This window comes from Bacillus sp. FDAARGOS_235 (assembly GCF_002073415.2).
In the GTDB taxonomy this organism is placed as follows: domain Bacteria; phylum Bacillota; class Bacilli; order Bacillales; family Bacillaceae_G; genus Bacillus_A; species Bacillus_A toyonensis.
This window is the reverse complement of sequence record NZ_CP020437.2, coordinates 2,742,144-2,798,202: the sequence shown is the minus strand read 5'-3', so window position 1 is coordinate 2,798,202 and position 56,059 is coordinate 2,742,144. Positions and strand designations below refer to the sequence as shown.

Annotated in this window: 66 protein-coding genes, 9 tRNA genes, 3 rRNA genes and 2 riboswitches (1 of these 80 running past the window's edge); of the genes, 70 read left to right on the top strand and 8 right to left on the bottom strand. The window is 38.8% G+C overall.

The window, feature by feature from the left end:
* The first annotated feature begins 48 nt into the window (after positions 1–48).
* The 34 genes from rpsS to A6J74_RS16150 all read left to right on the top strand — a co-directional run bounded on the left by rpsS (position 49) and on the right by A6J74_RS16150 (position 18,834).
* Entirely contained in the window at positions 49–327 is a 279-nt protein-coding gene (gene rpsS, locus A6J74_RS16315) for a 30S ribosomal protein S19 (RefSeq protein WP_000124454.1), read from the top strand.
* A gap of 17 nt (positions 328–344) precedes the next feature.
* Complete coding sequence (rplV, locus tag A6J74_RS16310; protein ID WP_001148024.1) at positions 345–686, top strand: 50S ribosomal protein L22; 342 nt, start codon at positions 345–347, stop codon at positions 684–686.
* A 3-nt stretch (positions 687–689) separates the two neighbouring features.
* On the top strand, positions 690–1,349 hold the full coding sequence (gene rpsC, locus A6J74_RS16305; protein WP_000529958.1) for a 30S ribosomal protein S3: 660 nt from the start codon (positions 690–692) through the stop codon (positions 1,347–1,349).
* 1 nt (position 1,350) lies between these two features.
* The gene (rplP, locus tag A6J74_RS16300) at positions 1,351–1,785 is read left to right on the top strand and encodes a 50S ribosomal protein L16 (RefSeq protein ID WP_000928969.1); all 435 of its coding nucleotides are present in this window, start codon (positions 1,351–1,353) and stop codon (positions 1,783–1,785) included.
* Positions 1,775–1,975 (top strand): 50S ribosomal protein L29, encoded by a 201-nt coding sequence (gene rpmC, locus A6J74_RS16295; RefSeq protein ID WP_000855718.1) that lies wholly within the window; start codon positions 1,775–1,777, stop codon positions 1,973–1,975. Before rplP ends, rpmC begins: the two co-directional genes overlap by 11 nt.
* Before the next feature lie 20 nt (positions 1,976–1,995).
* On the top strand, positions 1,996–2,259 hold the full coding sequence (gene rpsQ, locus A6J74_RS16290; RefSeq protein ID WP_000004106.1) for a 30S ribosomal protein S17: 264 nt from the start codon (positions 1,996–1,998) through the stop codon (positions 2,257–2,259).
* A 43-nt stretch (positions 2,260–2,302) separates the two neighbouring features.
* A complete protein-coding gene (gene rplN / locus A6J74_RS16285) occupies positions 2,303–2,671 on the top strand; it encodes a 50S ribosomal protein L14 (RefSeq protein ID WP_000615912.1) in 369 nt (122 codons plus the stop codon).
* A 38-nt stretch (positions 2,672–2,709) separates the two neighbouring features.
* A complete protein-coding gene (rplX, locus tag A6J74_RS16280; protein WP_000558200.1) occupies positions 2,710–3,021 on the top strand; it encodes a 50S ribosomal protein L24 in 312 nt (103 codons plus the stop codon).
* A 26-nt stretch (positions 3,022–3,047) separates the two neighbouring features.
* Positions 3,048–3,587: a 50S ribosomal protein L5 gene (gene rplE / locus A6J74_RS16275; protein WP_001080829.1), complete on the top strand. Its 540-nt coding sequence runs from the start codon at positions 3,048–3,050 to the stop codon at positions 3,585–3,587.
* A gap of 33 nt (positions 3,588–3,620) precedes the next feature.
* Positions 3,621–3,806 (top strand): 30S ribosomal protein S14, encoded by a 186-nt coding sequence (gene rpsN / locus A6J74_RS16270; RefSeq protein WP_001085700.1) that lies wholly within the window; start codon positions 3,621–3,623, stop codon positions 3,804–3,806.
* Between the two features lie 29 nt (positions 3,807–3,835).
* The gene (gene rpsH, locus A6J74_RS16265) at positions 3,836–4,234 is read left to right on the top strand and encodes a 30S ribosomal protein S8 (protein ID WP_000245511.1); all 399 of its coding nucleotides are present in this window, start codon (positions 3,836–3,838) and stop codon (positions 4,232–4,234) included.
* 32 nt (positions 4,235–4,266) lie between these two features.
* Positions 4,267–4,806, top strand: a complete 540-nt coding sequence (gene rplF, locus A6J74_RS16260) for a 50S ribosomal protein L6 (protein WP_000086552.1) — start codon at positions 4,267–4,269, stop codon at positions 4,804–4,806.
* Between the two features lie 31 nt (positions 4,807–4,837).
* Positions 4,838–5,200 carry a 50S ribosomal protein L18 gene (gene rplR / locus A6J74_RS16255; protein WP_000628818.1) on the top strand — a complete coding sequence of 121 codons (363 nt, stop codon included), beginning with the start codon at positions 4,838–4,840 and terminating at the stop codon, positions 5,198–5,200.
* Between the two features lie 21 nt (positions 5,201–5,221).
* Complete coding sequence (gene rpsE, locus A6J74_RS16250; protein ID WP_000554646.1) at positions 5,222–5,722, top strand: 30S ribosomal protein S5; 501 nt, start codon at positions 5,222–5,224, stop codon at positions 5,720–5,722.
* A gap of 13 nt (positions 5,723–5,735) precedes the next feature.
* Positions 5,736–5,918 (top strand): 50S ribosomal protein L30, encoded by a 183-nt coding sequence (gene rpmD, locus A6J74_RS16245; protein WP_001085231.1) that lies wholly within the window; start codon positions 5,736–5,738, stop codon positions 5,916–5,918.
* A gap of 33 nt (positions 5,919–5,951) precedes the next feature.
* Entirely contained in the window at positions 5,952–6,392 is a 441-nt protein-coding gene (gene rplO, locus A6J74_RS16240; RefSeq protein WP_000766083.1) for a 50S ribosomal protein L15, read from the top strand.
* Positions 6,392–7,693 carry a preprotein translocase subunit SecY gene (gene secY, locus A6J74_RS16235; RefSeq protein WP_000490120.1) on the top strand — a complete coding sequence of 434 codons (1,302 nt, stop codon included), beginning with the start codon at positions 6,392–6,394 and terminating at the stop codon, positions 7,691–7,693. Before rplO ends, secY begins: the two co-directional genes overlap by 1 nt.
* A gap of 54 nt (positions 7,694–7,747) precedes the next feature.
* The gene (locus A6J74_RS16230; RefSeq protein WP_001048991.1) at positions 7,748–8,398 is read left to right on the top strand and encodes an adenylate kinase; all 651 of its coding nucleotides are present in this window, start codon (positions 7,748–7,750) and stop codon (positions 8,396–8,398) included.
* Positions 8,398–9,144: a type I methionyl aminopeptidase gene (gene map / locus A6J74_RS16225; protein WP_000582534.1), complete on the top strand. Its 747-nt coding sequence runs from the start codon at positions 8,398–8,400 to the stop codon at positions 9,142–9,144. The genes A6J74_RS16230 and map overlap by 1 nt, the downstream gene beginning before the upstream one ends.
* A 68-nt stretch (positions 9,145–9,212) precedes the next feature.
* A complete protein-coding gene (gene infA, locus A6J74_RS16220) occupies positions 9,213–9,431 on the top strand; it encodes a translation initiation factor IF-1 (protein ID WP_001029884.1) in 219 nt (72 codons plus the stop codon).
* Between the two features lie 35 nt (positions 9,432–9,466).
* Positions 9,467–9,580 carry a 50S ribosomal protein L36 gene (rpmJ, locus tag A6J74_RS16215; RefSeq protein WP_000868344.1) on the top strand — a complete coding sequence of 38 codons (114 nt, stop codon included), beginning with the start codon at positions 9,467–9,469 and terminating at the stop codon, positions 9,578–9,580.
* A gap of 21 nt (positions 9,581–9,601) precedes the next feature.
* Positions 9,602–9,967, top strand: coding sequence for a 30S ribosomal protein S13 (gene rpsM, locus A6J74_RS16210; RefSeq protein WP_000090793.1), 366 nt, complete (start codon positions 9,602–9,604; stop codon positions 9,965–9,967).
* A gap of 24 nt (positions 9,968–9,991) precedes the next feature.
* Positions 9,992–10,381 (top strand): 30S ribosomal protein S11, encoded by a 390-nt coding sequence (gene rpsK / locus A6J74_RS16205; protein ID WP_000101797.1) that lies wholly within the window; start codon positions 9,992–9,994, stop codon positions 10,379–10,381.
* Between the two features lie 181 nt (positions 10,382–10,562).
* Positions 10,563–11,507 carry a DNA-directed RNA polymerase subunit alpha gene (locus tag A6J74_RS16200; protein WP_000569643.1) on the top strand — a complete coding sequence of 315 codons (945 nt, stop codon included), beginning with the start codon at positions 10,563–10,565 and terminating at the stop codon, positions 11,505–11,507.
* A gap of 35 nt (positions 11,508–11,542) precedes the next feature.
* Complete coding sequence (gene rplQ / locus A6J74_RS16195; protein ID WP_000331490.1) at positions 11,543–11,905, top strand: 50S ribosomal protein L17; 363 nt, start codon at positions 11,543–11,545, stop codon at positions 11,903–11,905.
* Between the two features lie 103 nt (positions 11,906–12,008).
* Positions 12,009–12,851, top strand: a complete 843-nt coding sequence (locus A6J74_RS16190) for an energy-coupling factor ABC transporter ATP-binding protein (protein WP_000711788.1) — start codon at positions 12,009–12,011, stop codon at positions 12,849–12,851.
* Positions 12,827–13,708, top strand: a complete 882-nt coding sequence (locus A6J74_RS16185) for an energy-coupling factor ABC transporter ATP-binding protein (protein ID WP_000406524.1) — start codon at positions 12,827–12,829, stop codon at positions 13,706–13,708. Before A6J74_RS16190 ends, A6J74_RS16185 begins: the two co-directional genes overlap by 25 nt.
* Positions 13,696–14,490, top strand: coding sequence for an energy-coupling factor transporter transmembrane component T family protein (locus tag A6J74_RS16180; protein WP_001186520.1), 795 nt, complete (start codon positions 13,696–13,698; stop codon positions 14,488–14,490). The genes A6J74_RS16185 and A6J74_RS16180 overlap by 13 nt, the downstream gene beginning before the upstream one ends.
* A 14-nt stretch (positions 14,491–14,504) precedes the next feature.
* Complete coding sequence (gene truA, locus A6J74_RS16175; protein WP_000439681.1) at positions 14,505–15,248, top strand: tRNA pseudouridine(38-40) synthase TruA; 744 nt, start codon at positions 14,505–14,507, stop codon at positions 15,246–15,248.
* A gap of 152 nt (positions 15,249–15,400) precedes the next feature.
* The gene (gene rplM / locus A6J74_RS16170) at positions 15,401–15,838 is read left to right on the top strand and encodes a 50S ribosomal protein L13 (protein ID WP_001260795.1); all 438 of its coding nucleotides are present in this window, start codon (positions 15,401–15,403) and stop codon (positions 15,836–15,838) included.
* Positions 15,839–15,859: 21 nt separating this feature from the next.
* Positions 15,860–16,252 carry a 30S ribosomal protein S9 gene (rpsI, locus tag A6J74_RS16165; protein WP_000079986.1) on the top strand — a complete coding sequence of 131 codons (393 nt, stop codon included), beginning with the start codon at positions 15,860–15,862 and terminating at the stop codon, positions 16,250–16,252.
* A gap of 162 nt (positions 16,253–16,414) precedes the next feature.
* Positions 16,415–16,843, top strand: a complete 429-nt coding sequence (locus A6J74_RS16160) for a DUF2521 family protein (protein WP_001101000.1) — start codon at positions 16,415–16,417, stop codon at positions 16,841–16,843.
* A 66-nt stretch (positions 16,844–16,909) separates the two neighbouring features.
* Positions 16,910–17,623 carry an N-acetylmuramoyl-L-alanine amidase CwlD gene (gene cwlD / locus A6J74_RS16155; protein WP_000822443.1) on the top strand — a complete coding sequence of 238 codons (714 nt, stop codon included), beginning with the start codon at positions 16,910–16,912 and terminating at the stop codon, positions 17,621–17,623.
* 143 nt (positions 17,624–17,766) lie between these two features.
* Positions 17,767–18,834: an Mrp/NBP35 family ATP-binding protein gene (locus tag A6J74_RS16150; protein WP_000256621.1), complete on the top strand. Its 1,068-nt coding sequence runs from the start codon at positions 17,767–17,769 to the stop codon at positions 18,832–18,834.
* A gap of 55 nt (positions 18,835–18,889) precedes the next feature.
* Here A6J74_RS16150 and gerD read toward each other — a convergent pair whose 3' ends face one another.
* Positions 18,890–19,507 carry a spore germination lipoprotein GerD gene (gene gerD, locus A6J74_RS16145; protein WP_000821768.1) on the bottom strand — a complete coding sequence of 206 codons (618 nt, stop codon included), beginning with the start codon at positions 19,505–19,507 and terminating at the stop codon, positions 18,890–18,892.
* A gap of 139 nt (positions 19,508–19,646) precedes the next feature.
* On the opposite strand from gerD, the gene kbaA reads away from it, so the two are divergent.
* Positions 19,647–20,258 carry a KinB signaling pathway activation protein KbaA gene (kbaA, locus tag A6J74_RS16140; RefSeq protein WP_001088535.1) on the top strand — a complete coding sequence of 204 codons (612 nt, stop codon included), beginning with the start codon at positions 19,647–19,649 and terminating at the stop codon, positions 20,256–20,258.
* Between the two features lie 128 nt (positions 20,259–20,386).
* Here kbaA and pdaB read toward each other — a convergent pair whose 3' ends face one another.
* A complete protein-coding gene (gene pdaB, locus A6J74_RS16135) occupies positions 20,387–21,151 on the bottom strand; it encodes a polysaccharide deacetylase family sporulation protein PdaB (protein ID WP_000464721.1) in 765 nt (254 codons plus the stop codon).
* A 184-nt stretch (positions 21,152–21,335) separates the two neighbouring features.
* Between pdaB and A6J74_RS16130 the strand changes: the two genes are divergently transcribed.
* From A6J74_RS16130 to A6J74_RS16015, 23 genes are all read left to right on the top strand, one after another.
* Positions 21,336–21,554, top strand: a complete 219-nt coding sequence (locus A6J74_RS16130; RefSeq protein WP_000901142.1) for a hypothetical protein — start codon at positions 21,336–21,338, stop codon at positions 21,552–21,554.
* Positions 21,555–21,779: 225 nt separating this feature from the next.
* Positions 21,780–23,331 (top strand): 16S ribosomal RNA (locus A6J74_RS16120).
* Between the two features lie 146 nt (positions 23,332–23,477).
* Positions 23,478–26,399: ribosomal RNA gene (locus tag A6J74_RS16115) — 23S ribosomal RNA — on the top strand.
* A gap of 91 nt (positions 26,400–26,490) precedes the next feature.
* Positions 26,491–26,606: ribosomal RNA gene (gene rrf, locus A6J74_RS16110) — 5S ribosomal RNA — on the top strand.
* The 16S, 23S and 5S rRNA genes sit together here with 9 tRNA genes alongside, the layout of an rRNA operon.
* 9 nt (positions 26,607–26,615) lie before the next feature.
* Positions 26,616–26,690 (top strand) — tRNA-Asn (locus tag A6J74_RS16105).
* A gap of 4 nt (positions 26,691–26,694) precedes the next feature.
* Positions 26,695–26,767: transfer RNA gene (locus A6J74_RS16100), tRNA-Thr, on the top strand.
* Positions 26,768–26,789: 22 nt separating this feature from the next.
* A tRNA-Glu gene (locus tag A6J74_RS16095) sits at positions 26,790–26,864 on the top strand.
* Between the two features lie 5 nt (positions 26,865–26,869).
* A tRNA-Val gene (locus tag A6J74_RS16090) sits at positions 26,870–26,945 on the top strand.
* A 16-nt stretch (positions 26,946–26,961) separates the two neighbouring features.
* Positions 26,962–27,045 (top strand) — tRNA-Tyr (locus A6J74_RS16085).
* A 65-nt stretch (positions 27,046–27,110) separates the two neighbouring features.
* Positions 27,111–27,185 (top strand) — tRNA-Gln (locus A6J74_RS16080).
* Positions 27,186–27,190: 5 nt separating this feature from the next.
* Positions 27,191–27,266: transfer RNA gene (locus A6J74_RS16075), tRNA-Lys, on the top strand.
* A gap of 5 nt (positions 27,267–27,271) precedes the next feature.
* A tRNA-Gly gene (locus A6J74_RS16070) sits at positions 27,272–27,343 on the top strand.
* A gap of 10 nt (positions 27,344–27,353) precedes the next feature.
* A tRNA-Ala gene (locus A6J74_RS16065) sits at positions 27,354–27,426 on the top strand.
* Between the two features lie 117 nt (positions 27,427–27,543).
* Positions 27,544–28,689 (top strand): glycerate kinase, encoded by a 1,146-nt coding sequence (locus A6J74_RS16060; RefSeq protein WP_000869568.1) that lies wholly within the window; start codon positions 27,544–27,546, stop codon positions 28,687–28,689.
* Positions 28,690–28,898: 209 nt separating this feature from the next.
* Positions 28,899–29,792: an arginase gene (rocF, locus tag A6J74_RS16055; RefSeq protein ID WP_000711577.1), complete on the top strand. Its 894-nt coding sequence runs from the start codon at positions 28,899–28,901 to the stop codon at positions 29,790–29,792.
* A 248-nt stretch (positions 29,793–30,040) separates the two neighbouring features.
* Entirely contained in the window at positions 30,041–30,862 is an 822-nt protein-coding gene (gene cdaA / locus A6J74_RS16050) for a diadenylate cyclase CdaA (protein WP_001115710.1), read from the top strand.
* Positions 30,855–32,324: a CdaR family protein gene (locus A6J74_RS16045; RefSeq protein ID WP_000359586.1), complete on the top strand. Its 1,470-nt coding sequence runs from the start codon at positions 30,855–30,857 to the stop codon at positions 32,322–32,324. The genes cdaA and A6J74_RS16045 overlap by 8 nt, the downstream gene beginning before the upstream one ends.
* Positions 32,317–33,660: a phosphoglucosamine mutase gene (gene glmM, locus A6J74_RS16040; protein ID WP_000521472.1), complete on the top strand. Its 1,344-nt coding sequence runs from the start codon at positions 32,317–32,319 to the stop codon at positions 33,658–33,660. Before A6J74_RS16045 ends, glmM begins: the two co-directional genes overlap by 8 nt.
* A gap of 290 nt (positions 33,661–33,950) precedes the next feature.
* Entirely contained in the window at positions 33,951–34,136 is a 186-nt protein-coding gene (locus A6J74_RS16035) for a hypothetical protein (RefSeq protein ID WP_033659100.1), read from the top strand.
* Positions 34,137–34,148: 12 nt separating this feature from the next.
* On the top strand, positions 34,149–35,951 hold the full coding sequence (glmS, locus tag A6J74_RS16030) for a glutamine--fructose-6-phosphate transaminase (isomerizing) (protein ID WP_000334150.1): 1,803 nt from the start codon (positions 34,149–34,151) through the stop codon (positions 35,949–35,951).
* Between the two features lie 184 nt (positions 35,952–36,135).
* Positions 36,136–36,309, top strand: a complete 174-nt coding sequence (locus A6J74_RS30045; RefSeq protein WP_002037801.1) for a PDDEXK family nuclease — start codon at positions 36,136–36,138, stop codon at positions 36,307–36,309.
* Positions 36,310–36,335: 26 nt separating this feature from the next.
* Positions 36,336–38,294 carry a S9 family peptidase gene (locus tag A6J74_RS16020; protein ID WP_000864980.1) on the top strand — a complete coding sequence of 653 codons (1,959 nt, stop codon included), beginning with the start codon at positions 36,336–36,338 and terminating at the stop codon, positions 38,292–38,294.
* A gap of 136 nt (positions 38,295–38,430) precedes the next feature.
* Complete coding sequence (locus A6J74_RS16015) at positions 38,431–38,997, top strand: DUF4256 domain-containing protein (RefSeq protein WP_000138392.1); 567 nt, start codon at positions 38,431–38,433, stop codon at positions 38,995–38,997.
* A gap of 71 nt (positions 38,998–39,068) precedes the next feature.
* On the opposite strand, the gene A6J74_RS16010 is transcribed toward A6J74_RS16015, so the two are convergent.
* The gene (locus A6J74_RS16010; protein ID WP_000236354.1) at positions 39,069–39,575 is read right to left on the bottom strand and encodes a DoxX family membrane protein; all 507 of its coding nucleotides are present in this window, start codon (positions 39,573–39,575) and stop codon (positions 39,069–39,071) included.
* Positions 39,576–39,962: 387 nt separating this feature from the next.
* On the opposite strand from A6J74_RS16010, the gene A6J74_RS16005 reads away from it, so the two are divergent.
* Positions 39,963–40,739, top strand: a complete 777-nt coding sequence (locus tag A6J74_RS16005) for an SDR family oxidoreductase (RefSeq protein WP_002105638.1) — start codon at positions 39,963–39,965, stop codon at positions 40,737–40,739.
* 36 nt (positions 40,740–40,775) lie between these two features.
* On the opposite strand, the gene A6J74_RS16000 is transcribed toward A6J74_RS16005, so the two are convergent.
* From A6J74_RS16000 to A6J74_RS15985, 4 genes are all read right to left on the bottom strand, one after another.
* Positions 40,776–41,444, bottom strand: coding sequence for a methionine ABC transporter permease (locus A6J74_RS16000; RefSeq protein ID WP_000428866.1), 669 nt, complete (start codon positions 41,442–41,444; stop codon positions 40,776–40,778).
* Positions 41,419–42,459, bottom strand: coding sequence for a methionine ABC transporter ATP-binding protein (locus A6J74_RS15995; RefSeq protein WP_000571367.1), 1,041 nt, complete (start codon positions 42,457–42,459; stop codon positions 41,419–41,421). Before A6J74_RS15995 ends, A6J74_RS16000 begins: the two co-directional genes overlap by 26 nt.
* Before the next feature lie 12 nt (positions 42,460–42,471).
* Positions 42,472–43,284 (bottom strand): MetQ/NlpA family ABC transporter substrate-binding protein, encoded by an 813-nt coding sequence (locus A6J74_RS15990; RefSeq protein ID WP_000756963.1) that lies wholly within the window; start codon positions 43,282–43,284, stop codon positions 42,472–42,474.
* 84 nt (positions 43,285–43,368) lie between these two features.
* Positions 43,369–43,483: riboswitch (SAM riboswitch) on the bottom strand.
* Between the two features lie 80 nt (positions 43,484–43,563).
* A complete protein-coding gene (locus A6J74_RS15985) occupies positions 43,564–44,472 on the bottom strand; it encodes an NAD(P)-dependent alcohol dehydrogenase (protein WP_000643901.1) in 909 nt (302 codons plus the stop codon).
* 145 nt (positions 44,473–44,617) lie between these two features.
* Between A6J74_RS15985 and A6J74_RS15980 the strand changes: the two genes are divergently transcribed.
* From A6J74_RS15980 to A6J74_RS15955, 6 genes are all read left to right on the top strand, one after another.
* The gene (locus A6J74_RS15980) at positions 44,618–45,382 is read left to right on the top strand and encodes a DUF6612 family protein (RefSeq protein ID WP_000720091.1); all 765 of its coding nucleotides are present in this window, start codon (positions 44,618–44,620) and stop codon (positions 45,380–45,382) included.
* A gap of 110 nt (positions 45,383–45,492) precedes the next feature.
* On the top strand, positions 45,493–46,929 hold the full coding sequence (locus tag A6J74_RS15975) for an FAD-binding oxidoreductase (RefSeq protein ID WP_000746388.1): 1,437 nt from the start codon (positions 45,493–45,495) through the stop codon (positions 46,927–46,929).
* Positions 46,926–47,459, top strand: a complete 534-nt coding sequence (locus tag A6J74_RS15970; protein ID WP_000222357.1) for an MFS transporter — start codon at positions 46,926–46,928, stop codon at positions 47,457–47,459. Before A6J74_RS15975 ends, A6J74_RS15970 begins: the two co-directional genes overlap by 4 nt.
* A 78-nt stretch (positions 47,460–47,537) precedes the next feature.
* Positions 47,538–49,256 carry a DUF3981 domain-containing protein gene (locus A6J74_RS15965; RefSeq protein WP_000670921.1) on the top strand — a complete coding sequence of 573 codons (1,719 nt, stop codon included), beginning with the start codon at positions 47,538–47,540 and terminating at the stop codon, positions 49,254–49,256.
* 118 nt (positions 49,257–49,374) lie between these two features.
* Positions 49,375–50,634 carry a multidrug effflux MFS transporter gene (locus A6J74_RS15960; RefSeq protein ID WP_000416911.1) on the top strand — a complete coding sequence of 420 codons (1,260 nt, stop codon included), beginning with the start codon at positions 49,375–49,377 and terminating at the stop codon, positions 50,632–50,634.
* Positions 50,635–50,883: 249 nt separating this feature from the next.
* Positions 50,884–51,387 carry a hypothetical protein gene (locus A6J74_RS15955; RefSeq protein ID WP_000756535.1) on the top strand — a complete coding sequence of 168 codons (504 nt, stop codon included), beginning with the start codon at positions 50,884–50,886 and terminating at the stop codon, positions 51,385–51,387.
* A 16-nt stretch (positions 51,388–51,403) separates the two neighbouring features.
* Here A6J74_RS15955 and A6J74_RS15950 read toward each other — a convergent pair whose 3' ends face one another.
* Positions 51,404–51,619, bottom strand: a complete 216-nt coding sequence (locus A6J74_RS15950; RefSeq protein WP_000377754.1) for a DUF3951 domain-containing protein — start codon at positions 51,617–51,619, stop codon at positions 51,404–51,406.
* Positions 51,620–51,792: 173 nt separating this feature from the next.
* A riboswitch (SAM riboswitch) is annotated at positions 51,793–51,898 on the top strand.
* 136 nt (positions 51,899–52,034) lie between these two features.
* Between A6J74_RS15950 and A6J74_RS15945 the strand changes: the two genes are divergently transcribed.
* The 5 genes in view from A6J74_RS15945 to A6J74_RS15925 are tightly spaced (at most 17 nt apart) and all read left to right on the top strand, a layout consistent with a single transcriptional unit that may run on beyond the window.
* Positions 52,035–52,952: an ABC transporter permease gene (locus tag A6J74_RS15945; RefSeq protein ID WP_000289322.1), complete on the top strand. Its 918-nt coding sequence runs from the start codon at positions 52,035–52,037 to the stop codon at positions 52,950–52,952.
* A 17-nt stretch (positions 52,953–52,969) separates the two neighbouring features.
* The gene (locus A6J74_RS15940) at positions 52,970–53,974 is read left to right on the top strand and encodes an ABC transporter permease (RefSeq protein WP_000501535.1); all 1,005 of its coding nucleotides are present in this window, start codon (positions 52,970–52,972) and stop codon (positions 53,972–53,974) included.
* Positions 53,931–54,941, top strand: a complete 1,011-nt coding sequence (locus tag A6J74_RS15935; protein ID WP_000531247.1) for an ABC transporter ATP-binding protein — start codon at positions 53,931–53,933, stop codon at positions 54,939–54,941. The genes A6J74_RS15940 and A6J74_RS15935 overlap by 44 nt, the downstream gene beginning before the upstream one ends.
* Positions 54,938–55,711: an ABC transporter ATP-binding protein gene (locus A6J74_RS15930; RefSeq protein ID WP_000205655.1), complete on the top strand. Its 774-nt coding sequence runs from the start codon at positions 54,938–54,940 to the stop codon at positions 55,709–55,711. The genes A6J74_RS15935 and A6J74_RS15930 overlap by 4 nt, the downstream gene beginning before the upstream one ends.
* A gap of 13 nt (positions 55,712–55,724) precedes the next feature.
* Positions 55,725–56,059, top strand: partial view of a peptide ABC transporter substrate-binding protein gene (locus A6J74_RS15925; protein WP_000714105.1) — the start only. It continues 1,276 nt past the right edge of the window; the window shows 335 of its 1,611 coding nt (coding positions 1–335); it begins with the start codon at positions 55,725–55,727; its stop codon lies beyond the right edge, outside the window.

Here is a 56,059-nt window from a genome sequence, read left to right as displayed (position 1 = left end):
ACGGTTCATTTCTAGAACCGTACGCCAATCACGAAGGGAGGCACCAAAATGGCTCGTAGCTTAAAAAAAGGACCATTTGTCGATGATCACTTAATGAGCAAAATGGAAAAATTAGTTGCATCTGAGCAAAAACAAGTTGTTAAAACTTGGTCTCGCCGTTCAACAATCTTCCCTCAGTTCATCGGACACACAATCGCTGTATATGATGGTCGTAAACACGTACCTGTGTACATCACTGAGGATATGGTTGGCCATAAGTTAGGTGAATTCGCACCAACTCGTACGTATAAAGGTCACCTTGCTGACGATAAGAAAACTAGAAGATAATGAGAGGAGGCACTTCAATGCAAGCTAAAGCAGTAGCGAGAACAGTTCGTATTGCTCCTCGTAAAGTTCGTTTAGTAGTAGACTTAATCCGAGGTAAGCAAGTGGGTGAAGCGATTGCTATCCTTAACCACACACCAAAAACTGCTTCTCCAGTTGTAGAAAAAGTTTTAAAATCTGCAATCGCAAATGCAGAGCACAATTATGAGATGGATATTAACAACCTAGTTGTTGAAAAAGTTTTCGTTGACGAAGGTCCAACGTTGAAACGTTTCCGTCCACGTGCAATGGGTCGTGCAAGCCAAATTAACAAACGCACAAGCCACATCACAGTTGTGGTATCAGAAAAGAAGGAGGGATAATCGATGGGTCAAAAGGTTAATCCAATTGGTCTTCGTGTCGGTGTTATCCGTGACTGGGAATCTCGTTGGTTCGCTGAGAAAGATTACGCTACATTATTACATGAAGACATCAAAATCCGTGAGTACATTACTGTACGCTTAAAAGATTCTGCTGTTGCTAAAGTAGAAATCGAACGTGCAGCAAATCGTGTAAATGTTACAATTCACACTGCAAAACCTGGTATGGTAATTGGTAAAGGTGGTACTGAAGTTGAAGCACTTCGTAAAGCTCTTAACCAATTAACAGGCAAGCGTGTACACATCAACATTTTAGAAGTTAAGAGAGCTGATCTTAACGCTAAATTAGTAGGCGAAAACATCGCTCGTCAATTAGAAAACCGTGTATCATTCCGTCGTGCACAAAAGCAAGTTATTCAACGTGCTATGCGTGCAGGTGCTAAAGGTATTAAAACACAGGTTTCTGGTCGTCTTGGCGGAGCTGATATCGCTCGTGCAGAATCTTACAGTGAAGGAACTGTTCCACTTCATACACTTCGCGCTGATATTGACTATGCAGCAGTTGAAGCTGATACAACATACGGTAAATTAGGCGTAAAAGTATGGATCTACCGTGGAGAAGTCCTTCCTACAAAAAAGAAAGCTTCTGAGGAAGGAGGAAAATAATATGTTAATGCCAAAACGCGTAAAATATCGTAGAGAGCATCGTGGTAAAATGCGTGGTCGTGCAAAAGGTGGAACTGAAATTGCTTTCGGTGAATTCGGTTTACAAGCACAAGCTGCTTCATGGATTACAAACCGTCAAATCGAAGCTGCTCGTCGTGCAATGACTCGTTACATGAAACGTGGCGGTAAAGTATGGATTAAAATTTTCCCTTCTAAGCCTTACACTGCAAAACCTCTAGAAGTACGTATGGGTTCCGGTAAAGGGGCACCAGAAGGCTGGGTAGCAGTAGTAAAACCTGGGAAAATTATGTTCGAAATCGCGGGTGTGTCTGAAGAGGTAGCACGCGAAGCATTACGTCTTGCAGCTCACAAGTTACCTGTGAAATGTAAATTCGTAAAACGTGAAGAAAATGGTGGTGAATCTAATGAAAACTAATGATATTCGTGAATTAACCACTGCCGAAATCGAAACAAAAGTTAAAGCTTTAAAGGAAGAGTTGTTTAATCTTCGCTTCCAACTTGCTACAGGACAATTAGAGAATCCAACTCGCATTCGTGAAGTGCGTAAAGCAATTGCTCGTATGAAAACTGTAGTTCGTGAAAGAGAGATCGGAATTAATCGATAAATTGAGGGGAGGTTTGCATAGTGAGCGAACGTAACCAACGCAAAGTTTATACTGGTCGTGTAGTGTCTGACAAAATGGACAAAACGATTACAGTTTTAGTTGAAACTTACAAAACTCATTCCTTGTACGGAAAACGTGTTAAGTATTCTAAGAAGTACAAAGCCCATGATGAGCAAAACCAAGCGAAACTTGGCGATATCGTTAAAATCATGGAAACTCGCCCGCTTTCTGCTACTAAGCGTTTCCGTTTAGTTGAAATCGTTGAAGAAGCGGTTATTATCTAAATAGACGAATCGGAATTTTTAGTCCGAAGGGAGGTTTCATAACATGATCCAACAAGAATCTCGTTTGAAAGTTGCTGACAACTCTGGTGCACGTGAACTTTTAACAATTAAAGTATTAGGCGGCTCTGGTCGTAAATATGCTAACATTGGTGATATTATCGTTGCTACGGTAAAACAAGCAACACCAGGTGGCGTTGTTAAAAAAGGTGACGTTGTTAAAGCAGTAGTAGTACGTACGAAGAGCGGAGCTCGTCGTCCGGACGGTTCTTACATCAAATTTGATGAAAACGCAGCGGTTATCATTAAAGACGATAAGAGCCCACGTGGTACTCGTATCTTCGGACCAGTAGCTCGTGAATTACGTGATAGCAACTTCATGAAGATCGTTTCTTTAGCTCCAGAAGTTCTATAATTTAAGGTATTGCCTTGCTAAGGAGGTGCAGAATTAAGATGCATGTAAAAAAAGGTGATAAAGTACAGGTAATCACTGGTAAAGACAAAGGAAAACAAGGCGTTATCCTTGTGGCTTTCCCAAAGCAAAACCGTGTTATCGTTGAGGGTGTCAATATCGTTAAGAAGCACTCTAAGCCATCTCAATTAAATCCACAAGGTGGAATTATTACTAAAGAAGCACCTATTCACGTTTCTAACGTTATGATTTTAGATCCGAAAACAGGTGAACCTACTCGTGTAGGCTTCAAAGTAGAAGATGGTAAAAAAGTTCGTATTGCAAAAAAATCTGGTGAATTATTAGATAAATAATTTTCTTAAGAAAGGAGGTCACTTCATTGAATCGCCTTAAAGAGAAGTTCCAAAAGGAAATTACTCCTGCTCTAGTGAGCAAGTTTAACTATAAATCTGTGATGGAAGTACCGAAAATCGAAAAGATCGTAATCAACACTGGTGTTGGTGACGCGGTATCTAACTCAAAAGCTTTAGACAATGCAGTAGAAGAATTAACACAAATCGCAGGTCAAAAACCTGTTGTAACTCGTGCTAAAAAATCAATCGCTGGTTTCCGTCTTCGTGAAGGTATGCCAATCGGTGCGAAAGTAACTTTACGCGGCGAGCAAATGTATGAGTTCTTCGACAAATTAGTGTCAGTTTCTTTACCACGTGTACGTGATTTCCGTGGTGTTTCTAAGAAATCATTCGATGGTCGTGGGAACTACACATTAGGTGTTAAAGAGCAACTTATCTTCCCTGAGATCGATTATGATAAAGTAAGCAAAGTCCGCGGTATGGACATCGTAATCGTTACTACAGCGAAAACTGATGAAGAAGCTCGTGAACTTTTAACACAATTCGGTATGCCATTCCAAAAATAATGGAAGCCAACGCTAAGTAGAGGAGGCGAAAACGTGGCTAAAAAATCTATGATAGCGAAACAAAAGCGTACTCCTAAGTTTAAAGTACAAGAGTATACACGTTGCGAACGCTGCGGTCGTCCGCATTCTGTATACCGCAAATTTAAACTTTGCCGTATTTGTTTCCGTGAACTTGCATATAAAGGTCAAATTCCTGGTGTTAAAAAAGCTAGTTGGTAAAACCCACAAATGGGAAGGAGGTAAAACACATGGTGATGACAGATCCAATTGCAGACATGCTTACTCGCATCCGTAATGCGAACATGGTACGTCATGAGAAATTAGAGGTTCCTGCTTCTAAAATCAAAAAAGAGATCGCTGAACTTTTAAAACGTGAAGGTTTCATTCGTGATGTAGAATACATCGAGGATAACAAACAAGGTATCCTTCGTATTTTCCTGAAATATGGTGCAAACAATGAACGTGTAATCACTGGATTAAAACGTATCAGTAAACCTGGCTTACGCGTTTACGCTAAAGCTGATGAAGTACCACGTGTACTTAACGGATTAGGTATCGCTCTTGTTTCTACATCTAAGGGAGTAATGACAGACAAAGATGCTCGTCAATTACAAACTGGTGGAGAAGTAGTAGCATACGTTTGGTAATATATATTTAAAACGAACGGAGGTGTGACCACATGTCTCGTATTGGTAAAAAGATTCTTGAAATCCCTGCAGGTGTTACTATTACAATTGCAGAAGACAATACTGTAACAGTAAAAGGCCCTAAAGGTGAATTAACTCGTAAATTCAATGCTGATATGTCTATCAAAATTGAAGAAAATACACTAACAGTTGAGCGTCCATCTGAACAGAAGGAACACCGTGCATTACACGGTACAACTCGTGCTTTAATCGGAAACATGGTTGAAGGTGTAACTACAGGTTTCGCACGCGGACTTGAATTAGTCGGTGTTGGTTACCGTGCTCAAAAACAAGGAGATAAACTTGTATTAAGCGTAGGTTATTCTCATCCAGTAGAAATGACTCCGGAAGCAGGTATCGAAGTTGAAGTACCTGCACCAACTAAAATCGTAATTAAAGGTATCGACAAGCAACGTGTTGGCGAATTTGCTGCTAACATCCGTGCTGTACGTGCTCCTGAGCCATATAAAGGTAAAGGTATTCGTTACGAAGGCGAAGTTGTTCGTCGTAAAGAAGGTAAAACTGCTAAGTAAACCCGTTAGGTGAGAGAAAGGAGTGACAAGAATGATCACTAAAGCTGATAAAAATGCGACTCGTAAGAAAAGACATGCACGTGTACGTGCTAAACTTACTGGTACTGCAGAACGTCCACGTTTAAACGTGTTCCGTTCTAACCAACATATTTACGCTCAAGTTATTGATGATGTGAATGGTGTAACGTTAGTAAGTGCATCTACTCTTGATAAAGACCTTGCTCTTAACGGTACTAGCAATACTGAAGCTGCTACGAAAGTTGGAGAATCAGTTGCTAAGCGTGCTGTAGAGAAAGGCGTTAAAGAAGTAGTATTCGATCGCGGTGGTTACTTATACCATGGCCGTGTTAAAGCTCTAGCTGAAGCTGCTCGTGAGGCTGGATTACAATTTTAATGGTCAAAGGAGGGAAAATTGATGCATCGCATTGACCCAAGTAAATTAGAACTTGAAGAACGTGTAGTTACGATAAATCGTGTCGCGAAAGTTGTTAAGGGTGGTCGTCGTTTCCGCTTTGCTGCACTAGTTGTAGTTGGCGATAAAAACGGTCATGTTGGATTCGGTACTGGTAAAGCACAAGAGGTACCAGACGCAATTCGCAAAGCTATCGAAGACGCTAAGAAAAACTTAATCGCTGTACCATTAGTTGGTACAACAATTCCACACACAATCAACGGTCATTTTGGAGCTGGTGAAGTATTCTTAAAACCTGCTGCTGAAGGTACTGGTGTTATTGCTGGTGGACCTGTTCGTGCGGTACTTGAATTAGCTGGTGTACAAGATATTCTTTCGAAATCTCTTGGTTCTAACACACCAATCAACATGATTCGCGCTACTGTGAACGGATTAAGCGAACTTAAGCGCGCTGAAGATGTTGCAAAATTACGCGGTAAATCTGTAGAAGAGCTACTAGGTTAAGGAGGGAAAACAAATGGCGAAAAAGTTAGAAATTACCCTCACTCGTAGTGTAATTGGTCGTCCACAAGATCAACGTGCGACGGTAGAAGCTTTAGGTCTTAAAAAGTTGAATTCAACTGTAGTTAAGGAAGAAACTCCTGCTATTCTTGGTATGATCAACAAAGTTTCTCACCTTATAACTGTAAAAGAAGCTTAAGGATAACTCATTAATATAAGGAGGTGCCTGGGAATGAAACTTCATGAATTAAAACCTGCAGAAGGTTCTCGTAAAGTACGTAACCGTGTCGGTCGTGGTATCGGTTCTGGTAACGGTAAAACTGCTGGTAAAGGTCATAAAGGACAAAACGCACGTTCTGGTGGCGGTGTTCGTCTTGGCTTCGAAGGTGGTCAAACTCCATTATTCCGTCGTTTACCAAAACGCGGCTTCACAAACATTAACCGTAAAGAGTTTACTATTGTAAACTTATCAACGTTAAATCGTTTTGAAGATGGTACAGAAGTAACACCTGAATTATTGCTGGAAACTGGCGTTATCAGCAAGTTAAACGACGGTGTTAAAATTCTTGCAAGCGGAGCAGTAGAGAAAAAATTAACTGTTAAAGCGCACAAGTTCTCTTCAAGTGCTAAAGAAGCAATTGAAGCAGCTGGCGGATCAGTTGAGGTGATCTAATGTTTCGTACAATCTCCAACTTTATGCGCGTTGCTGAGATAAGACGTAAAATATTATTCACTTTAGCGATGTTAATCGTATTCAGGATTGGCACGTTTATCCCAGTGCCATTTACAAATGGAGACGTACTGAAAGCACAAGATCAATTAAATGCCTTAGGTATCCTAAATACATTTGGCGGTGGCGCCTTGAAAAACTTCTCCATCTTCGCGATGGGAATCATGCCGTATATTACAGCATCCATCATCGTGCAATTATTGCAGATGGATGTTGTTCCTAAATTTTCGGAATGGTCGAAGCAAGGTGAAATGGGCCGTCGTAAACTAACGCAATTCACGCGTTACTTTACAATTGTTCTTGCGTTTATTCAGGGGTTTGGTATGTCAATCGGTTTTAACGGTATGGTAGGTGGGCAATTAATTTTGAATCCTGGTTGGAGCACTTATTTATACATTGCTACGGTACTGACTGCTGGTACTGCATTTTTAATGTGGTTAGGTGAACAGATTACAGCTAAAGGTGTAGGTAATGGTATTTCCATCCTTATCTTTGGTGGTATTGCCGCAGCGATCCCAAGTGTTATATCTCAAGTGTATCAACAACAGTTTCAAAATATCGGAGATCAATTGTTCATGAGTATCGTTAAAGTTGTATTGATCTTACTAGCTGTGCTAGCGGTTATTGTTGGTGTTATTTTCATTCAACAGGCTGTTAGAAAGATCCCAATTCAATATGCGAAGCGTGTAACAGGAGCGAATGGGAATCATGCTGGAGCACAAAACACTCATTTACCACTTAAGGTAAATAGTGCGGGTGTTATTCCAGTCATTTTTGCTGTTTCATTCTTAATTACACCTCCAACTATTGCACAGTTCTTCCCGAAACATGATGTATCGCAGTGGATTATTGCAAACTTTAACTATTCTCACCCAGTGGGAATGATCATATATGTTGCGCTCATTGTAGCCTTCACATATTTCTATGCATTTGTTCAGGTTAATCCAGAGCAAATGTCAGAGAATCTAAATAAGCAAGGTGGATATGTTCCAGGTATTCGTCCGGGTAAGAATACGGAACAATATTTAACAAAAATCTTGTATCGTTTGACCTTTGTAGGATCAATTTTCCTAGCAGCGATTGCAATCTTACCAGTTATCTTTACGAAATTGGGAAATCTTCCTCCATCTGCACAGATCGGTGGAACGAGTATGTTAATCGTTGTCGGCGTTGCTTTAGAAACAATGAAGCAGCTAGAAAGCCAACTGGTAAAACGCCATTACAAAGGGTTTATCAAGCAATGAGTAAGTGGGAAGGCTTGTCTTCCCTACATGCTCATGTACTGAGGGGGAACAAGGATGAACTTAATTTTAATGGGGCTTCCTGGTGCTGGTAAAGGTACACAAGCCGAACAGATTGTTGCCAAGTATAACATCCCTCACATCTCAACAGGAGATATGTTCCGTGCAGCTATGAAGGCTGAAACTGAAATGGGTTTACAAGCAAAATCTTTTATTGATAAAGGTGCTCTTGTTCCAGATGAAGTTACAATCGGAATCGTTCGTGAACGTTTAAGTCAAGAAGACTGTGTAAAAGGATTCTTATTAGATGGTTTCCCACGAACTGTTGCACAAGCATCAGCTCTTGAAGAGATTATGAAAGATCTTGGCAAAAAAATCGACTATGTTTTAAACATTAATGTGGATTCAGGGTTGTTATTAAAACGCCTTACAGGCCGTCGCATTTGTAAAGAGTGCGGTGCGACTTACCACTTAGAATTCAATCCACCAGCAAACGCTGATGTGTGCGATAAATGTGGTGGCGATTTATATCAACGCTCTGATGACAATGAAGAAACTGTAGCAAATCGTTTAGATGTAAATATTAAGCAAACAAAACCTTTGCTTGATTTCTATGAGGAGCTTGGTTACTTGCAAAGCATTAATGGTGAGCAAAACATCAATAAAGTATTTGCTGATATCGATGTTCTCATCGGAGGCTTAGCGTAATGATCATCTGCAAAACTCCTCGCGAGATAGAAATCATGCGAGAAGCTGGCAGGATCGTTGCTTTAACTCATCAAGAGTTGAAACAGCATATTACTCCAGGAATTACAACGAAAGAGCTCGATCAAATAGCGGAAAAGACGATTCAAAAATATGGTGCTACGCCATCTTTTAAAGGATACAACGGATTTCCGGGGAGCATATGTGCTTCTGTAAATGAAGAGCTTGTACACGGAATTCCAGGGAAGCGAAAGCTCGAAGAGGGCGATATCATCAGTATCGATATTGGTGCGAAATACAATGGGTACCATGGAGATTCTGCATGGACGTATCCAGTTGGAAACATTTCTGAATCTGTTCAAAAGCTACTTGATGTCACAGAAAAATCGTTGTATCTTGGTTTAGAACAAGTAAAACCAGGCGAAAGATTATCAAATATCTCACATGCGGTTCAAACCCATGCTGAAGAGAACGGATTCTCGATCGTTAGGGAGTATGTTGGTCACGGAATCGGGCAAGACTTACATGAGGACCCTCAAATCCCGCACTATGGTCCTCCAAATAGAGGCCCTAGATTAAAGCCGGGAATGGTCATCTGTGTTGAGCCGATGGTGAATCAAGGAAGACGATATGTAAAAACACTATCTGATGACTGGACAGTGGTAACGGTAGATGGTAAATGGTGTGCCCATTTTGAGCACACGATTGCTCTTACAGAAGCAGGATACGAAATCCTTACCACTTTATAAGTAGCTGGCTCTCCGGAATTTCAGAGCAGTGTAAAATGTTACTGATTTGAAGAAGGGAGAACTATTGAATGGCTAAAGATGATGTAATTGAAGTCGAAGGTACCGTTCTTGAAACGTTGCCAAATGCTATGTTCAAAGTAGAATTAGAGAATGGGCATGTCGTATTGGCTCACGTTTCTGGTAAAATCCGTATGAACTTCATTCGTATTTTACCAGGAGACAAAGTTACGGTAGAATTATCTCCGTACGATTTAAATCGTGGTCGTATTACGTACCGTTTTAAATAATATAGCACTCCGTAATCTTTAAGGAGGTTCGAGACATGAAAGTAAGACCGTCAGTTAAACCAATCTGCGAAAAATGTAAAGTTATTCGTAGACGTGGAAAAGTAATGGTTATTTGTGAAAACCCTAAACATAAACAAAAACAAGGTTAATCAGAAGGAGGTGCATTCAGAATGGCACGTATCGCAGGTGTAGATATTCCTCGAGACAAACGCGTTGTTATTTCTTTAACTTACGTATTCGGCATTGGTCGCACAACTGCTGAAAAAATTCTTACTGAAGCTGGTATTTCTTCAGAAACACGAGTTCGTGATTTAACGGAAGACGAACTAGGACGTATCCGTGATGTTATCGATAGCATTAAAGTTGAGGGAGACCTTCGTCGTGAAGTATCTCTTAACATTAAACGTCTAATGGAGATCGGTTCTTACCGTGGTCTTCGTCACCGTCGTGGTTTACCAGTTCGTGGTCAAAACTCTAAAAACAATGCTCGTACACGTAAAGGTCCACGTCGTACAGTAGCAAATAAAAAGAAATAATAAGTAAAGGAGGTTGAACTAACAATGGCACGTAAAACAAACACTCGTAAAAAACGTGTGAAAAAGAATATTGAAGCTGGTATAGCTCATATTCGTTCTACTTTCAACAACACAATCGTAACACTTACAGATACTCATGGTAACGCACTTTCTTGGTCTAGTGCTGGTGCACTTGGTTTCCGTGGATCTCGTAAGTCTACTCCATTCGCTGCGCAAATGGCTGCTGAAGCTGCTGCTAAAGTTGCAATGGAGCACGGTTTAAAAACTTTAGAGGTTACTGTTAAAGGTCCTGGTGCTGGTCGTGAAGCTGCAATTCGTGCTCTTCAAGCTGCAGGTCTAGAAGTAACAGCAATTAGAGATGTTACTCCAGTTCCTCATAATGGATGTCGTCCACCAAAACGTCGTCGTGTGTAATTTTTCTGTATAGAATTTTCCCTTTTGTCTATAATGGATATGATGCATTATCGAGAAATTTCGTACAGAAACATCGCTTGTTGTGCACAATCGGGAACTGCCTAAGGGGGACTTTCGGTTAATCAAAGGGGTATACCTTTGTTTAACCGGGGTTTCGACGTTTTGAAGGAGGGTTTAGTTAATGATTGAAATCGAAAAGCCGAAAATCGAAACGGTTGAACTTAACGAAGATGCTAAATATGGTAAATTCGTAATTGAACCGCTTGAGCGTGGATATGGTACTACTTTGGGTAACTCCTTACGTCGTATTCTTTTATCCTCACTCCCTGGTGCCGCTGTTACTGCTATCCAAATCGATGGCGTATTACATGAATTTTCAACAGTTGAGGGCGTAGTAGAAGACGTTACGACGATCATCTTAAACTTGAAAAAGTTAGCTCTTAAAATCTACTCTGAAGAAGAGAAGACGTTGGAAATTGATGTGCAGGGCGAAGGTATTGTCACAGCTGCTGATATTACTCACGATAGTGATGTAGAAATCTTAAATCCAGATTTACACATTGCAACGTTAGCAAAGGATGCGCATTTCCGCGTGCGTTTAACTGCAAAGCGTGGCCGTGGGTATACGCCAGCTGATGCAAATAAAAGCGAAGATCAACCAATAGGAGTAATTCCTATTGATTCTATTTATACTCCAGTATCACGTGTAACTTACCAAGTGGAAAAGACACGTGTCGGACAAGTGGCTAATTATGATAAGCTTACGCTTGATGTATGGACGGATGGAAGCATCGGGCCAAAAGAAGCTATCTCTTTAGGGGCCAAAATCTTAACTGAGCATTTAAATATCTTTGTTGGTTTAACTGATGAAGCACAAAATGCTGAGATTATGGTCGAGAAGGAAGAAGATCAAAAAGAGAAAGTTCTTGAGATGACTATCGAAGAACTAGATCTTTCTGTTCGTTCTTATAATTGCCTAAAACGTGCAGGAATTAATACTGTACAAGAGCTTGCGAACAAAACAGAAGAAGATATGATGAAAGTTCGTAACTTAGGACGTAAATCCTTAGAAGAAGTTAAACATAAACTTGAGGAATTAGGTTTAGGTTTACGTAAAGACGACTGAGGATTTAAACCCATCAACAAAGGAGGGAACTACGAATGGCATACAGAAAATTAGGCCGTACAAGTGCGCAACGTAAAGCTATGTTACGTGATTTAGCTACTGATTTAATTATCAACGAGCGCATCCAAACGACAGAAACTCGTGCAAAAGAACTTCGTTCTGTAGTGGAAAAAATGATCACTTTAGGTAAACGCGGAGATCTTCACGCTCGTCGTCAAGCAGCAGCTTTCATTCGCAATGAAGTTGCTAACGCTGAGACTGGTCAAGATGCACTTCAAAAATTATTCGCTGATGTAGCTCCACGCTATGCTGAGCGCCAAGGCGGATACACTCGTATTGCAAAAATTGGTCCACGTCGCGGAGACGCAGCACCAATGGTAATTATCGAGTTAGTATAATGATAATTAAAAGGGCAGGACAGTTCTTTTCAAGTAACTGGTCATGGCCCTTTTTTTTTAAATATAAAAAAGGCTAACTTGGCGAAGGAAAGGGTGCCTTGTATTGAAAAAAGAGAAACTTCGGACAGAAAATGTATCATTTCAATATCCTGGGGCAGCCTCGTATGCATTAAAAGATGTTTCGTTTTCCTTATATGAAGGAGAATGGGTATCTGTTATCGGACAAAATGGTTCAGGTAAATCTACACTTGCAAAATTATTGAATGGTTTGTTTTTGCCGGAATCAGGGACAATTACTGTAAATGATACAATGGTTTTATCAGAAGAAACGGTATGGGATGTTCGAAAACAAATTGGAATGGTATTTCAAAATCCAGATAATCAATTTGTTGGAACGACAGTACAAGATGACGTTGTATTTGGCTTAGAAAATATCGGAATGCCAAGGGAACAGATGGTAGAAAGATTAGAACAAGCCCTGCGACTTGTCCGTATGGAAGATTTTCTTAATGATGAGCCCCATTCGTTATCTGGTGGGCAAAAGCAGCGAGTTGCAATAGCAGGTGTTTTAGCACTTCAGCCATCTATTTTAATACTAGATGAAGCAACGTCAATGTTAGACCCTCAAGGGAGACGTGAAGTAGTAGAAACGGTTAGACAGCTTGTTAATCAAAAAGGTATTACCGTATTATCAATTACGCACGATTTAGAAGAAGCGGCACAGTCAGACCGTGTCATTATTTTAAACAAGGGAGAAATATTAGAGGAAGGGACCCCAAAGCAAATTTTCAAGTCCTCTCATATGCTCCAAGAAATTGGGTTAGATGTACCTTTTTCAGTAAAAATAGCAGAATTATTAAAAAGAAGTGAAATTCTTTTGCAAAATACGCATCTTACAATGGAAAGTTTGGTGAACGAACTTTGGAGATTACATTCCAAAAAGTAGAACATCGTTATCAATATAAAACTCCATTTGAAAGACGCGCGCTTTATGATGTAGACGTGTCGTTTCCAAGTGGAGGCTATTATGCCATTATCGGTCATACTGGTTCAGGTAAGTCGACGATGATTCAACATTTAAATGGTTTATTGCAGCCGACAAATGGTACGGTTCAAATTGGTGAACATTTAATTTCAGCAGGGAAGAAAGAGAAGAAGCTTAAGCCACTACGAAAAAAAGTAGGGGTTGTCTTTCAGTTCCCAGAACATCAGTTATTTGAAGAGACAGTGGAGAAAGATATTTGTTTTGGGCCTACTAATTTCGGTTTATCTGAAGAAGTGGCAAAGCAAAAGGCAAAAGATGCCATTCAGCTTGTTGGATTGGATATAGAGTTATTAGCACGTTCTCCGTTTGAATTAAGCGGTGGGCAAATGAGGCGTGTTGCAATAGCGGGCGTACTTGCGATGGAACCCGAAGTACTTGTATTAGATGAACCTACAGCGGGGCTTGATCCGAAAGGACAGCATGAGCTTATGGAGATGTTTTATAGTTTGCATAAGGAGCAGGGGCTTACAGTCATTCTTGTTACCCATAATATGGAGGATGCCGCTAAGTATGCAGATCAAATTGTGGTCATGCATAAAGGAACGGTCTTTTTGCAAGGAAGTGCAGAGGAAGTATTTTCACATGCTGATGAACTAGAACAAATTGGTGTGGACCTTCCGATGTCTTTAAAGTATAAACGTGCAATTGAAGAGAAGTTTGGTATTTCAATTCCAAAGGCTACCTTATCTTTAGAGGATCTTACTCATGAAGTTGTACAGGTGTTACGAAAAGGTGGTCATGAATCATGCAGCAGTTGATTATTGGGAGATACATTCCAGGTAAGTCACTCATTCATCAACTTGATCCTCGTACGAAGCTGTTGATTGTCTTTTTATATGTATTTGTTGTTTTCTTAGCAAATAATGCGATTTCATATGGATTTTTATTTTTATATGCACTCATTGCTTTATTTTTTGCAAAAGTGCCGATTCGTTATGTACTTTCGGGCTTAAAACCAATTTTATGGATTTTTCTTTTTACATTTTTCCTGCATATCTTCACAACTAAAGAAGGGGATGTACTATTCCAGCTTGGTTGGTTTTCAATACATGAAAAGGGATTAGAGCAAGGGATATACATTTCTATACGATTCTTTGTTATTATTTTAATGACGACATTATTAACGTTAACAACGACACCTATTGAGATTACAGATGGTTTGGAGACGTTATTAAAGCCGTTGAAGCGTATAAAGGTTCCTGTTCATGAAATCGCATTAATGATGTCTATTTCTCTTCGTTTTATTCCGACATTAATGGATGAAACGAGTAAAATTATGAAAGCACAAGCGTCACGTGGTATTGATTTTGCTGGAGGTCCGATAAAAGATAGGATGAAGGCAATTATTTCACTACTCGTTCCACTTTTTATTAGTGCTTTTAAGCGTGCTGAGGATTTAGCAATTGCGATGGAAGCACGTGGATATCGAAATGGTGAAGGACGAACTAAATTTAGGCAACTACGCTGGAAAATGAGCGATACAGTAACAATTATAAGTTTACTTTGTTTAGCTTGTATTTTAGTATGGTTGCGATTGTAATGGAGAACGGAAAGATGGAAAGAATAAAATGTACAGTTGCATATGATGGCATGCATTTTTGTGGTTACCAAATTCAACCACAGCATCGTACTGTTCAACAAGAAATAGAGAAGGCATTACAGAAATTGCATAAGGGTGAACTTGTTCGTGTTCAGGCATCAGGCAGAACGGATTCTACCGTTCATGCGAAAGGACAAGTCATACACTTTGATACACCTTTGTCTCTTGAAGAGTGGCAATGGAGTAATGCTTTAAACACAATGTTGCCAGATGATATTGTTATCAGGCAAGTAGAGAAGAAAACAGAAGAATTTCATGCACGTTACGGTGTTGAGAGAAAAGAATATCGTTATCGTGTATTATTATCAAAGACTGCGGATGTATTCCGTAGAAATTACGTATATCAATATCCATATCCGCTTGAAATAAACTCTATAAGAAAAGCGATTCCTTATTTTATTGGAACGCATGATTTCACTTCTTTTTGTTCGGCAAAAACTGACAAAAAAGATAAAGTGCGAACAATTTTTGAAATCGAGTTAATTGAGCAAGATGATGAATTAATTTTTCGTTTTGTAGGTAATGGATTTTTATATAATATGGTCAGAATTATTGTTGGTACGTTACTTAACGTAGGGCAAGGAAAGCTTGATCCTGATAGCATTCCAGAGATTTTAGCAAAACAAAATCGCCAGTTTGCTGGAAAGATGGCTCCAGGTCATGGACTTTACTTATGGCAAGTAAACTATAACAACTAATCCTGGTGTAACATTTGCTTGACATTAGAAACTCAAAAGTATATCATAACATATGGTATTGTTTCTAAAACCACGATTAGCCCCGGAAGGAAATCGTGTTTAAGATAAACAATAGATTTTTTCTATGGAAAAGATAACGAGGAGGGAAACACATGCGTACGACTTTTATGGCAAAAGCTAACGAAGTTGAGCGTAAATGGTATGTGGTTGATGCTGAAGGTCAAACTTTAGGTCGCCTATCTACTGAAGTAGCATCCATTTTACGTGGTAAAAACAAACCTACATTTACACCACACGTTGACACGGGTGATCATGTAATTATTATTAACGCTGAGAAAATTCATTTAACAGGTAATAAATTAAACGATAAAATTTACTACCGTCACACTAACCACCCAGGTGGACTTAAGCAAAGAACAGCTCTAGAAATGCGTACAAACTACCCTGTACAAATGTTAGAGCTTGCAATTAAAGGGATGCTTCCAAAAGGACGTTTAGGACGTCAAGTATCTAAGAAATTAAACGTGTATGCTGGAGCAGAGCATCCACACCAAGCACAAAAACCAGAAGTTTACGAACTTCGCGGATAATTAATTAAAGGAGGGCTTACTTTGGCACAGGTTCAATACTATGGCACTGGACGTCGTAAGAGTTCAGTAGCGCGCGTACGCCTAGTTCCAGGCGAAGGACGCGTTATCATTAACGGTCGTGATTTTGAAAACTATATCCCATTTGCTGCATTACGTGAAGTAGTTAAACAACCTCTAGTTGCAACAGAAACTTTAGGTAACTACGATGTACTTGTAAACGTAAATGGTGGTGGATACACTGGTCAAGCTGGTGCTATTCGTCACGGTATTTCTCGCGCTTTATTAAAAGCTGATCCAGAATACCGTCTAACACTAAAACGTGCAGGTCTATTAACTCGTGACGCACGTATGAAAGAGCGTAAAAAATACGGTCTTAAAGGCGCACGTCGTGCACCTCAGTTCTCAAAACGTTAATTTTTGCGAACTACAAACCTCAACCATTTTGGTTGGGGTTTTTTTATATTTAATTCCTCTTATTTATTTTTGAGGTTTGGAATATTTTAGTGCTACCGTCCCGCGTATGCTTCTTCTTTAGAAGTTTAGACTAATACGTATTAGGGAGGTTTTATAAGTACTATGAATGTCATTGTCAGCTTAAAAGAAAAACAAAAAGAAAAGCAATTAAAATACGAGCGGAAGATGCTACGAGAATTATCATTAAAAACGTTGCGTTCAAATATTCGTGATGCCTTTCACATGCAAGAGCTTCATCGTCAGTATGAAGATTACTGTATTGAACTAGGAATAGAATCTTATTTATTAGGAGCGAGATACAGTAAGTTTGGTTATTATGGCGAATCGTTCTTTGATGTGAAATATAGGGCTTTAGAAGAAGAGCAACAATTAACGGAAACACTATTTCAATTTTTAACGAGTATGACTATACGAGAAATTAAGTTAAAAGATGAGGAATTACTTTTTGAATCTTGTCAGCAGTTTATCGGATTGTGGTGGCAGGAAGGATATGAAAAAGGTGAAAGAAGATATCGTTTAAAGCTACATTAAGACAAGCATAAACTTTCCTCTTGTCCCATATAAGTAATTAGAGGGACTAGCTGGAGGAGGAAAGGTATGAAGAGAATTCGAATTATCTCTTTTGCGCTCGCTGCGGTTGTTTTGTTTTTTTTAGTCAAACAAGAATTTCAAATTACAAAATCGTGGCGAGCGTGGAATTTACCCTTATCAGGGAAAGTAATTGTATTAGACGCAGGGCATGGTGGACCAGACGGAGGAGCTGTTGGTGGAAAGGATATTATAGAAAAAGACATAACTCTTGAAATTACAAAAAAAGTGCAAGATTATTTGCAAGAGCAAGGTGCATTAGTTATTTTGACACGTGAAGGAGATTATGATTTAGCTAACAAAGATACAAAGTCGTACAGTAGACGTAAAGCAGAGGATTTAAGAAGACGTGTGGAGATTATTAATAAGCCAGATGTCGATTTCTTTGCAAGTATTCATTTAAATGCATTAACTAGTAGTGGTTCTAAAGGAGCACAAACGTTCTACTACCGTTCTTTAACTGAAAATGAACGTGCTGCGAAGTTTATACAAGCTGAATTGAGAACGAGTTTAGAAAATACGAACCGTTCTGCTAAAACGATTTCTCATGTGTATTTATTAAAGTATGCGAAAACACCAGGCGCTTTAATTGAAGCTGGATTTTTATCGAATGTGAACGAAAGGTATATGTTAAATTCGGAAAAATATCAGCAAAAGGTAGCGGCTGCCGTATATCGAGGTATATTACGTTATTTCACGGAAAAAGGAAATCCTCCAGAATAAGGGGGATTTTTTGAGTTTCTCTCGTTAACGAAGTTTTCGGAAAATATGTTATACTGAAAATGTAAACGCATTTATTTCAAGGATAAAGAGAGATAAATTCAATTAACATTACGTTATTTTTCATACAGGGGGCTGGGCTAATTATGGTAACGAAAGAGCAAGTAGTGGAAGCGTTAGAAGGGATTGTAGATCCGTTTTTACATAAAACGTTAAAAGAAACAAATGCAATTAAAGAGGTAACAGTCAAGCCGGAGAAGGAACATGTGAGTGTTAAAATTGCAATTGTAAAAACAGGTACTGCGGAACAAATGCAGTTGCAGTCGGGCATCGTAAAGTTAGTGAAGGAACTTGGGGCAGCAACAGTTGGACTTCGTTTTGCAGAATTTACAGAAGAGGAATCAGCTCAGTTTGTACCACCGCAAGAAGAAGAGCAAATTGAATCTTTATTGTCACCGAATTCAAAAACGACATTTTTAGCAGTTGCGAGTGGAAAAGGTGGAGTGGGAAAATCAACAGTCTCCGTTAACCTTGCCATTGCTTTAGCTCGTCTAGGGAAAAAAGTTGGTATCATTGATGCGGATATTTACGGTTTTAGTGTACCTGATATGATGGGGATAGAAAAACGTCCTATTGTAAGAGGAGATAAAATAATCCCAGTGGAGCGTCTAGGTGTAAAAGTAATCTCAATGGGATTCTTTGTGGAAGATAATGCACCGGTTATTTGGAGAGGACCTATGCTTGGGAAAATGTTAAATCATTTCTTCACAGAAGTAGAATGGGGTGATTTAGATTACTTAGTATTAGATTTACCGCCAGGTACAGGTGATGTTGCGCTAGACTTGCATTCCATGTTGCCGGCTTGTAAAGAGATTATAGTAACGACGCCTCATCCAACAGCGGCATTTGTAGCAGCGCGTGCTGGAGCGATGGCTTTGCGCACTGAACACAGTATTCTTGGTGTCGTTGAAAATATGGCGTATTTTGAAAGTAAAGTAACTGGTGAGAAGGAGTATGTATTTGGAAGAGGTGGAGGAGATAAATTAGCTGCCGAATTACAAACAGATGTAATAGGCCGCATTCCACTTCAACAACCTGATTGGAATAAAGAAGACTTCGCTCCTTCAGTATATGAAGATACGCATACAACGGGGATTATTTATCGCACGATAGCTGAAACAGTAATTGATAAAACAGCTGTCGCGCAAAAATAAAATAATAATGAGTGGACGATATATATTGTCCACTCACTATTATAGTTATTATTTTTTACTGTTGTTCCTTACTCCCGCTTTGGGAGCCACCTTCGCCACCTGCATCTTTTTTATCAGAGCCACCTTTTTCAGCCTTTTGCACACCTTTACTAATAATATCAATCATCTTAGCTTGGAAGAGTGGGCTTTCAGTAGTTTCTGTTAGTACTTGTTGTAAATATTGACGGTATTCTTTACTCTTCATTGTTTGCAACATCATTTTTTCTACTTCAGGGTTTTTCATGATCTCTATAACGCCTGCTTGGTATTCAGGGTCTTTTAGTAAGGTTTTCATTAAATTTGTTTGTTCTTTCCCCATACTTTTAGCGAATTTCGATGAGAACTCAGGGTCTTTAAAGAGCTTTTCCCAGAATTGCTGCCCTTTGTCGGATACCATTGCATCTTCAATCGTTTTCTTTACTACTGTTTCATCTAGTATGAGTGCTTGTTTCATTTTTTCATCAGTTAATACATCTTGAATGGCCTTCTTACCTTGATCAGTTTTTAAAATATCAACAATCATTTTCTTTGTTTGATCGTAATCTAATTCGGATTTCGTTTCTTTTCCTTGTGCACATGCTACAAGTGCAATAAGTAGAAAAGAAGAAACGAAAACGAGTAGTATCCGTTTCATAAGTTGGAACTCCTTTCAACACAGTTCTCTCTTTTTAATATAAATATCTTTAAGGAATTTATACATGAACATGGCTAGCTTTTTGAAATTGTCATTGATACAATTTAATTAGAAATATAAGGATAATGGGGGATGTGTTGTGAATAGCCGCAAGTGGGTACGACTATTTTTAACGACGTTGTTTCTTGGTGGAGTCAGCACGGTTATTATTGGGTTTGTTTTGGAGTGGGACAAGTACGATAAATTTTTTCAAAATTTCGACGCAAAGGAGATTCTAGCAGTTTCTTTCTGGTTGATGGGTGTAGGGTTTATTTTTAGTGTTATAAGTCAAATGGGGTTCTTTGCCTATTTAACGATTCATCGTTTTGGACTAGGTATGTTCCGATCGTCATCTTTATGGAATGTAGTCCAGCTCTTCTTTATTGCATTCGTTTTATTCGATTTTGTGTATTTAAGATCTGTACTCATTGCAAATGGAGAAGTTTCATTAGGGAATAACATACTTGTTGCTGGAATATTATTTGTGTTTGGAGCGATTGTTGCTTATATAAAAAGTAAAGAAACAAATAAAAAAGCATTTGTGCCTGCCCTGTTCTTTATGGTTGTTGTAACAATTCTTGAATGGGTGCCAGCACTAAGGATTAATGATACAGATTGGTTATATTTAATGGTTATACCACTTTTATTATGTAATGCATATCAGTTACTTATATTACATCGTTTAATCGGAAAAACGAGTAAAGCTGCTTAATTGAAAAGTACTTTTGAATTTTTACGCAGCGATAGTTATACTACAAGAAATAGTGAGATGGAAATAGCTCTATTACCTTTCGATAAGGTAATAGAGCTATTTATGTGTAAAGGGTAGCAGAAAAGAAACTACTTCACATCTTCACTTTTCGTACTTGTGTTGGAAATGAGTTGTGATACGGATATTTGTTGATATCCGTCACTCTTTAACTTTTGTAGAAGTAGCGGTAAAGCTTTATTTGTTTGAAGAGCAGAATCAGATGCGTGTAATAAGACAATATCTCCACCCTTCAAATTATTAGAGACAGTGGAAACGATAGTATTTACACCTGGATTTTTCCAATCATTTGAATTATTACTCCAATGAACGACAGTGTATCCGAGCGATTCTGCGATTTTAAGAGTTGCTTTGTTGAATTCACCACTAGGTGGACGCAATAGCTTGACTTGTTTTACGCCAAGTTTCGTAAAAACATCTTGGGCTCGTAAAAGATCTCTTCTTATTTCATTTGGCTCTAGAGAAGTGTAAGACGTGTAATTATAACCCATACTACCGATTTCATGTCCATCTTTCATGATACGTTCGACGATATCGGGGTGTCTTTCGGCCCATGCAGCAGAAAGGAAGAAGGTTGCATTCTTAATTTCTCTTTCTTTGAGTGTCTCAAGGATTGGAATCGCTTTTTTGTCTCCCCAACTAATATCAAACGTGAACGCAACTTGTTTTTTAGCGGTATCTCCTTTGTAAATTACCTTAGGACCTGTAGCAGTTGAAAAAGCAGATTCATGTGAATATGTTTTTAAAAAGAGTAGCCATGCTGTAAATAAGGAAAGTATCACTATTAAGCTAATGTGTTTAAAAGTTCTTTTGCTCGTAATAAAAAAGAAAAACATAATATTACGCCCCTTTGTCCAATCCTTTTCAGTTACATATATGCTTTAAATATAAAAAAGAGAACAAGGGATTAATATCGTAAGTGGTGGATATAATGAATGATAGGATTTTGATGATTTGTTTTTGATAAGTAAAAATGAGCGGAACTTGTATTGCTCTGTAAGGAATGATTGAGGTGATGATTTGCTTGGGCTTATGTTGACGAAAGAAGAGAAAAAAGAAATGGAATACATATTGAAGAGAGAGTTAGAGGAACTTTTATTTGATTTTGAAGATGAGCGTATTCATGAGGTTGTAAAAAAAGCGATGGAAGAAAGATATAAAATCATTTTTTGTTTATTTCGAAGAGTTGCTAACGCAGAAGAATGTATTCGTTATGTAAGAAAAAGAATTTTTTATTAAAAAGTGTTGACGTTAATGATTAGTATATGGTAAATTAATAAACGTCGCTGATGCGGAAACGCAGAAAACGACAAAAAAGAAATTGAAAAACTTAGTTGACATCGAAAAACGAAGATGTTAACATAAGGAAGTCGCAAATGAGCGACCAAGTAGTTCTTTGAAAACTGAACGAAACAAACAACGTGAAACGTCAATTTTTATTTTTAGATGCTAGACAAACTAACTTTATTGGAGAGTTTGATCCTGGCTCAGGATGAACGCTGGCGGCGTGCCTAATACATGCAAGTCGAGCGAATGGATTGAGAGCTTGCTCTCAAGAAGTTAGCGGCGGACGGGTGAGTAACACGTGGGTAACCTGCCCATAAGACTGGGATAACTCCGGGAAACCGGGGCTAATACCGGATAATATTTTGAACTGCATGGTTCGAAATTGAAAGGCGGCTTCGGCTGTCACTTATGGATGGACCCGCGTCGCATTAGCTAGTTGGTGAGGTAACGGCTCACCAAGGCAACGATGCGTAGCCGACCTGAGAGGGTGATCGGCCACACTGGGACTGAGACACGGCCCAGACTCCTACGGGAGGCAGCAGTAGGGAATCTTCCGCAATGGACGAAAGTCTGACGGAGCAACGCCGCGTGAGTGATGAAGGCTTTCGGGTCGTAAAACTCTGTTGTTAGGGAAGAACAAGTGCTAGTTGAATAAGCTGGCACCTTGACGGTACCTAACCAGAAAGCCACGGCTAACTACGTGCCAGCAGCCGCGGTAATACGTAGGTGGCAAGCGTTATCCGGAATTATTGGGCGTAAAGCGCGCGCAGGTGGTTTCTTAAGTCTGATGTGAAAGCCCACGGCTCAACCGTGGAGGGTCATTGGAAACTGGGAGACTTGAGTGCAGAAGAGGAAAGTGGAATTCCATGTGTAGCGGTGAAATGCGTAGAGATATGGAGGAACACCAGTGGCGAAGGCGACTTTCTGGTCTGTAACTGACACTGAGGCGCGAAAGCGTGGGGAGCAAACAGGATTAGATACCCTGGTAGTCCACGCCGTAAACGATGAGTGCTAAGTGTTAGAGGGTTTCCGCCCTTTAGTGCTGAAGTTAACGCATTAAGCACTCCGCCTGGGGAGTACGGCCGCAAGGCTGAAACTCAAAGGAATTGACGGGGGCCCGCACAAGCGGTGGAGCATGTGGTTTAATTCGAAGCAACGCGAAGAACCTTACCAGGTCTTGACATCCTCTGAAAACCCTAGAGATAGGGCTTCTCCTTCGGGAGCAGAGTGACAGGTGGTGCATGGTTGTCGTCAGCTCGTGTCGTGAGATGTTGGGTTAAGTCCCGCAACGAGCGCAACCCTTGATCTTAGTTGCCATCATTAAGTTGGGCACTCTAAGGTGACTGCCGGTGACAAACCGGAGGAAGGTGGGGATGACGTCAAATCATCATGCCCCTTATGACCTGGGCTACACACGTGCTACAATGGACGGTACAAAGAGCTGCAAGACCGCGAGGTGGAGCTAATCTCATAAAACCGTTCTCAGTTCGGATTGTAGGCTGCAACTCGCCTACATGAAGCTGGAATCGCTAGTAATCGCGGATCAGCATGCCGCGGTGAATACGTTCCCGGGCCTTGTACACACCGCCCGTCACACCACGAGAGTTTGTAACACCCGAAGTCGGTGGGGTAACCTTTATGGAGCCAGCCGCCTAAGGTGGGACAGATGATTGGGGTGAAGTCGTAACAAGGTAGCCGTATCGGAAGGTGCGGCTGGATCACCTCCTTTCTATGGAGAATTGATGAACGCTGTTCATCAATATAAGTTTCCGTGTTTCGTTTTGTTCAGTTTTGAGAGAACTATCTCTCATATATAAATGTATGTTCTTTGAAAACTAGATAACAGTGTAGCTCATATTTTTTTAATTTTAGTTTGGTTAAGTTAGAAAGGGCGCACGGTGGATGCCTTGACACTAGGAGTCGATGAAGGACGGGACTAACGCCGATATGCTTCGGGGAGCTGTAAGTAAGCTTTGATCCGAAGATTTCCGAATGGGGAAACCCACTATACGTAATGGTATGGTATCCTTACCTGAATACATAGGGTATGGAAGACAGACCCAGGGAACTGAAACATCTAAGTACCTGGAGGAAGAGAAAGCAAATGCGATTTCCTGAGTAGCGGCGAGCGAAACGGAATCTAGCCCAAACCAAGAGGCTTGCCTCTTGGGGTTGTAGGACATTCTATACGGAGTTACAAAGGAACGAGGTAGACGAAGCGACCTGGAAAGGTCCGTCGTAGAGGGTAACAACCCCGTAGTCGAAACTTCGTTCTCTCTTGAATGTATCCTGAGTACGGCGGAACACGTGAAATTCCGTCGGAATCTGGGAGGACCATCTCCCAAGGCTAAATACTCCCTAGTGATCGATAGTGAACCAGTACCGTGAGGGAAAGGTGAAAAGCACCCCGGAAGGGGAGTGAAAGAGATCCTGAAACCGTGTGCCTACAAATAGTCAGAGCCCGTTAATGGGTGATGGCGTGCCTTTTGTAGAATGAACCGGCGAGTTACGATCCCGTGCGAGGTTAAGTTGAAGAGACGGAGCCGCAGCGAAAGCGAGTCTGAATAGGGCGTTTAGTACGTGGTCGTAGACCCGAAACCAGGTGATCTACCCATGTCCAGGGTGAAGTTCAGGTAACACTGAATGGAGGCCCGAACCCACGCACGTTGAAAAGTGCGGGGATGAGGTGTGGGTAGCGGAGAAATTCCAATCGAACCTGGAGATAGCTGGTTCTCCCCGAAATAGCTTTAGGGCTAGCCTTAAGTGTAAGAGTCTTGGAGGTAGAGCACTGATTGAACTAGGGGTCCTCATCGGATTACCGAATTCAGTCAAACTCCGAATGCCAATGACTTATCCTTAGGAGTCAGACTGCGAGTGATAAGATCCGTAGTCAAGAGGGAAACAGCCCAGATCGCCAGCTAAGGTCCCAAAGTGTGTATTAAGTGGAAAAGGATGTGGAGTTGCTTAGACAACTAGGATGTTGGCTTAGAAGCAGCCACCATTTAAAGAGTGCGTAATAGCTCACTAGTCGAGTGACTCTGCGCCGAAAATGTACCGGGGCTAAATACACCACCGAAGCTGCGAATTGATACCAATGGTATCAGTGGTAGGGGAGCGTTCTAAGTGCAGTGAAGTCAGACCGGAAGGACTGGTGGAGCGCTTAGAAGTGAGAATGCCGGTATGAGTAGCGAAAGACGGGTGAGAATCCCGTCCACCGAATGCCTAAGGTTTCCTGAGGAAGGCTCGTCCGCTCAGGGTTAGTCAGGACCTAAGCCGAGGCCGACAGGCGTAGGCGATGGACAACAGGTTGATATTCCTGTACCACCTCTTTATCGTTTGAGCAATGGAGGGACGCAGAAGGATAGAAGAAGCGTGCGATTGGTTGTGCACGTCCAAGCAGTTAGGCTGATAAGTAGGCAAATCCGCTTATCGTGAAGGCTGAGCTGTGATGGGGAAGCTCCTTATGGAGCGAAGTCTTTGATTCCCCGCTGCCAAGAAAAGCTTCTAGCGAGATAAAAGGTGCCTGTACCGCAAACCGACACAGGTAGGCGAGGAGAGAATCCTAAGGTGTGCGAGAGAACTCTGGTTAAGGAACTCGGCAAAATGACCCCGTAACTTCGGGAGAAGGGGTGCTTTCTTAACGGAAAGCCGCAGTGAATAGGCCCAAGCGACTGTTTAGCAAAAACACAGGTCTCTGCGAAGCCGTAAGGCGAAGTATAGGGGCTGACACCTGCCCGGTGCTGGAAGGTTAAGGAGAGGGGTTAGCGTAAGCGAAGCTCTGAACTGAAGCCCCAGTAAACGGCGGCCGTAACTATAACGGTCCTAAGGTAGCGAAATTCCTTGTCGGGTAAGTTCCGACCCGCACGAAAGGTGTAACGATTTGGGCACTGTCTCAACCAGAGACTCGGTGAAATTATAGTACCTGTGAAGATGCAGGTTACCCGCGACAGGACGGAAAGACCCCGTGGAGCTTTACTGTAGCCTGATATTGAATTTTGGTACAGTTTGTACAGGATAGGCGGGAGCCATTGAAACCGGAGCGCTAGCTTCGGTGGAGGCGCTGGTGGGATACCGCCCTGACTGTATTGAAATTCTAACCTACGGGTCTTATCGACCCGGGAGACAGTGTCAGGTGGGCAGTTTGACTGGGGCGGTCGCCTCCTAAAGTGTAACGGAGGCGCCCAAAGGTTCCCTCAGAATGGTTGGAAATCATTCGTAGAGTGCAAAGGCATAAGGGAGCTTGACTGCGAGACCTACAAGTCGAGCAGGGACGAAAGTCGGGCTTAGTGATCCGGTGGTTCCGCATGGAAGGGCCATCGCTCAACGGATAAAAGCTACCCCGGGGATAACAGGCTTATCTCCCCCAAGAGTCCACATCGACGGGGAGGTTTGGCACCTCGATGTCGGCTCATCGCATCCTGGGGCTGTAGTCGGTCCCAAGGGTTGGGCTGTTCGCCCATTAAAGCGGTACGCGAGCTGGGTTCAGAACGTCGTGAGACAGTTCGGTCCCTATCCGTCGTGGGCGTAGGAAATTTGAGAGGAGCTGTCCTTAGTACGAGAGGACCGGGATGGACGCACCGCTGGTGTACCAGTTGTTCTGCCAAGGGCATAGCTGGGTAGCTATGTGCGGAAGGGATAAGTGCTGAAAGCATCTAAGCATGAAGCCCCCCTCAAGATGAGATTTCCCATAGCGTAAGCTAGTAAGATCCCTGAAAGATGATCAGGTTGATAGGTTCGAGGTGGAAGCATGGTGACATGTGGAGCTGACGAATACTAATAGATCGAGGACTTAACCATATAATATGTAGCAAATGTTATCTAGTTTTGAAGGAATATATATTTAAAATTCCTTTTGACATTCTGAAAAGAATGTGTATAATGATAAAAGTCTGGTAATGATGGCAGAGAGGTCACACCCGTTCCCATACCGAACACGGAAGTTAAGCTCTCTAGCGCCGATGGTAGTTGGGACCTTGTCCCTGTGAGAGTAGGACGTTGCCAGGCTTGTATTATTCCGCAGTAGCTCAGCGGTAGAGCTATCGGCTGTTAACCGATCGGTCGTAGGTTCGATTCCTACCTGCGGAGCCATTATGCTTCCATAGCTCAGCTGGTAGAGTACTTCCATGGTAAGGAAGAGGTCACCGGTTCAACCCCGGTTGGAAGCTTGGAAAAAGTTTTTAAATTTTTGGCCCGTTGGTCAAGTGGTTAAGACACCGCCCTTTCACGGCGGTAACACGGGTTCGAATCCCGTACGGGTCACCACTTTTGGAGGATTAGCTCAGCTGGGAGAGCACCTGCCTTACAAGCAGGGGGTCGGCGGTTCGATCCCGTCATCCTCCACCATATATGTTTAAATGTCGGAGGGGTAGCGAAGTGGCTAAACGCGGCGGACTGTAAATCCGCTCCTTCGGGTTCGGCAGTTCGAATCTGCCCCCCTCCACCATTTTCTTTAAAATAACCTGAGAGGGTTTATTTTTTTGAGAAGATAAGCATACTAGTAAATATTAATGGGCTATAGCCAAGCGGTAAGGCAACGGACTTTGACTCCGTCATGCGCTGGTTCGAATCCAGCTAGCCCAGCCATTTACGAGCCATTAGCTCAGTTGGTAGAGCATCTGACTTTTAATCAGAGGGTCGAAGGTTCGAATCCTTCATGGCTCACCATTTTCGCGGAAGTAGTTCAGTGGTAGAATACAACCTTGCCAAGGTTGGGGTCGCGGGTTCGAATCCCGTCTTCCGCTTTATTACTACGGGGCCTTAGCTCAGCTGGGAGAGCGCCTGCCTTGCACGCAGGAGGTCAGCGGTTCGATCCCGCTAGGCTCCATATAAATAGAGAAAGTGTACATCATATGATGTACGCTTTTTTTGTGTTTAAAAAGACAACTTTCATATTTGTCGTTTAAAATGAAGAAAACGTAAAAATAAAGGATGGGGGATAATTGTGAAAGTTGTCATTGCATCTGATTCATACAAAGAAAGTCTAAAGGCTATAGAAGTATGTGAAGCTATTGAAAGAGGTTTTGGAGCAATTTTTCCTAAAGCAGAGTATGTAAAAATACCAATTGGAGATGGTGGGGAAGGAACTGTTGATTCACTTGTTGATGCCACAGGAGGAAGCGTTGTATCACTTTATGTGACAGGACCGCTTAGAGAAGGCGTACAAGCTTTTTATGGCATTTCTACAGATAAAAAGACAGCGTTTATTGAAATGGCATCGGCATCTGGACTACAACACGTACCGGTTGAAAAGCGAAATCCATTCATTACAACGTCAAAAGGGACAGGAGAGCTTATATTACATGCGCTAGACCAAGGAGTTAAGCATATTATTTTGGGGCTTGGAGGAAGCGCTACAAATGATGGTGGAGCAGGTATGTTATCGGCTTTAGGAGTAAGGTTTATAGATGAAAAGGGTGAAGCAATAGATCCATCTGGAGGAACATTACATTCGATTGTCACGATTGATTTTTCACGAATGGATTCACGCCTAAAGGAGATAACGATAGAAGCGGCGTGTGATGTAAATAATCCATTAGTCGGAATGAGAGGGGCATCTTTCGTGTTTGGTGCTCAAAAGGGTGGGGATGTAGAGATGCTGAAAAGGCTAGATGAGAATTTAAAGCATTATGCGACTATTCTTAAACGATATGTATCTTTGGATGTATCTGAAATACCTGGTGCAGGAGCGGCAGGAGGTATGGGAGCAGCTGTTATTGCAGTGTTAAAGGGGAGCTTACGAAAGGGTATTGAAATTGTATTGGATCATACAAATTTTGATAAGCATATAGAAGATGCGGATTTAATTATAACTGGTGAAGGTAGAATAGATGAACAAACAGCATATGGAAAGGCTCCTGTTGGTGTCGCGGGGCGAGCGAAACGTCTTCATATTCCTGTGATTGCTATAGGAGGATCGGTATCTCCAAATTATCCAGTTGTTTACGAAAAGGGAATCGATGCAGTATTTAGTATTACGCCTTTTCCAATGGCACTAGACGAGGCATATAAGATGGCAAAAGAGAATATTGAAATGACAGCAAGAAATATTGCAGCAGTATGGAAAATTGCATCGAAAAAACACTTCTAAATGTAGAAGTGTTTTTTATTATTATCTAATAATAATGATAGCAGTTGTTTCATTAAGTTAACTTTATACATAAAATGGTCTTAAGATTTGGATTTCAACATAAATATAAGTGAATAAATTGTATATCCATACAGAAAAATGTCGAGTTGAGTCAGAGTATATAAAAGATTTAAAATATTTAGTGAAGGCATAAAAGGGGGATACTATCTATGAAAAAAGAAATCTCAGTTATTGGAGTTCCAATGGATTTAGGACAGATGCGTCGTGGAGTTGATATGGGCCCGAGCGCGATCCGTTATGCAGGGGTAATTGAAAGAATTGAAGAAATTGGATATAACGTTAAAGATATGGGAGATATATGTATAGAGAGAGAAAAAGAAGTTGATGAAAATACAAAATTAAGAAACCTTACACAAGTTGCGACTGTATGTAATGAATTGGCAAGTAAGGTGGATCATATTATAGAAGAAGGTCGTTTTCCACTTGTATTAGGTGGTGACCATAGTATCGCAATTGGTACACTAGCTGGTGTGGCAAAACATTATAAAAATTTAGGTGTTATTTGGTATGATGCACATGGAGATTTAAATACGGAGGAAACTTCACCATCTGGTAATATTCATGGAATGTCACTTGCAGCAAGTTTAGGCTATGGACATCCCACGCTTGTAGACTTATACGAGGCATATCCAAAGGTGAAAAAAGAGAACGTTGTAATTATCGGTGCACGTGCATTGGATGAAGGAGAAAAAGACTTTATTCGCAATGAAGGTATTAAAGTATTCTCAATGCATGAAATTGATCGTATGGGTATGACGGCTGTTATGGAAGAAACAATTGCTTATTTATCTCATACTGATGGTGTACATCTATCATTAGATTTAGATGGTCTTGATCCTCATGATGCACCGGGAGTTGGAACGCCTGTAATTGGTGGTCTATCGTATCGTGAAAGTCATTTAGCGATGGAAATGTTAGCGGAAGCTGATATTGTTACATCTGCTGAGTTTGTTGAAGTAAATACGATTTTAGATGAGAGAAATAGAACGGCAACAACTGCGGTTGCTTTAATGGGTTCTTTATTCGGTGAAAAACTAAAATAAATGTAAGAAAAGCAACTGAGAAGTTGCTTTTTTTATTTGAAAATAGACGTATAATAATGATTTATATTATACTGTACGATAAGATTGTTTGACATCTTACCAATTTGATCTAAAGGGGGTTGTTTGTAATTGTCGTTTGTTTCATGTATGGTATAATTAACTAGTTGTTGGAAATACATACAGATAGAGCATAAAACAATATTTCAATATATGGATAGAATTGCTCGTAAGTAGGAGGAAGGGTTAGCATGCCTTTTGAAGATACGACCATTTTGAAATATCTTAGTACGGTATTAGATATTGCCGTTGTATGGTTTATTATATATAAGCTAATTCTTATAATCCGAGGGACAAAAGCTGTTCAACTTTTAAAGGGGATTACAGTTATTATTGTCGTTCGGATGATTAGTATTTTCCTTGAATTGCATACGCTTTATTGGCTAACGGAACAAGTATTAACGTGGGGATTTTTAGCCGTTATTATTATCTTCCAGCCAGAATTGCGAAGAGCACTTGAGCAGCTAGGACGCGGAAGTTTATTTTCGCGTGTTGGAACTCAGGAGGATGATGAACCTGAAATTGTTGCAACATCGATAGCAAAAGCAACGGAATATATGGGAAAACGTAGAATTGGTGCATTAATTACGTTGTCAAAAGAGACCGGAATGGGTGATTATGTGGAAACGGGTATTCCGTTAAATGCAAATGTATCATCGGAGTTACTCATTAATATTTTCATTCCAAATACGCCTCTGCACGACGGAGCCGTAATTATGCAAGGAAGTACAATTAAAGCAGCGGCTTGTTATCTTCCATTATCAGAAAGCCCCTTTATTTCTAAAGAGTTAGGAACAAGGCATCGTGCTGCAATGGGAGTTAGTGAAGTCACTGATAGTATTACAGTAGTTGTATCTGAAGAAACAGGCCAAATTTCTTTAACGAAAAATGGTAAGTTGCATCGTGATTTGAAGACAGAACAACTGAAGGATATGTTATTAGCAGAATTTAGTGGGAACGAAAAAACGACTTCTTCGTCTTTATGGAATTGGAGGAGAAAGCGTCATGGATAAGTTAATGGAGAATCATTGGTTTTTAAAAGGAATCTCATTACTATTGGCGTGTATGCTTTTTATGTCCGCAACTTTAACTGAAAAGAATACGACATCGGGTATATTACCTTTCGCAAATGATACGAAAGAAACATTAACTAATCATGCTATTAACCTTAAGTATGATGAAGATAAATATATTGTAAGTGGTATTCCGGCAGAGGGCGTTAAGGTGAAGTTAGAAGGCCCAAAAGCAGCAGTTGCTACAGCAAAAGCAAAAAAACAATTTGATATAACGGTTGATTTGCGAGATAGTCCAAAAGGGACTTATGAAGTTTCTTTGAAAACGAACGGGCTTCCAGATGATGTGAAGGGAACAGTTCAGCCATCAACAATTAAAGTTACTCTTCATGAAAAAGCGAGAAAATATGTTCATGTAGACTTAAAGTTATCAAATGAGGATCAAATGCCAGCGGGTGCTACTCTCGAAAAATCAAACATTAAACCTGATACTGTTGAGGTAGTTGGGACGAAAGAAGAAATCGAAAGTATTTCATCTGCTAAGGCGTATATTGATTTAAAAGGTGTTAATAAAACTGTTACAAAAACAGCTGAAGTTACATTATACAATAAAGAAGGAAAACGTTTAAATGTAAGAACAAGTCCATCTAAAATTAGTGTAACGTTGAATGTGGCGACGCAAGCTACGGCCAATAATACGGAAAAAACTGTTCCTGTAACGTATACGAAAAAGGGGAGTTTACCAGAAGGATTGGCCGTTACAAATATTAGCGTTGAACCGAGAGAAGTAACGATAGCGGGTCCAAAAGATATTTTGGATAATATACAATCGATAGAGGGGGTCGAAGTAGATCTTAGTCAATTGACTGAGTCTACAACATTCGATACCTCTGTTTTATTGCCAAAGGGTGTAACGAGTTCTAAACCAAATCAAGTGAAGGTTTCCGTAGGGGTACAAAAAGTAAAACAAACAAAAACTAGAACAATTGAAGGTGTCTCGATTCAAAAAAATGGAGTTTCTAAAGATGTCACTGCTCAGCTACTTTCGCCACAGGATGGAAAGATAAGCGTTGATATTTCAGGAGAAGCAAGTATAGTAGATAAAATAACAGCTGCTCAAATAACAGCGGTAATTAATTTGCAAAATGTATCGCCAGGGACGAAGGATGTTTCGATTCAAGTGAGCGGTCCTGGTAATATTTCAATAGAGCCAAAACAAAAAAGTGCTAAAGTTACTATTGTGAAGAAAGAAAAGCCAGATCAAGAAGTACAGGGTAATGGTGAACAACCAGATTCAAATAATAATCAAGATAATCAAACTGAAAAACCAAAAGATCCTGAAACTAATCCAGAAAAAGACCAGGACAAAGAAAAAGACAAAGATAAAGATAAAGAACTTAGTCAAGAACCAACGGTAGATAATCAAAAAGAGCAAGAAAAAGGAGCGAATCATAATGGGTAAATATTTTGGTACAGATGGAGTACGTGGAGTTGCGAATGAGGAATTAACACCTGAATTAGCTTTCAAAATTGGACGTTTTGGTGGTTATGTATTAACAAAAGATACAGATCGTCCAAAAGTAATTATCGGTCGTGATACACGTGTATCTGGTCATATGTTAGAAGGAGCTTTAGTAGCAGGTCTATTATCAACTGGAGCAGAAGTAATGCGCCTTGGTGTTATTTCTACACCGGGTGTTGCTTATTTAACAAAGGCGTTAGGCGCACAAGCGGGTGTGATGATTTCTGCATCTCATAATCCGGTACAAGATAACGGAATTAAATTCTTCGGTTCAGACGGTTTTAAATTAACAGATGAGCAAGAAGCAGAAATCGAAGCTTTATTAGACAAAGAAGTTGATGAATTGCCACGTCCAACAGGTACTAACCTTGGACAAGTGAGCGATTACTTTGAAGGTGGACAAAAATATTTACAATACATTAAACAAACTGTAGAAGAAGATTTCTCTGGTTTACATATCGCTTTAGATTGTGCACATGGTGCAACGTCTTCTTTAGCGCCGTACTTATTTGCGGATTTAGAAGCTGATATTTCAACAATGGGAACTTCACCGAATGGTATGAATATTAATGCTGGAGTAGGTTCTACGCATCCTGAAGGCCTAGCAGAATTAGTGAAAGAAAAAGGTGCTGATATCGGTCTTGCTTTTGATGGTGATGGTGACCGTTTAATCGCTGTAGATGAAAAAGGAAACATCGTTGATGGCGATCAAATTATGTTTATTTGTGCGAAGTACATGAAAGAAACTGGTCAACTAAAGCACAATACAGTTGTTTCAACTGTTATGAGTAACTTAGGTTTCTACAAAGCACTTGAAGCAAACAATATTACAAGTGACAAAACTGCAGTTGGTGATCGCTACGTAATGGAAGAAATGAAACGCGGTGGTTACAACTTAGGCGGAGAACAATCAGGTCACATTATCTTACTTGATTACATTACAACTGGTGATGGAATGTTAAGTGCACTTCAACTTGTAAACATCATGAAAATGACGAAAAAGCCATTATCTGAGCTTGCAGGAGAAATGACGAAATTCCCACAATTACTAGTAAATGTTCGTGTAACAGATAAAAAATTAGCATTAGAAAATGAAAAAATTAAAGAAATTATTCGTGTTGTAGAAGAAGAAATGAACGGTGATGGTCGCATTCTTGTGCGTCCATCTGGAACAGAACCGCTTATTCGTGTAATGGCAGAAGCACCGACACAAGAAGTTTGTAATGCATATGTACATCGTATTGTAGAAGTTGTTAAAGCTGAAGTTGGCGCTTAATAATTTGTTGAATTTATTTTAAAAGGAGCACAAGAAGTGCTCCTTTTTCATATGTTTTAAAGACGATGAAAAAAATTTCATTGACGGTTTATAATGTTTGTTATAAGATTGTCTTGTTCTTTTTCTCAAAGTAAATGTTGTAAATTATAAAAGCGCCAGAACTACAAGTAGTGTAGTTGACGAGGTGGAGTTTTATCGAGATTTCGGCGGATGACTCCCGGTTGTTCATCATAACCGCAAGCTTTTACTTAAATCATTAAGGTGACTTAATGGACAAAGGTGAAAGTGTGATGAGAGAAAAGGAACGGATGAAAACTAGCTGTATAAGTATATACGGACTTAAACCCAATCGAGAGGAAGGTGAAAGCCGTTACAAGCTTACAGGGCTAGCAATATGTAATCCGTTTTTTAGTATAAATAAAAATGGTATCGGACTATGTCGTTACATGTTCGCAGAGCAGTGTAAGCATTTGTAACGGCGACTAAACATGTGTGGAATCGTAGGATTTATTGGAGAACAAGATGCAAAGGAAATTTTATTAAAAGGTTTAGAAAAACTAGAATATCGTGGATATGATTCAGCAGGTATTGCAGTACAAGCAGAGAACGGTGTTGTTGTGTACAAAGAAAAAGGCCGTATTGCAAAACTTCGCGAAATCGTAGATGAGAACGTAGCAGCAAGCGTAGGTATCGGACATACACGCTGGGCTACACACGGTGTTCCAAGTAAGGTAAACGCGCATCCGCATCAAAGTACATCAAAGCGCTTTACACTAGTTCATAACGGTGTAATTGAAAACTATGAATTAGTGAAAAAGGAATATTTACAAGATGTAACGTTCGTAAGTGAAACAGATACAGAAATTATCGTACAGCTTATGGAACAACAAGTGAGCACAGGATTAAGTGTAGAAGAAGCGTTCCGTAATACGCTATCTCTTTTACATGGCTCTTATGCAATCGGATTACTTGATGCTGAAAATCCAAACATGATTTATGTTGCTAAAAACAAAAGCCCGCTATTAGTAGGTGTTGGTGACAACTTTAATGTTGTGGCGAGCGACGCTATGGCGATGTTACAAGTTACAGATCAATTTATTGAGTTAATGGATAAAGAAATCGTAATCGTAACGAAAGAAAGCATTACAATTAAAAACTTACAAGGTGAAACGATTGAACGTGCACCGTTTACAGCGGAATTAGATGCAAGTGACATTGAAAAGGGAACATATCCTCATTTCATGCTTAAAGAAATTGATGAGCAACCACTTGTAATCCGTAATATTATTCAAAAGTATCAAGATGAAAATGGCGAAATTGAATTAGATCAAGATATCCGCAACGCGATTTTAGATAGCGATCGTATTTACATCATTGCATGTGGAACGAGTTATCATGCAGGTCTTGTTGGAAAACAATTTATCGAGAAGTTTGCAAAAACACCAGTTGAAGTACACGTAGCAAGTGAATTCTCTTACAACATGCCATTATTAACAGAAAGACCATTCTTCATTTACATTTCACAAAGTGGTGAAACAGCTGATAGCCGTGCAGTACTTGTGCAAACAAATGAAATGGGTCATAAAGCATTAACAATTACAAACGTACCTGGTTCTACGCTTTCTCGTGAAGCTGACTATACACTTCCACTATACGCTGGACCAGAAATTGCGGTTGCATCAACGAAAGCTTACACAGCACAACTTGCAGTACTTTCAATCTTAGCGGCTGACATTGCTAAAGCAAAAGGTGAAGTTCTTGATTTCGACTTAACACACGAACTAGGAATTGTAGCAAATGCAATGATAGAACTTTGTGATCAAAAAGAAGAAATGGACGCATTAGCAAAACAATTTTTAGCAACAACGCGTAACTGTTTCTTCATCGGACGTAGCGTAGACTTCTACGTAGGATTAGAAGGTGCGTTAAAACTAAAAGAAATCTCTTACATCCAAGCAGAAGGATTTGCTGGAGGAGAATTAAAACACGGTACAATCGCTTTAATCGAAAATGGTACACCAGTTATCGCACTTGCTACACAAGAGCACGTAAACCTTGGAATTCGCGGTAACGTGAAAGAAGTAGTAGCACGCGGAGCTAACCCATGTATCATCTCAATGAAAGGCTTAGAAATGGAAGGAGACAGCTTCGTATTACCAGCTGTACACGAAGCACTAGCACCGCTAGTAGCAGTTATTCCATTACAACTTATCTCATACTACGCAGCACTTCACCGCGAGTGTGACGTTGATAAGCCACGTAACTTAGCTAAATCTGTTACGGTTGAGTAGAAGGTTGGTAGATTTGAAATAAATTTGTGAAGCCTCACCCCTTTGGATATTTTTATCTAAAGGGGTGTTTTTGTGTCCAAAAGAAAGAGAACATTTAAAATCGATAAGTGGATTAAAGAGGAGCGAGGAACTAGCAGTGGGAATGGACAGAAGCCCTACTGATTAAAGGTTCACTTTATCGGATTTGGAACGAAATCACTTTTGTTTATCTGAATTTTCTAGTAATATTTTAAGTATTCATGAACAGTTTTCTTTATTACTACAAGAAAAGACGATTGTTATTGCTGAAGAGCTTGGAATGAAACACCTAGCTGATCCAATTGAACGGGAATCTTGGGAGTATAGATGCATTAATTGACTAGACATGACGAGGGGTGTTTATTAATGAAAGTGAAAGAAAAAACATATTTAAGTATAGAAGAGATTATTTCATTACCGGCCTTATCAAGTACAAATATAAGTGATGATGGCAAAAATGTAGCGTTTGTTAAAAAGACAGCTAACTGGAAAGACAATACATATAGAAACCATGTATGGATATATGAAAAGGAAAAGGGGAAGAGTTACCCATTAACAATTGGAGATATAGATAGTACACATCCATTATGGTCTCCAGATTCTAAGGGTATCGCATATCTTAGCCCTGTTGGAGATGGGAAAAATCAGATCTTTTTTAAGTCACTAGACGGCTATAGTGAGGTTCAAATTACTGATGAGAAAGAAGGAGTCAGTAATTTCAAATGGGAGCCTACTGGTAAAGGTTTTTATTATATTGCACAGTCAAAAGAATGTGAGGAGATAAAGAAACGTAAGGAACGATATGGAGATTTCCATCATGTAGGTAAGGAACATCAGAATAATTGTTTATACTACATTGAAATAGAAAAAGTGAAACAAAATGATAAACAGGAACGGAAGGTTAGCGGTGTTTATCAACTAACGGACGGTAAGGATTTTTATATACATAACTTTGATATTTCAAATAATGGGAAAAAGGTTGTATGTATGGCTACACCAAGCCTAAACGATTATATGAATGGTGATATATATATATTAGATGTTGAAGCTGGGGAACTACAAAAGATGAATATAGATACGTTGTTAGGAGCGAGCATCTGCTTTTCTCCTGAGGGCGATAAAATATGTTACTCAGCAAGCATAAGAGAGAAGGATTACTATAGAAATCATATACAAGATAATACATTAGAGATATATGATATGAATACTGGAGAGGTAATTCAGCCTCTAACAAATTTTGATAGTACGGTTACGCCATTACAGTGGACAGCTAAAGGAATTTTAATTAGATGGCAGGATAAAACGAATTATCGTATTGGATTACTAGCTGAAGATGGCACTGTGGAAGCATTAAGCGACAAGGTAGATGGCTTTATAATGGATGCCTCTATAACAAAGGATGGAAATCATATAACCTATAATAAGGCTATAACAAATGAAACCTTTGAAATCTATTTGGATGATAAAAGAATAACGGATGAAAATAGCTTTTTCGAAGACAAGCTTAAAAGTAATAGGGAAATCATCTCATGGAAAAGTAGAGATGGCCTTGAAATTGAGGGTGTGTTATCAACCCCAGCAGAGTTTGACTCAAATAAAAAATATCCTTTATTAGTAGTAATTCATGGTGGTCCGGCTTGGGCATCCTTTCCGATATTTTCAGACAGCTTCAATGAGAAATATCCGATTGAACAGTTTATCGAAAAAGGCTTTATCGTTTTAGAGCCAAACTACAGAGGAAGTTCAGGTTATGGTAATGAATTCTTAAAAGCAAACTACAGAAAACAGGGAATCGCTGACTATGATGATGTTATATCAGGGGTGGATAAACTAGTTGATCAAGGGATTGTAGATAAAGATACAGTAGGAGTTATGGGATGGAGTAACGGAGGATATATATCAGCTTTCTGTTCTACATTTAGTAGTAGATTTAAAGCTATTTCAGTTGGGGGCGGAATTACGAACTGGAGTACCCATTATGTAAATACAGATATCCCTTACTTTATTAGAATGTATTTAGGAAATACTCCATGGAATGATCCGGGGATCTATACGAAGACATCACCAATGACATATATTAAATCAGCTTGTACGCCTACCTTAATTCAACATGGGGAAAAGGATGCAAGAATTCCAACTACAAATGCATATGAGCTATATGAAGGATTAAGAGATATGGAAGTTGATACAGAATTAATTATATTTAAAGGAATGGCATATAGTTCTGATCAGCCAGGAATGAGAGTAGCTATTATGAAGCAGAACTTGATGTGGTTTTCACATTATATTCTTGGAGAAAGTATGGAGGGCTTTCGTACTATATAATGGATATTCGTACAGGGATTTTTCGTTGTACAATCGGGTCATATTGTTGAAAAAGAGATACAACAAATTATATAATTTGTTGTAAACTGCATGCAAACCATTATGATTATAAGGAAATGTAATTCGGAGGACTAATATGACAGAAAATAAAAATGTGTTACCAGTAGAACAGCGTGAAGAATTATTCAAAGTATTGAAAGCTCGTTTTGAGAAGAATATGAATCGTCATGAAGGTCTTGAATGGGCTAAAGTTGAAGCGAAGCTGGATGTTAATGCTGAGAAATTATGGTCACTTAATGAAATGGAAGTAACTGGCGGTGAGCCGGATGTTGTTGGTTATGATAAAGAGAAGGACGAGTATACTTTCTATGATTGTTCAAAGGAGAGTCCTAAAGGCCGCAGAAGTCTTTGTTATGATCTTGAAGCGTTAGAGTCAAGAAAAAAACATAAACCAGAAAATAATGTCATTGATGTGGCAACTGCTATGGGCATTGAATTATTAACTGAAGAACAATATCGAGATTTGCAACAAATTGGGGATTTCGATATGAAATCATCAAGCTGGGTACAAACGCCTTCAGATATTCGCGAACTCGGTGGCGCTCTATTTTGCGATTATCGCTTTGGACACGTTTTTGTGTACCACAATGGAGCAGATTCCTATTATGCTGCTAGAGGGTTTCGCGGTTCGTTAAGAGTTTAAATTTGGAGTAAGTAAGAAAAGAGCCTATACTTAGGCTCTTTTCTTACTTATATTTTAAAAGTAAACTGTTACTACGCAGTTTTACTTAATTTATATGTTTCGTGGTTGTTTTTCCGGAAAAGTTTAGGGAAAACATAACCGTCTAATCCAATACGTCCAGCATTATGACCTGCAATTAAAATGAACATAGTTAAAACAAGCATGTTTGGGTTTACACTAACAGTTCCACTTAATAAGAATGAAAGATTCATTATGATTCCAAAGAATGCAGCAGTTTTTGTTAATCCACCTAAAATTAAACCTAAACCTACTAAGATTTCCCCCCATTGTACGAAAAAGCTAAATAAGTCTGCGTGCGGAAGAACAAAGTTTTGAAGGAAATCCGCCCACCAGCCTTGTACTGCGGGGTGATCGCCTGATGCTTGGGCGATGGCGCCTTTGAGGAAACCGCTGGCATCAAAAGATTGTCCTAAAACTTTCCCTATTCCAGCAGTAATCCAAGAATATCCTATGTAAAGACGTAAAAGTAATAATATGAAAGTAGCACGTTTATCAGTTCTTAAAAAATTGATAACCATTGAAATCCCTCCAATATTGTATTTACATGTTTATTATATATCCATTGTGAATAAATTCACAATGGAGGAAATGTGAACGAATATATGTTGTGAGTAATTGTTTTATTTTTTGTAACATTTCATCTTTTTTGATAGACTAATAATAGAGATATATCAAAAGGAGGCAAAGACTAGATATGTGGATGAACTTGTAATGATTAGCAATTGGATAGATTATTTTTCTCTCATAAGTGAGGGTTTATTTAGCTATCTGTAAATCATTCAAGGACTGCATATTTGGCGTAGTCATTCCTTCGGTAAGGATAGGCCTATTATGTATCTATCTTTTTTGTGGGGAAATTTATATCTCTCATATAAAATATGCGTCCTTTAAAATTGGAGGAGTATATGATGAATCAATTAAAAAATAAAGTAGCAGTTGTTACAGGTGTAAGTCGTCTAGACGGTATAGGAGCAGCTATTTGCACAGAGTTAGCAGAGGCTGGATACGATATATTTTTTACGTATTGGACAGCTTACGATAAAGAGATGCCTTGGGGCGTTGAGCAAAATGAACAAATACAATTAAAAGAAGAGCTAATACAAAAAGGTGTTAAAGTATCGAGCATGGAGTTAGATTTAACTCAAAATGATGCACCGAAAGAGCTTATAAATAGGGTTACTGAACAACTAGGCTACCCTCATATATTAATTAATAATGCAGCATATTCTACGAATAATGATTTCTCTAATTTGTCTGCTGAAGAGCTGGATAAGCATTACATGGTAAATGTTCGTGCGACTACATTGTTAAGTAGTCAATTTGCCCGAGGATTTGATAAGAAATTTGGTGGTAGAATTGTGAATATGACTTCGGGGCAATTTCAAGGGCCTATGGCAGGAGAACTGGCGTATGCAACAACGAAAGGAGCTATTGATGCTCTTACCAGTACGTTGTCAGCAGAAGTAGCCCATTTAGGAATAACAGTGAATGCAATTAACCCAGGTCCAACTAGTACAGGATGGATGACTGAAGAGATAAAGCAAGGATTAAAGCCGATGTTTCCTCTGGGCAGAATTGGTGAGCCAAAGGATGCAGCTAGACTCATAAAGTTTTTAGTAAGTGAAGAAGCAGAGTGGATTACGGGACAAGTGATTCATTCGGAAGGTGGATTTAAAAGGTAAAAAGAAGGCATCTCCTTTCGGTGAGATGCCTTCTTTCTAATCTTTCTTCAATCTTCGTGCAACACCATTCCCTAAAGATTGTAATCCTTGAACGAGGATAATTAAAATAAAGACGGTTGCATACATTACTTCAGGTTCATAGCGTAAATGTCCGAAGCGATATGCCAAGTCCCCTAGCCCGCCAGCCCCTACAAGACCAGCCATCGCTGTTGCGCCAATTAAGCCGATTGTTGCGATCGTTAATCCGAGCACAAGAGATGGGCGTGCTTCTTTAACCATGACGTGCCAAATGATTTTTATAGTAGAGACTCCCATTGCTTGGTAAGCTTCAATAACACCACGATCCACTTCTAGTAAAGCTGTCTCCATTAAGCGTGCAATATAAGGAGCTGTGAAGACGACAAGTGGTACGATAACACCTTGCACGCCAATGGATGTTCCCATTAGGAACTTCGTAAAAGGTAAAATGAAGAATAATAGAATGATAAATGGAAGAGAGCGAATGACATTAATAACTGTATTAAGAATAGGATAGATAAGTTTATTTTCTCGCTGTCCACCGGGTCTCGTCAAAACAAGTGTAACGCCGAGCGGTAATGCGATAAGGATAGAGATAAGTAATGAAATAGATGTCATTTGAAATGTTTGAATTGTTGCTTCCCATATGACTTCACCCCATTCATCCAAAAAGGACTTGTTTTCCATAGTCTGTTTTCCCTCCCTCTACGATGATACCTCTCTCTTGTAAGAATGCTAAAGCACGGTTTACTTCATTTTTTTCACCTTGCATATGAACGACAAGTTTCCCATATGCCTCATGTTTTAGCTGCGTAATATTACCGGATAAAATATTTGGATATACTTGGAAACGTTTTGTGGCGAAAGCTAGTGCTGGTTCTCCTGAAGAACTTCCTATAAAAGAAAGTGTTACAATTTCACCAGTAGTTTGTAGTTCTTTTTGTACTTCTTCTGGAATTTTAGCTGCAAATGCGCTATTTACAAACTTCTTCGTTGTTACATGTTGTGGATTTGTAAAAATGTCTTTCGCAGTCCCACTTTCGACTACAGATCCATGCTCCATAACGGCAACCTGGTCACAAATACGCTGGATGACATTCATTTCATGTGTAATGAGTAAAATCGTGATGCCAATTTCTTCATTAATTTTTAGTAATAAATCAAGAATAGAATCAGTTGTTTCTGGATCTAATGCGCTCGTTGCTTCATCACTTAATAAAACCTCTGGTTCATGTGATAGTGAACGAGCGATGGCAACACGTTGTTTCTGGCCGCCAGAAAGTTCGCTTGGATAAGCATCTTTACGGTTAAAAAGATCCACGATGCGTAAATATTTTTCTACTCTTTTTTCAATTTCCGCTTTTGGAATGCCAGCAAGGCGTAACGGCAATGCGATATTTTCATAAACGGTAACAGTTTTAAGTAAATTGAATCCTTGAAAAATCATTCCGATTTTTTGCCTCGCTTTTGCTAGTTCTTTTGTTGATAAAGTGGTTAAGTCTTGGTTGTTTACGATGATGTTTCCTGTCGTTGGTTTTTCTAATAAATTTACACAGCGAATTAATGTGCTTTTACCAGCGCCGCTATACCCAATGATTCCAAATACCTCGCCTTTTTCTACTTTAAGGGAAGTAGACTTAAGAGCCTCAACAGTCCCTTTTTTTGTTGTAAATACTTTGGAGACGTTTTTTAATTCAATCATTATCGTCAGCTCCTACCAAGATGGTAAAACTGAACCATCAAATTTTTTCTCGATAAATTCTTTTACTTCTTTAGATTGATAAGCTTTCTTTAATTTACTTACAACAGCATCATCTTTATTTTCAGTACGAACAACGACCCAGTTCACGTATGGTGAATCTTTTCCTTCGCGGAAAATGGAATCTTTCGCTGGATTTAGTTTTGCACCTAATGCAAAGTTTGTGTTAATTGCAGCTGCTTTCACTTCACTTAATTGCGTTGGTAATTGAGAAGCTTCTAATTCAACAATCTTTAAATTTTTCGGGTTTTCAATTACATCCTTTGCAGTCGCTTTTTCTGTAGCCTTTGGATCAACTTTTAAAACCCCTGCTTTTTCAAATAATTTTAAAGCTCGAAGTTCATTCGTTGGGTCATTTGGTACAGCGATTGCATCGCCCTCTTTTAATTCTTTTACATCTTTTAAGCTTTTAGAATATACGCCCATTGGGAATGTTACTGTTGAAAATACTTCAGTTAATTTCATATTGCGTTCGGCTTTAAATACATCTAAATATGATTTCGTTTGATAGCTATTTACATCAAGACTTTTTTCATCTAACGAAACGTTTGGTGCTACGTAATCATTAAATATTTTTATATCAATGTCGAGACCGTCTTTTGCCGCAACTTCTTTAATCTTCTCAAAAATTTGTTCATGTGGTCCACCTGTTACACCGACAGTAATCTTTTTCTCGTCTAATATTTTTACATCTTTATCTGAATTTGCGCCACATGCGCCTAATAATAGTACTGCTCCGCTTACAATGCTCAATAATACTTTCTTCATCTATAATTCCCCCTTAATATACGTTCCAAAATAAAAAGCACCTCTCAAAATAAGAGAGGTGCCGAATAGACGAAATAGGTTCCTCTCTTATCTTCCAAAACGAAAACTCGTTTTGCAGGAATTAGCACCTTAGCTTATACGTTATAAGCTCGGTTGCCGGGCATCATCGGGCCAGTCCCTCCGCCACTCTTGATAAGAGTATGTATATGTAGTTTTTAAATATGGTACTAATAGTAAATCTAACAAAAGGAATTGTCAACTTTATTTTCTGAATATATTTTATTTTAAGGTAATCGAAACGTTTCCTTTCTTATGGCCCATTTCTACATACGTATGGGCTTCTGCAACTTCTTCTAATCGGTAAGTTCTATCAATAACAGGTTTTAGCTTTTCTGTTTCAACTAGTTGTTTTAGTAGGTTCATATCTTCTTTACTGACCTTTGCCATCATTCCGTTAACAGATACATATTTTCCATTAGGCATTAATGCGTCTGTACAAAGAGACTTTTTATATTTTCCAACTGCATCAAATATAATATCGTAGTTCTCGCCCTGTTTAGTAAAATCTTCTTTCATATAATCAATTACTTTATCAGTCCCTAAAGATTGCACTAGTTCAAAATTTGAATTACTACAAACAGCTGTAACGGTCGCGCCGAAATATTTAGCAAGTTGTACAGCAGCTGTTCCTACTGATCCAGAGGCGCCGTATATGAGCACTTGTTGCCCTTTTTTTATACGGCCCTTCCTCAGAAAATGCAATGCTGAAGTTCCGCCAAAAGGAATAACGGCAGCTTCTTCATATGTCACATTGGTAGGTTTTAATGCTATTAATCCACTTTCATGCACGCATGTGTATTCGGCATAACCACCAAGGTTTAGTTCTGTTAATGCAAAAACTGGGTCTCCTTTTTTAAATTGAGTTACATCTGTTCCAATTTCTTCGATTTCACCGGATAACTCTACGCCGAGTATAGGTTTTCTCGGTTTTCTAAAACCTAATATGATCCGCATAGGAACCCAAAATAAGAGGGGACTATTAAAGCCACGTATTCTACAATCTCCAGTCGATACACTTGTTGCGCGAATTTTAACTAATACTTCGTTCTTTTTAGGTTTAGGTTTTTCTACATTTTGAAGCTGGAGAACGTTTGGTGGTCCATATTGTGTACAAATAATCGCCTTCATAATAACCTCCTGAAATGAGTTGTTATTATTTACATCATATTTAAAATCTTCATTAAACATGTCTCTATATAGAGAATATAGATTAAAAATTATATAGATTTCATAGGAAAAGAGGTGATATTATTTTGGGAAAGGGGGCGACATTATGAAAAAAATTATTTTTGTTTCAAGTTTAGTACTTGCAATCAGTCTAGGGGTAGGGTGTAGTAATGAGAAAACAGCAAAGACGGATGAGCCGAAAAAAGAATCAGTTCAAAAAGAAAAGGAATTAGCAGCGAAGGATGTTTTCAAGAAAACGAACGAAGCTTTTAAAAATGAAGAGCATGTAACGATGACATATGGTGTAGGCGTAAAAGCTGAGGGAACAGAGATGGACATATTAAAGGCTAAGATGCAATTAGAGCCAAAGACAAAGAATTCTCGTTCTGAAATGAATATTTCCGGTACAGATGTTGTAGTGTATACTGTGGATGGTAAAGTTGCTGGTGAGGTAAAAAACCCTAATACAGGAGAAGTTATAACCGTACCAGAGGAGCAATTAAACGCTGGTGGAATGAAAGCGACTCAAGATATTATAGATAAGTTAGAAGTACCGGAAGTAGTTTTAGATAAAATGAAGATGGAGAAAAGCGGAGATAAATATAAACTGAAATTTACATTAAAAGGGCAAGAAACAGAAAGTATGTTAACTAGCATGGATGAAACGCAGAAGAAAATGTTACAAGCACAAAATGCGAAGATAGAAGAAGTGGATGCAGAATATATCATTACAAAAGATTTTAAATATGAATCAGCAAAGATAGACATGATTATGAGTAGTAATGGCAAGGATAAAGCACACATTATTACGAACGCAAAATATACGTCGTACGAAAAGTTTGACCCAATAAAATTGCCAGCAGCAAAGTAACAGTTTTGATGAGGGGGACCTAAAATAAGGACCCTCTTTTTTGTATACTTTCTTCACAGGAAAATAGGTACAATATGAAGAGGAAAAGATGTAGAAGAGGAGAGTGTCATTTGAAAAAAAGAAAGATGATGGTGGTCATTGTAGCTTATACAGTGTTGCTTGCAACATCTGTAAATACATATAAAGAGCAACTAATTCATCCCATTATGAGCGATGTAGGAAAGTTACTTCCAACGAAAATTAAACGTGTTGAACATGCTGAGGATGAAAGTTCATTAAAACAGGTCGTGCAAGATGCAAATGTTTCTAGAGAGAAGATTTCTATTGCAGGTATGCAACATAGCCAAGGCGGACAGACGTACTATCCGAACGGTACGATGCTTGATATGAAAGAGTATAATAAAATATTAGCATTCGATCCAGAGAAGAAGCGGATTACAGTTCAAAGTGGTGTCACGTGGAATGATATCCAGAAGAAAATTAATCCATACGGTCTTGCAGTTCAAGTGATGCAATCTCAAAACATTTTTACTGTTGGTGGTTCATTAAGTGTAAATGTACATGGGCGTGATATTCGTCATGAAGCATTGATTGATACAGTAGAGTCATTTAGATTGTTAATGGCAGATGGCACGGTACGTAATATAAGTAGAGAAGAAAATGCAGAGTTATTTCCATATGTCATCGGTGGTTACGGGTTATTTGGTGTCATTTTAGATGTGACATTAAAGCTAACTGATGATGAATTATATGAAATGCATACGAGAATGATAGACTATAAAGAATACACGTCTTACTTCAAAGAGAAAGTGAAAAAAGAAGAAAATGTTCGTATGCACTTAGCACGTATTTCTGTTGCTCCAAACTCATTTTTAAAAGAGATGTATGTGACGGATTATGCATTGGCACAAAATCAAAATATGAGAGAAGAGTACAGTGAATTAAAAGAAGAAAATATTATAGCTGCACCGAAATTTTTGCTTGGATTATCACGTTATAGTGATTGGGGAAAGAATACATTTTGGGATATACAAAGAAGTTATTTTGAACGTACAGATGGACAGTTTGAGACGCGGAATAATGTTATGAGATCAGATAGTGCTTTTATGGAATATGAAAATCCGAACCTTACAGAAGTGCTACAAGAATACTTTGTGCCTATAGATTCCTTCACGGAATATATAGATGATTTACGTGCCGTATTAAGTGAAGAAGAACTGAACTTGCTCAATATTACGATTCGTTACGTGGAAAAGAATGAAAATGCAGTTTTATCCTATGCAAAAGATGATATGTTTGCACTGGTGCTTTTAATTAACCAAGGACGCTCCGAGAGTGAGGTGAAGAAAACAGAGGATGTCATTCGGAAGATGATTGATGTTACTTTAAAACATAACGGTAGTTATTATTTACCGTATTATTCTTATCCAACGAAAGAACAGCTAAAGAAAGCATATCCTCGTATAGAAGAATTTCTTCAGAAGAAGAAGGAAGTGGATCCAGAAGAGAGATTTGTGAATTTATTTTATAGGGAGTATACGAAATGACATATAGAAGATTTGTAGCCTCACAAAGCATCATTATGATGGCAGGAAGTATGGTATTTCCTTTTTACATTCTATTGCTTCGGAATGTTGGAAATAGCTTCTCACAGTTTGGGTGGGCTTATGGCTTATTTGCATTAACTTCAGCACTTGTATATCCGTTAGTAGGGAAGGCGTCTGATAGAGTAGGTGATCAAAAATTATTAATAATATACGCTTGGTCCATGGCGATATTAATGCTTTGTTTTCCAATTGCAACGGAAGTCTGGCATGTGTATATTCTTCAAGTTGTAATGGGAGTTTTAGGTGCTGTGCAGCGTAATACTGAGAAAACGTCGTTAGCACGAAAGGTTGTGCAGGAAAAGGCTGGTTATGAGATTGGAAAATACCATGTGTGGACATCAATTGGAGGCGCAGTAGCGATTATTGTAACGGGGTATTTAGTAGATTTCTTTACGATTGGTACGATTTTTTATATTGCATCTATCTTATATGTAGTAAGTGGAGTTGTATTAAGTAGTAAAAAAATATAACCATTCCTATTTTTACCTAAATACCCTTTGTTTGTTATACTAAAAGGGAAGACAAAAGAAAAGGGGACATTGCCTTTGATGAAATTTTTAGTTTTAGTTATTCTCACTTTGTTTTTGATTCCATGGACAAGAAGCGGTAGTAAACTTCGAGCAGTGGATAAGAAGGGGGATGAGAAGGTTGTAAAGGGTAAGAAATCATCCATTTTAGTTATTCCTGTTTTATTTTGGATAGGTATTGCAATCTATGAATATTTTTGGCTAATTGATGATCGAGCAGATTCGATTCTTACTCATTATTCTGTTGCAGTAGCAATTTTAATTGGGCTTGTTTTATTTTCACAAGATCAGATAGGGAAATTAGAAGGTACATTAAAAGGTCTTCTAATGTTTGTTTTACTTGCAAGTTACGGCTATTTTGGTTATTTGCACGATATAGTAATCACGCAAAAGAAATATGATTCTGTTGTTAAGGTAGAGAAAGATATTTCAGAGCCATTTACTGAAAATGATCAGCCGTTTACAGTGCCGCCAAAGACAGCGGAGAATAAGATGAAAAAAGTATTTGGGGATATTCCGAAAGTAGCTTATTTTGAGCTAGGAGAATTAACGCCACAAATGGTAAACGGTGAGGCTTTATATGTAGCGCCGATTGAAGTTTCAGGATTTTTTAAAGCACGTAAAGCTGAAACAATTCCAGGGTACGTAACGATGTCAGGTACGAACCCTGATGCCGAAGCGAAACTGCATCTCGGTTATAAGATGAAATACGTGCCAAGCATGTTTTTCGGGAATAATTTAGAGCGTGTCGTACGAAAATCCGAACCAAATTTAATCTTTAAAGGGAAACCTAAATTTGAAGTTGATGATAAAGGGAAACCGTATTATACAATGACATATGGTGAATTTATTTCAGGGAGATCTGGATTTGAGGTAGAGGGTGTTGTTGTAGTAGATGCACAAACAGGTGAAGTGAAAAGATATGATAAAGGAAAGGCACCTAAATTTGTTGATGGTGTATTGAATCATGAGACCGCATCTACATTAAATACGTATTTCGGTAAATATATTCACGGATTTTGGAATACAAAATTCTCGCAAACTGATATGAAGATTCCGACTGAGTGGGGGACGAAAGAAGGAGTGACACCAATCTTCGGTAAGGATGGAACGCTATATTACTTTACTGATTTCACCTCTCCAAAAGAAGGAGTAGATTCTGCGTTAGGTTATTCACTTATTGATGCACGTACAGGTAAGTTGTATTACTATAACGGAAAAGAAGTAAAGGGAATTATGGATGGTTCAGCTGCTTCAGAAGTGGTGGATAATTCCTTTAAAAGAGAGAAATGGCATGGAACGATGCCGGTTATTTATAACGTGTACGGTAAACCTTCTTGGATTGTACCTGTTATTGATGACGGGGGATTAGTACGTGCCCATACTGTCATCTATGCTTCTAATGCAAAAATATTTGCAACAGGTTCGACGCAAAAAGAAGCTCTTGAAAATTATAAAAATGCGCTAAGCGGGAGTGGAGATTCATTTAGACCAACTTCGAGTGGAAAAGAAGCGCAAAAAGAAGGTATTGTACAGCGAGTATATAAAGAAAAATCAGGTGAAAATACAATTGTGTATGTACTGTTAGAAAATGAACAAAAAGTATTTATGATACCTGCGAAAAAATTCCCATATGCTATGTTTACAGAAGTGGGAGATCCAATTCAAATCACATACTTAGATACAGGAGAGGCGATGTCTTCCGTATCTAAATTTACAAATAGCAACTTGAAAAAGTAAAGCGATAGAATTTCTATCGCTTTTTTTTACATTATGAAAGAGGAAAATGCGCTATACTTGACGTATGTTTATGTTGTAACTATAATTGTTACGATTCAGTATGAATACGAAAGGGTGAATGGAAAAAGTGAATGAAGTTAATCACGAAATATATAAACCTGTAAAGATGAACAGGTTATGGATGATTCTTGTATTAGGAACACTTACGGCGATTGGGCCGTTATCTATTGATATGTATTTGCCTTCGTTACCGAAATTAACGGATGATTTACAAACGGGTGCATCCCTTGCGCAGCTTACGTTGACAGCATGTTTACTTGGGCTTTCAGTAGGACAATTATTTGTCGGTTCAATTAGTGATATTTACGGAAGGCGCAAACCTCTTATTATTGCTCTTATTATTTATGTTGCTTCTTCATTACTTTGTGCTGTAGCACCGTCTATTTGGACTTTAGTGCTTTTACGTTTCTTACAAGGCGCTTCGGGCTCTGCTGGTATCGTTATATCCCGTGCAATGGTAAGAGATATGTACTCAGGTTCTGAAATGACGAAGTTTTTCTCACTACTTATGTTAGTAAACGGAGCAGCACCTATTTTGGCCCCGATTATCGGGGGGCAATTATTACAGTTTACAACGTGGCGTGGTGTTTTTATCGTTCTTGGAGCAATTAGTGTATTTATGTTAATCTCGGCTACTTTCGTATTACGTGAAACATTACCTCCTGAAGAAAGAGAGACAGGTGGTTTGTCAGGAACATTGGCGACATACGGAAAGCTTCTGAAAGATCGCTTGTTTATGGGATATGCATTGTCACAAGGATTAGTAACAGCGGCAATGTTTGCCTACATTTCGGGATCACCATTTGTGTTGCAAAATATATACGGGGCATCACCACAGCAGTTTAGTTTATTCTTTGCGATTAACGGTATCGGTATTATTATTGCCAGCCAAGTTACTGGTCGTTTAGCAGGAAAAGTGAATGAGAAAACATTATTTGTTTCCGGTATTATTATCGCCGCTGTTGGTGGCTTATCTCTACTACTTACAATCGTATTAGGAATAGGTCTCATTGGTGTTTTATGCTCGTTATTCCTTGTTGTATCAAGTGTTGGGGTTGTATCGACAACCGGCTTCTCGTTAGCAATGAGAAATCAAAAACAAGCGGCAGGAACAGCATCAGCTTTACTAGGCTTATTACAGTTTATTTCAGGGGCACTTGTTGCACCATTAGTAGGTATTGGTGGAAGTAATACGGCATTGCCGATGGGTATTGTGATAGCTCTTTGTGAAATTGGTGCTGTATTATGTTATCTATTTATGGCTAGAAGAAGTGAAAAGCATTTTGAACTGCAACAAAGACAAAATTTAGAAGCTTAAATTATAAAAAAGAGTTGATTCAAATATTTTTGAATCAGCTCTTTTTTCATTTCTTTGAAATAACTCATACAGCTTTGTAAGGTGATGCAAAAGTTATTTGCATAAAGTGACGATACTGTGACAAAAATGTTGGTATATATATTAAGGTATCCTCTTAAGTGTAAAAAGTAGGGCGTTCTCGGTATAATAACAAGTGGAGATAAAAGAAACTATAGATAGAAGTAGATGTAGATAAAAGGAGAAAAAGAGATGAAGAAGGTTTTGGGTATTGCTGTAATGGGAAGTATGATTCTTCTAGCGGGATGTAATGGAAATAAAGATACGAAAGAACCGAAAGAGAAGGTAGAGCAATCTACAGAACAAACAGAAGAAATGAAAGAATACAGCGCAGTACATGAAAAATATGATATAAAAATGAATAAAGAAATCAATAAAGCACTGCAGTTATTTGAAGTGGCAAAGGAAAAGGGCGGTAAGGAAATAACGAATGCTGCATATAAAGAAGATGTGCAAAAAGTAACAACGAGCATGTTAGAAAATATTGATAATATACGTAAAGAAATTCATGTTCCGAAGTCGAAAGAGCAAGAACATGAGGTATATGTTGGTTTCTTGAATGAATCGGAACAAGCGATGAAAAAATTACAGAAGTTAGCTAAAGAAGAAGATTCATCATTAATTCGTGATATAGAAATTAATTTTGCAACAGCATCGACATACTATAAACGTTTTCAAACAGAAACGAAGAAATAACCTTGCACATGCAAGGTTATTTTTTCTTCTTACCATCACCATCTTCATCTTCGTATACTAACACTTTCTGCTCTTCGTGAAATTCGGAAATAGTTTGTCCGGTAATATTATCGAAGGGTGTGTAAAAAGAAGTAATGCTTTTCTTTTTAATGAAAAGTTTATAAAATCCAATGATAACAAGTATAACAATTGTTAATGGCAGTCCTATAGTCGCTAGAAGTAAGGAATCCATCATATAGCTCCTTTAATATCATTTCTTTATATTATAAACAAAAAACTGCGATTTAGATAAATGGCCCCATTAAAAACTGATTTTTCTAAATATATCCAATTTGATTGACTTTTCATTTTTTCAGAATTATAATTCGAAATATACAATTTGAACCAAATAATAATATAGCAATTTACTTATCCAGAGAGGTAGAGGGACTGGCCCTATGACACCTCAGCAGCGGGTTCTGTAATAGGAACACCGTGCTAATTCCAGCAAGCAAGTCTTGAAAGATAAGTGATGGGCCTTTGTTTATTAAGCCTTGATCTTATTTTTTAAGATCAAGGCTTTTTGTATTCTAAAAAGAGAAAAGGGAGTAATGGAAAAAGTATGTTCATAAAACTAAGTAAATATATATGTTTAGGGGGTTATTGAAGTGTATGTAATTAAAAAATTATCAGTTATGGTGTTCACGCTATGGGTTATTACGACAGTGACATTTCTAATTATGCATATCATTCCGGGAGATCCATTTTCATCAGATGCAAAAATCTTTCCTGAAGAAGTGATTCAAAACATGAGAGCGAAGTATCACCTTGATGAACCGTTGTGGAATCAATATGTTGCTTATTTAGACGGTGTAGTTCATTTTGATTTTGGTGAATCTGTTCAATCAACCGGGCAAGGTGTATCAGAAATTATAACAACTGGCTTTGGTCCATCAGCAATTATTGGTCTACAAGCACTTGTTATCTCATTGTTAGTCGGAATTGCTGCAGGTACATTTGCTGCTCTATATCATGGGAAAGTAATTGACTATAGTGTGAGTTTGCTCGCAATTCTCGGTATTTCTATTCCAAGTTTTATTTTAGCACCACTATTTATACAAGTATTCGCTATTCAATTTGAGCTTTTACCAGTAGCGTCTTGGGGAACATTCGAACATACTGTATTACCATCTTTCGCATTGGCGTTAGGTCCAATTGCGGTTATTACAAGGTTTGTTCGTTCTAATATGATCGAAGTATTGCAGAGTGATTATATTAAGCTAGCAAGAGCGAAAGGCATACCAATTAAGAAGATTATTATAAGACATGCTCTTCGAAATGCGATTGTTCCAGTACTTACATTTGTTGGACCATTAATGGCTGGACTTTTAACAGGGACTTTCGTTATTGAAAAAATCTTTTCAATTCCTGGCCTAGGAAAATATTTTGTAGATAGTATTTTTAACCGAGACTATCCGGTGATTATGGGAACAACAATTTTCTATAGTGCATTATTAATTACTTGTATTTTCATTACAGATATTATTCACCGCATTGTTGATCCGCGTATTCGTTCTATTACATAAGGAGGGGGGATATTTAAATGGGAGCTTATGAAATTAATGAACAGTTATTAACGAAAGAAGAGAAAAAAGAATTAACGATAAATAAAAATCAGCAAACGATTAGCAGAAAGAAAGAAGTGTTTCGTAAGTTTATATCGAATCCAATCGCAGTTTTAGGAACAGTGACGTTATTGCTAATTATTGTTTTCTCGCTTATTGGCGAAAGTTTAACGCCATTTACTGCGAGTGAACAAGTAAAAGAGGCAACAAATTTACCGCCGAGTAGTGAACATTGGTTTGGAACAGATGATCTAGGGAGAGATATTTGGGCACGTACTTGGGCTGGTGGGAAGATTTCACTAACAGTTGGATTAGTAGCAGCTGCCCTCGATATAGGGCTTGGTGTACTAATTGGTGGATTTAGTGGATATGTGAGAGGGCGTAATTGCCTTGGAACGTTAATTGATGAGTGGATTATAAGAGGAATTGAAGTATTATACGGCATCCCATATTTATTAATTGTTATTTTACTATTAATTGTTATGAAACCAGGTCTTTTCACCATTATTATCGCCCTTGCATTAACGGGATGGATTGGAATGGCTCGTCTCATTCGAGCACAAGTATTGTCTTTAAAACAACGAGAGTTTGTTATTGCAGCAGAGCGATTAGGTACATCACATATAAAAATTATATATGGGCATTTAATTCCGAATTTAACAGGGATTATTATCGTCAATTTATCATTTACAATTCCAGCAGCTATTTTTTCAGAATCATTTTTAAGCTTTATAGGACTTGGGGTACAATCACCAGTGGCAAGTTGGGGGACGATGACGAATGATGCACTCGGGACATTATTGAGCGGAGAATGGTGGCAGCTATTTTTCCCGGCAATCATGATTGCACTCATTATGTTCGCATTTAATGCAATTGGTGATGGTTTGCAAGATGCAATTGATCCAAAAATCGTAAAACGGAATCGAAAGGAGAAAAAACATGGGACAGCTCTTATCTTTAGAAAACGTAACGTTAGCCGTTGAAAAAGAGAATAGTAAGCAAGCAATTGTGAAACATGTTTCCTTTTCTATTAACGAAGGTGAAATAGTTGCACTTGTAGGAGAAAGTGGTTCAGGAAAAAGTGTTACAGCACAATCCATTATCGGCTTGAATCAAGAATCAATTCATATCGATGATGGAAATGTATCTTTCCAATCAAAGGAATTAACGAGTTTACAAGAATTAGAATGGAATCAAATTCGCGGAAAAGATATTTCCTTTATATTTCAAGATCCGCTTTCATCTTTAAACCCAACGATGAAGGTAGGCAAACAAATTACAGAAGTAATTTTGCAACATGGGAAAAAATCGAAAAGAGAAGCAAAGGGAATTGCGATTAACTTGCTAAATGATTTAGGGATACATGAAGCAGAGAAACGCTTTGAGCAATACCCACATCAATTAAGTGGGGGGATGAGGCAACGTATTTGCTTAGCAATTGCATTTGCTTGTCATCCAAAGCTTGTAATTGCAGACGAGCCGACAACAGCGTTAGATGTAACGATTCAGAAACAAATTATGGGGCTATTAAAAGAAAGGAAAGAAAAACAAAATACGAGTATTTTATTAATTACACATGATTTGGCACTTGTGCGTGAAGTAGCTGATCGAGTAGTTGTTATGTACGGGGGACGTGTCGTTGAAAAAGGAACGATACAGGAGGTAATAGGTTCTCCTAAACATCCATATACGAAAAGCTTATTACAAGCAATTCCGAATATGGATGATTCCGAAAAGGTATTACGTGCTATAGAAGGAACGACACCTTCCATTGAAACATTAAATAGCTTTGGTTGTCCTTTTGTAAATCGTTGCCCAGTAGCGATAAAAGAATGTATTCATCGTTTCCCAGAGAGAACAACATATTCTAAGGCGCATAGTTCACATTGTTGGCAGCATGTTCTAGAGCATAATAAAGCGAAATCAAAAGAGAAGGTGAATGCCTCATGACGACAGATTTAATTACTGTAAAGCAAGTAACGAAAATATATGGAAGTAAAAGTAAAGAAATCACAGCGTTAAAAGACATATCACTTTCTATCCCGAAAGGAACAACACTTGGCATTATTGGTGAAAGTGGTTCAGGAAAAACAACACTTGGAAAGCTCATAGCGGGGATTGAGAGTCCAACGTCTGGTGAAATTAATTATAACGGTCAAGTTGTTCACACGCTGAAGTCAGCTCATAAGCGAGATTTTTTACAGAAAGTACAGTTCATTTTTCAAGATTCTACAGCTGCATTAAATCCGCGCTGGAAAGTACGCGATAGCGTAACGGAAGGTTATATTTCATTCGGTTTAGGTGATAAAGGGCTGAAGGATAAAGTAGCAGGTGATGCGCTAGAGCGTGTTGGATTAGATAGAAGATATATTGATCGATATCCGCATGAATTTAGCGGAGGACAACGTCAACGTATCGCTATTGCAAGAGCGTTATTGTGTGAGCCAGAAGCATTGATTCTTGATGAACCAATTTCAGCATTAGACGTTTCATTGCAAATTCAAATTGTACATCTGCTGCAAAAAATCCAAAAAGAACAAGGTTATACATATTTATTCATCGCTCACGATTTACCGATGGTTCACTATTTATGTGAAAAAGTAGCTGTCTTATACAAAGGAGAACTTGTTGAATTTGGAAATACGGACGAAGTATTCCATAATCCACAACATTCTTATACAAAAACATTATTAGCATCAACACCAAAAATTTCAGGTTAAAGGAGAATGTAGGATGAAGAAGTTTTTACTGTTTGTCATTATGACTGTTTTAGCAATTACTTCTGTTGCTTGCGGTAAGAAAGAAACGCAAAAGGCGAGTGCTGGTAAGGGAGAAGGAGATCGATTAGTAACGAATATTGGTAGCGATCCATATACACTTGATTCCGCTATTGCGACAGATAGTACTTCAGGTTATGTAATTGGACATTTATTCTCAAGCTTATATACACAAGATAGTGATGGGAAATATCAAAATGAATTAGCGGAGAAAGAAGACGTAAGTGCTGATGGAACTGAGTATACAATTCATTTAAAGAAAGATATTAAATGGTCAGATGGTTCTCCTAT

Coding starts and splice junctions, on each gene's coding strand:
- A6J74_RS15930 (WP_000205655.1), top strand. CDS start 54,938: ATGACGACAGATTTAATTACTGTAAAGCAAGTAACGAAAATATATGGA.
- rpsK (WP_000101797.1), top strand. CDS start 9,992: ATGGCACGTAAAACAAACACTCGTAAAAAACGTGTGAAAAAGAATATT.
- A6J74_RS15970 (WP_000222357.1), top strand. CDS start 46,926: ATGACATATAGAAGATTTGTAGCCTCACAAAGCATCATTATGATGGCA.
- rplN (WP_000615912.1), top strand. CDS start 2,303: ATGATCCAACAAGAATCTCGTTTGAAAGTTGCTGACAACTCTGGTGCA.
- rplV (WP_001148024.1), top strand. CDS start 345: ATGCAAGCTAAAGCAGTAGCGAGAACAGTTCGTATTGCTCCTCGTAAA.
- A6J74_RS16020 (WP_000864980.1), top strand. CDS start 36,336: ATGAAAGTGAAAGAAAAAACATATTTAAGTATAGAAGAGATTATTTCA.
- A6J74_RS15985 (WP_000643901.1), bottom strand. CDS start 44,472: ATGAAGGCGATTATTTGTACACAATATGGACCACCAAACGTTCTCCAG.
- A6J74_RS15980 (WP_000720091.1), top strand. CDS start 44,618: ATGAAAAAAATTATTTTTGTTTCAAGTTTAGTACTTGCAATCAGTCTA.
- cwlD (WP_000822443.1), top strand. CDS start 16,910: ATGAAGAGAATTCGAATTATCTCTTTTGCGCTCGCTGCGGTTGTTTTG.
- rpsH (WP_000245511.1), top strand. CDS start 3,836: ATGGTGATGACAGATCCAATTGCAGACATGCTTACTCGCATCCGTAAT.
- A6J74_RS16180 (WP_001186520.1), top strand. CDS start 13,696: ATGCAGCAGTTGATTATTGGGAGATACATTCCAGGTAAGTCACTCATT.
- rplQ (WP_000331490.1), top strand. CDS start 11,543: ATGGCATACAGAAAATTAGGCCGTACAAGTGCGCAACGTAAAGCTATG.
- rplX (WP_000558200.1), top strand. CDS start 2,710: ATGCATGTAAAAAAAGGTGATAAAGTACAGGTAATCACTGGTAAAGAC.
- rplR (WP_000628818.1), top strand. CDS start 4,838: ATGATCACTAAAGCTGATAAAAATGCGACTCGTAAGAAAAGACATGCA.
- rpmD (WP_001085231.1), top strand. CDS start 5,736: ATGGCGAAAAAGTTAGAAATTACCCTCACTCGTAGTGTAATTGGTCGT.
- rplO (WP_000766083.1), top strand. CDS start 5,952: ATGAAACTTCATGAATTAAAACCTGCAGAAGGTTCTCGTAAAGTACGT.
- A6J74_RS16230 (WP_001048991.1), top strand. CDS start 7,748: ATGAACTTAATTTTAATGGGGCTTCCTGGTGCTGGTAAAGGTACACAA.
- rpsM (WP_000090793.1), top strand. CDS start 9,602: ATGGCACGTATCGCAGGTGTAGATATTCCTCGAGACAAACGCGTTGTT.
- A6J74_RS16160 (WP_001101000.1), top strand. CDS start 16,415: ATGAATGTCATTGTCAGCTTAAAAGAAAAACAAAAAGAAAAGCAATTA.
- rpsS (WP_000124454.1), top strand. CDS start 49: ATGGCTCGTAGCTTAAAAAAAGGACCATTTGTCGATGATCACTTAATG.
- rplP (WP_000928969.1), top strand. CDS start 1,351: ATGTTAATGCCAAAACGCGTAAAATATCGTAGAGAGCATCGTGGTAAA.
- A6J74_RS16200 (WP_000569643.1), top strand. CDS start 10,563: ATGATTGAAATCGAAAAGCCGAAAATCGAAACGGTTGAACTTAACGAA.
- truA (WP_000439681.1), top strand. CDS start 14,505: ATGGAAAGAATAAAATGTACAGTTGCATATGATGGCATGCATTTTTGT.
- rplM (WP_001260795.1), top strand. CDS start 15,401: ATGCGTACGACTTTTATGGCAAAAGCTAACGAAGTTGAGCGTAAATGG.
- A6J74_RS15955 (WP_000756535.1), top strand. CDS start 50,884: ATGAAGAAGGTTTTGGGTATTGCTGTAATGGGAAGTATGATTCTTCTA.
- A6J74_RS16010 (WP_000236354.1), bottom strand. CDS start 39,575: ATGGTTATCAATTTTTTAAGAACTGATAAACGTGCTACTTTCATATTA.
- A6J74_RS16150 (WP_000256621.1), top strand. CDS start 17,767: ATGGTAACGAAAGAGCAAGTAGTGGAAGCGTTAGAAGGGATTGTAGAT.
- rpsC (WP_000529958.1), top strand. CDS start 690: ATGGGTCAAAAGGTTAATCCAATTGGTCTTCGTGTCGGTGTTATCCGT.
- infA (WP_001029884.1), top strand. CDS start 9,213: ATGGCTAAAGATGATGTAATTGAAGTCGAAGGTACCGTTCTTGAAACG.
- A6J74_RS16015 (WP_000138392.1), top strand. CDS start 38,431: ATGACAGAAAATAAAAATGTGTTACCAGTAGAACAGCGTGAAGAATTA.
- A6J74_RS15990 (WP_000756963.1), bottom strand. CDS start 43,284: ATGAAGAAAGTATTATTGAGCATTGTAAGCGGAGCAGTACTATTATTA.
- rpsE (WP_000554646.1), top strand. CDS start 5,222: ATGCATCGCATTGACCCAAGTAAATTAGAACTTGAAGAACGTGTAGTT.
- pdaB (WP_000464721.1), bottom strand. CDS start 21,151: ATGTTTTTCTTTTTTATTACGAGCAAAAGAACTTTTAAACACATTAGC.
- A6J74_RS15935 (WP_000531247.1), top strand. CDS start 53,931: ATGGGACAGCTCTTATCTTTAGAAAACGTAACGTTAGCCGTTGAAAAA.
- A6J74_RS15995 (WP_000571367.1), bottom strand. CDS start 42,459: ATGATTGAATTAAAAAACGTCTCCAAAGTATTTACAACAAAAAAAGGG.
- A6J74_RS15940 (WP_000501535.1), top strand. CDS start 52,970: ATGGGAGCTTATGAAATTAATGAACAGTTATTAACGAAAGAAGAGAAA.
- gerD (WP_000821768.1), bottom strand. CDS start 19,507: ATGAAACGGATACTACTCGTTTTCGTTTCTTCTTTTCTACTTATTGCA.
- glmS (WP_000334150.1), top strand. CDS start 34,149: ATGTGTGGAATCGTAGGATTTATTGGAGAACAAGATGCAAAGGAAATT.
- A6J74_RS15960 (WP_000416911.1), top strand. CDS start 49,375: ATGGAAAAAGTGAATGAAGTTAATCACGAAATATATAAACCTGTAAAG.
- rocF (WP_000711577.1), top strand. CDS start 28,899: ATGAAAAAAGAAATCTCAGTTATTGGAGTTCCAATGGATTTAGGACAG.
- A6J74_RS16045 (WP_000359586.1), top strand. CDS start 30,855: ATGGATAAGTTAATGGAGAATCATTGGTTTTTAAAAGGAATCTCATTA.
- secY (WP_000490120.1), top strand. CDS start 6,392: ATGTTTCGTACAATCTCCAACTTTATGCGCGTTGCTGAGATAAGACGT.
- A6J74_RS15965 (WP_000670921.1), top strand. CDS start 47,538: ATGAAATTTTTAGTTTTAGTTATTCTCACTTTGTTTTTGATTCCATGG.
- map (WP_000582534.1), top strand. CDS start 8,398: ATGATCATCTGCAAAACTCCTCGCGAGATAGAAATCATGCGAGAAGCT.
- glmM (WP_000521472.1), top strand. CDS start 32,317: ATGGGTAAATATTTTGGTACAGATGGAGTACGTGGAGTTGCGAATGAG.
- A6J74_RS15950 (WP_000377754.1), bottom strand. CDS start 51,619: ATGGATTCCTTACTTCTAGCGACTATAGGACTGCCATTAACAATTGTT.
- A6J74_RS16035 (WP_033659100.1), top strand. CDS start 33,951: ATGAGAGAAAAGGAACGGATGAAAACTAGCTGTATAAGTATATACGGA.
- rpmJ (WP_000868344.1), top strand. CDS start 9,467: ATGAAAGTAAGACCGTCAGTTAAACCAATCTGCGAAAAATGTAAAGTT.
- rplF (WP_000086552.1), top strand. CDS start 4,267: ATGTCTCGTATTGGTAAAAAGATTCTTGAAATCCCTGCAGGTGTTACT.
- rpmC (WP_000855718.1), top strand. CDS start 1,775: ATGAAAACTAATGATATTCGTGAATTAACCACTGCCGAAATCGAAACA.
- cdaA (WP_001115710.1), top strand. CDS start 30,041: ATGCCTTTTGAAGATACGACCATTTTGAAATATCTTAGTACGGTATTA.
- A6J74_RS16005 (WP_002105638.1), top strand. CDS start 39,963: ATGATGAATCAATTAAAAAATAAAGTAGCAGTTGTTACAGGTGTAAGT.
- A6J74_RS16000 (WP_000428866.1), bottom strand. CDS start 41,444: ATGGAAAACAAGTCCTTTTTGGATGAATGGGGTGAAGTCATATGGGAA.